This window comes from Streptomyces sp. NPDC018964 (assembly GCF_044390325.1).
Classification (GTDB): Bacteria; Actinomycetota; Actinomycetes; order Streptomycetales; family Streptomycetaceae; genus Streptomyces.
Map to the genome: position 1 here is coordinate 196,152 of NZ_JBIRYZ010000010.1, position 42,525 is coordinate 238,676.

At 71.3% G+C, this 42,525-nt stretch carries 42 protein-coding genes (1 of these 42 cut by a window edge); 35 read left to right on the top strand and 7 right to left on the bottom strand.

Annotated elements, in window-relative coordinates; genetic code table 11:
• The 17 genes from ACH5AO_RS19270 to ACH5AO_RS19350 form a co-directional block, all read left to right on the top strand.
• On the top strand, nucleotides 1-137 hold the final stretch of the coding sequence (locus tag ACH5AO_RS19270) for an aldose 1-epimerase (protein WP_398926104.1). Its footprint begins 652 nt before the window's first position; the window shows 137 of its 789 coding nt (coding positions 653-789); the start codon falls outside the window, past its left edge; the stop codon is at nucleotides 135-137.
• Between the two features lie 10 nt (nucleotides 138-147).
• Nucleotides 148-696 (top strand): orotate phosphoribosyltransferase, encoded by a 549-nt coding sequence (gene pyrE / locus ACH5AO_RS19275; RefSeq protein ID WP_398926106.1) that lies wholly within the window; start codon nucleotides 148-150, stop codon nucleotides 694-696.
• A 170-nt stretch (nucleotides 697-866) separates the two neighbouring features.
• Nucleotides 867-1,898: a class II fructose-bisphosphate aldolase gene (gene fbaA / locus ACH5AO_RS19280; RefSeq protein ID WP_030863010.1), complete on the top strand. Its 1,032-nt coding sequence runs from the start codon at nucleotides 867-869 to the stop codon at nucleotides 1,896-1,898.
• A gap of 64 nt (nucleotides 1,899-1,962) precedes the next feature.
• Nucleotides 1,963-3,432: an MFS transporter gene (locus ACH5AO_RS19285; RefSeq protein ID WP_398926109.1), complete on the top strand. Its 1,470-nt coding sequence runs from the start codon at nucleotides 1,963-1,965 to the stop codon at nucleotides 3,430-3,432.
• Nucleotides 3,433-3,449: 17 nt separating this feature from the next.
• Entirely contained in the window at nucleotides 3,450-3,863 is a 414-nt protein-coding gene (locus ACH5AO_RS19290) for a DUF3151 domain-containing protein (RefSeq protein ID WP_398926111.1), read from the top strand.
• 157 nt (nucleotides 3,864-4,020) lie between these two features.
• Nucleotides 4,021-4,854, top strand: coding sequence for a tryptophan 2,3-dioxygenase family protein (locus ACH5AO_RS19295; protein ID WP_398926113.1), 834 nt, complete (start codon nucleotides 4,021-4,023; stop codon nucleotides 4,852-4,854).
• Complete coding sequence (gene kynU / locus ACH5AO_RS19300; protein ID WP_398926115.1) at nucleotides 4,847-6,040, top strand: kynureninase; 1,194 nt, start codon at nucleotides 4,847-4,849, stop codon at nucleotides 6,038-6,040. Before ACH5AO_RS19295 ends, kynU begins: the two co-directional genes overlap by 8 nt.
• 168 nt (nucleotides 6,041-6,208) lie before the next feature.
• The gene (locus ACH5AO_RS19305; RefSeq protein WP_398926117.1) at nucleotides 6,209-7,078 is read left to right on the top strand and encodes an alpha/beta hydrolase; all 870 of its coding nucleotides are present in this window, start codon (nucleotides 6,209-6,211) and stop codon (nucleotides 7,076-7,078) included.
• 404 nt (nucleotides 7,079-7,482) lie between these two features.
• A complete protein-coding gene (locus tag ACH5AO_RS19310) occupies nucleotides 7,483-8,433 on the top strand; it encodes an alpha/beta hydrolase (RefSeq protein ID WP_398926339.1) in 951 nt (316 codons plus the stop codon).
• Entirely contained in the window at nucleotides 8,430-9,611 is a 1,182-nt protein-coding gene (locus ACH5AO_RS19315) for an acyltransferase (protein ID WP_398926119.1), read from the top strand. The genes ACH5AO_RS19310 and ACH5AO_RS19315 overlap by 4 nt, the downstream gene beginning before the upstream one ends.
• Nucleotides 9,604-10,926 (top strand): sensor histidine kinase, encoded by a 1,323-nt coding sequence (locus ACH5AO_RS19320; protein ID WP_398926121.1) that lies wholly within the window; start codon nucleotides 9,604-9,606, stop codon nucleotides 10,924-10,926. Before ACH5AO_RS19315 ends, ACH5AO_RS19320 begins: the two co-directional genes overlap by 8 nt.
• Nucleotides 10,923-11,585, top strand: a complete 663-nt coding sequence (locus ACH5AO_RS19325) for a response regulator (protein ID WP_398926123.1) — start codon at nucleotides 10,923-10,925, stop codon at nucleotides 11,583-11,585. Before ACH5AO_RS19320 ends, ACH5AO_RS19325 begins: the two co-directional genes overlap by 4 nt.
• A gap of 102 nt (nucleotides 11,586-11,687) precedes the next feature.
• Nucleotides 11,688-13,046: a sensor histidine kinase gene (locus tag ACH5AO_RS19330; protein ID WP_398926125.1), complete on the top strand. Its 1,359-nt coding sequence runs from the start codon at nucleotides 11,688-11,690 to the stop codon at nucleotides 13,044-13,046.
• Nucleotides 13,043-13,708 carry a response regulator gene (locus ACH5AO_RS19335; RefSeq protein WP_398926126.1) on the top strand — a complete coding sequence of 222 codons (666 nt, stop codon included), beginning with the start codon at nucleotides 13,043-13,045 and terminating at the stop codon, nucleotides 13,706-13,708. The genes ACH5AO_RS19330 and ACH5AO_RS19335 overlap by 4 nt, the downstream gene beginning before the upstream one ends.
• 34 nt (nucleotides 13,709-13,742) lie before the next feature.
• Nucleotides 13,743-14,177 carry a VOC family protein gene (locus ACH5AO_RS19340; RefSeq protein WP_398926127.1) on the top strand — a complete coding sequence of 145 codons (435 nt, stop codon included), beginning with the start codon at nucleotides 13,743-13,745 and terminating at the stop codon, nucleotides 14,175-14,177.
• Between the two features lie 53 nt (nucleotides 14,178-14,230).
• Nucleotides 14,231-15,454, top strand: a complete 1,224-nt coding sequence (locus tag ACH5AO_RS19345) for a cytochrome P450 (protein WP_398926129.1) — start codon at nucleotides 14,231-14,233, stop codon at nucleotides 15,452-15,454.
• 87 nt (nucleotides 15,455-15,541) lie between these two features.
• Nucleotides 15,542-16,138: a Uma2 family endonuclease gene (locus tag ACH5AO_RS19350; RefSeq protein ID WP_398926131.1), complete on the top strand. Its 597-nt coding sequence runs from the start codon at nucleotides 15,542-15,544 to the stop codon at nucleotides 16,136-16,138.
• Nucleotides 16,139-16,145: 7 nt separating this feature from the next.
• Here ACH5AO_RS19350 and ACH5AO_RS19355 read toward each other — a convergent pair whose 3' ends face one another.
• Complete coding sequence (locus ACH5AO_RS19355; protein WP_398926133.1) at nucleotides 16,146-17,750, bottom strand: ABC transporter permease; 1,605 nt, start codon at nucleotides 17,748-17,750, stop codon at nucleotides 16,146-16,148.
• On the bottom strand, nucleotides 17,747-18,643 hold the full coding sequence (locus ACH5AO_RS19360; RefSeq protein ID WP_398926135.1) for an ATP-binding cassette domain-containing protein: 897 nt from the start codon (nucleotides 18,641-18,643) through the stop codon (nucleotides 17,747-17,749). The genes ACH5AO_RS19355 and ACH5AO_RS19360 overlap by 4 nt, the downstream gene beginning before the upstream one ends.
• 114 nt (nucleotides 18,644-18,757) lie before the next feature.
• Here ACH5AO_RS19360 and ACH5AO_RS19365 point away from each other — a divergent pair, with 114 nt between their 5' ends.
• Entirely contained in the window at nucleotides 18,758-19,255 is a 498-nt protein-coding gene (locus tag ACH5AO_RS19365) for a GbsR/MarR family transcriptional regulator (RefSeq protein ID WP_398926138.1), read from the top strand.
• Between the two features lie 52 nt (nucleotides 19,256-19,307).
• Nucleotides 19,308-19,904: a Uma2 family endonuclease gene (locus ACH5AO_RS19370; protein ID WP_398926140.1), complete on the top strand. Its 597-nt coding sequence runs from the start codon at nucleotides 19,308-19,310 to the stop codon at nucleotides 19,902-19,904.
• Nucleotides 19,905-19,911: 7 nt separating this feature from the next.
• Here the strand turns inward: ACH5AO_RS19370 and ACH5AO_RS19375 are convergent, their stop codons facing one another.
• Entirely contained in the window at nucleotides 19,912-20,784 is an 873-nt protein-coding gene (locus ACH5AO_RS19375) for a diacylglycerol kinase family protein (protein ID WP_398926142.1), read from the bottom strand.
• Between the two features lie 184 nt (nucleotides 20,785-20,968).
• Here ACH5AO_RS19375 and ACH5AO_RS19380 point away from each other — a divergent pair, with 184 nt between their 5' ends.
• From ACH5AO_RS19380 to ACH5AO_RS19435, 12 genes are all read left to right on the top strand, one after another.
• A complete protein-coding gene (locus ACH5AO_RS19380; RefSeq protein WP_398926143.1) occupies nucleotides 20,969-22,252 on the top strand; it encodes an adenylosuccinate synthase in 1,284 nt (427 codons plus the stop codon).
• Between the two features lie 110 nt (nucleotides 22,253-22,362).
• Nucleotides 22,363-23,664 (top strand): ATP/GTP-binding protein, encoded by a 1,302-nt coding sequence (locus tag ACH5AO_RS19385; RefSeq protein WP_398926146.1) that lies wholly within the window; start codon nucleotides 22,363-22,365, stop codon nucleotides 23,662-23,664.
• Complete coding sequence (locus ACH5AO_RS19390) at nucleotides 23,664-24,413, top strand: RloB family protein (RefSeq protein ID WP_398926148.1); 750 nt, start codon at nucleotides 23,664-23,666, stop codon at nucleotides 24,411-24,413. The genes ACH5AO_RS19385 and ACH5AO_RS19390 overlap by 1 nt, the downstream gene beginning before the upstream one ends.
• An 88-nt stretch (nucleotides 24,414-24,501) precedes the next feature.
• Nucleotides 24,502-27,195, top strand: coding sequence for an N-6 DNA methylase (locus ACH5AO_RS19395; protein ID WP_398926150.1), 2,694 nt, complete (start codon nucleotides 24,502-24,504; stop codon nucleotides 27,193-27,195).
• Complete coding sequence (locus tag ACH5AO_RS19400; RefSeq protein ID WP_398926152.1) at nucleotides 27,185-28,384, top strand: restriction endonuclease subunit S; 1,200 nt, start codon at nucleotides 27,185-27,187, stop codon at nucleotides 28,382-28,384. The genes ACH5AO_RS19395 and ACH5AO_RS19400 overlap by 11 nt, the downstream gene beginning before the upstream one ends.
• A 70-nt stretch (nucleotides 28,385-28,454) precedes the next feature.
• Nucleotides 28,455-29,306, top strand: coding sequence for a Scr1 family TA system antitoxin-like transcriptional regulator (locus ACH5AO_RS19405; RefSeq protein WP_398926153.1), 852 nt, complete (start codon nucleotides 28,455-28,457; stop codon nucleotides 29,304-29,306).
• 12 nt (nucleotides 29,307-29,318) lie between these two features.
• Nucleotides 29,319-29,510, top strand: coding sequence for a DUF397 domain-containing protein (locus ACH5AO_RS19410; protein ID WP_385046165.1), 192 nt, complete (start codon nucleotides 29,319-29,321; stop codon nucleotides 29,508-29,510).
• Nucleotides 29,511-29,696: 186 nt separating this feature from the next.
• Nucleotides 29,697-30,110, top strand: a complete 414-nt coding sequence (locus tag ACH5AO_RS19415) for a hypothetical protein (RefSeq protein WP_398926155.1) — start codon at nucleotides 29,697-29,699, stop codon at nucleotides 30,108-30,110.
• Nucleotides 30,110-30,391 carry a hypothetical protein gene (locus ACH5AO_RS19420; RefSeq protein WP_398926157.1) on the top strand — a complete coding sequence of 94 codons (282 nt, stop codon included), beginning with the start codon at nucleotides 30,110-30,112 and terminating at the stop codon, nucleotides 30,389-30,391. Before ACH5AO_RS19415 ends, ACH5AO_RS19420 begins: the two co-directional genes overlap by 1 nt.
• 141 nt (nucleotides 30,392-30,532) lie before the next feature.
• Nucleotides 30,533-30,886: a DUF6247 family protein gene (locus tag ACH5AO_RS19425; RefSeq protein WP_398926159.1), complete on the top strand. Its 354-nt coding sequence runs from the start codon at nucleotides 30,533-30,535 to the stop codon at nucleotides 30,884-30,886.
• 221 nt (nucleotides 30,887-31,107) lie between these two features.
• Complete coding sequence (locus ACH5AO_RS19430) at nucleotides 31,108-34,839, top strand: type I restriction endonuclease subunit R (protein ID WP_398926162.1); 3,732 nt, start codon at nucleotides 31,108-31,110, stop codon at nucleotides 34,837-34,839.
• Between the two features lie 4 nt (nucleotides 34,840-34,843).
• A complete protein-coding gene (locus tag ACH5AO_RS19435) occupies nucleotides 34,844-35,650 on the top strand; it encodes a M48 family metallopeptidase (RefSeq protein WP_398926164.1) in 807 nt (268 codons plus the stop codon).
• 82 nt (nucleotides 35,651-35,732) lie between these two features.
• On the opposite strand, the gene ACH5AO_RS19440 is transcribed toward ACH5AO_RS19435, so the two are convergent.
• Nucleotides 35,733-36,668, bottom strand: coding sequence for a DMT family transporter (locus tag ACH5AO_RS19440; protein ID WP_398926166.1), 936 nt, complete (start codon nucleotides 36,666-36,668; stop codon nucleotides 35,733-35,735).
• A gap of 11 nt (nucleotides 36,669-36,679) precedes the next feature.
• Between ACH5AO_RS19440 and ACH5AO_RS19445 the strand changes: the two genes are divergently transcribed.
• Nucleotides 36,680-36,823: a hypothetical protein gene (locus ACH5AO_RS19445; protein ID WP_398926168.1), complete on the top strand. Its 144-nt coding sequence runs from the start codon at nucleotides 36,680-36,682 to the stop codon at nucleotides 36,821-36,823.
• A 3-nt stretch (nucleotides 36,824-36,826) separates the two neighbouring features.
• On the opposite strand, the gene ACH5AO_RS19450 is transcribed toward ACH5AO_RS19445, so the two are convergent.
• From ACH5AO_RS19450 to ACH5AO_RS19460, 3 genes are all read right to left on the bottom strand, one after another.
• Entirely contained in the window at nucleotides 36,827-37,477 is a 651-nt protein-coding gene (locus tag ACH5AO_RS19450) for a hypothetical protein (RefSeq protein WP_217132917.1), read from the bottom strand.
• A 107-nt stretch (nucleotides 37,478-37,584) separates the two neighbouring features.
• Nucleotides 37,585-38,298: a GntR family transcriptional regulator gene (locus ACH5AO_RS19455; protein WP_398926169.1), complete on the bottom strand. Its 714-nt coding sequence runs from the start codon at nucleotides 38,296-38,298 to the stop codon at nucleotides 37,585-37,587.
• A gap of 149 nt (nucleotides 38,299-38,447) precedes the next feature.
• A complete protein-coding gene (locus ACH5AO_RS19460; protein ID WP_398926171.1) occupies nucleotides 38,448-39,803 on the bottom strand; it encodes an aspartate aminotransferase family protein in 1,356 nt (451 codons plus the stop codon).
• Nucleotides 39,804-39,959: 156 nt separating this feature from the next.
• On the opposite strand from ACH5AO_RS19460, the gene ACH5AO_RS19465 reads away from it, so the two are divergent.
• The 3 genes from ACH5AO_RS19465 to ACH5AO_RS19475 all read left to right on the top strand — a co-directional run.
• Nucleotides 39,960-40,565, top strand: coding sequence for a type 1 glutamine amidotransferase family protein (locus ACH5AO_RS19465; RefSeq protein WP_398926173.1), 606 nt, complete (start codon nucleotides 39,960-39,962; stop codon nucleotides 40,563-40,565).
• Between the two features lie 14 nt (nucleotides 40,566-40,579).
• Nucleotides 40,580-41,050, top strand: coding sequence for a MarR family winged helix-turn-helix transcriptional regulator (locus ACH5AO_RS19470; RefSeq protein ID WP_398926175.1), 471 nt, complete (start codon nucleotides 40,580-40,582; stop codon nucleotides 41,048-41,050).
• Between the two features lie 77 nt (nucleotides 41,051-41,127).
• The coding region (locus ACH5AO_RS19475; protein ID WP_398926177.1) for a protein kinase at nucleotides 41,128-42,525 on the top strand (1,398 nt) is incomplete at its 3' end.

A 42,525-nucleotide genomic window follows, 5' to 3' on the forward strand; every position in this document is an offset into this window, starting at 1 on the left:
TCTACGACGAGCAGCGCGAGGCCGTCTGCGTGGAACCGCAGACCGGGCCGCCGAACGGGCTGAACACCCACCCCCGCCTGGTCACCCCGCTGGAGCCGCTGGAGGCCTCGACCACCTGGACCTGGACCCGCCTCTAAGCTGGCTGCCATGAGCGAAGTACGCGGCGCGCTGCTGCAGCAGATCAAGGACAAGGCCGTGGTGCACGGCAAGGTGACCCTCTCCTCCGGTCTGGAGGCCGACTACTACGTCGACCTGCGCCGCATCACCCTCGACGGCGAGGCCGCCCCCCTGGTCGGGCAGGTGCTGCTGGACCTGACCGAGGGGCTGGAGTTCGACGCGGTGGGCGGGCTGACCATGGGCGCCGACCCGGTGGCGGCCGCCATGCTGCACGCCGCCGCCGCGCGCGGCCGGAAGCTGGACGCCTTCGTCGTCCGCAAGGCCGCCAAGGCGCACGGGCTGCAGCGGCGCGTCGAGGGCCCGGACATCAAGGGCCGCCGCGTCCTCGTCGTCGAGGACACCTCCACCACCGGCGGCTCCCCGCTCACCGCCGTCGAGGCCGTGCGCGAGGCCGGGGCCGAGGTCGTGGCCGTCGCGACGATCGTCGACCGGGCGACCGGCGCCGCCGAGAAGATCCAGGAGGGCGCCGGGGTGCCGTACCTGTTCGCCTACGCCAAGGACGAGCTCGGCCTCGACTGAGGCCACCGGGCCCGACATCTCGCTGCATAACGACTTGACCTGCGCCGTCGACCGGACGGGCAAGTCTGGGAAGATGGCCCCGACAACGACGTCGCATCCAAGGTTCCAGGTCAGGGCCGACCGTACGCAGTAACGCAGTACGCCACACCGCACGCTTAAGGAGCGGACAGATGCCCATCGCAACTCCCGAGGTCTACAACGAGATGCTCGACCGGGCGAAGGCGGAGAAGTTCGCCTACCCGGCCATCAACGTCACCTCGTCCCAGACCCTGCACGCGGCACTGCGCGGCTTCGCCGAGGCGGAGAGCGACGGCATCGTCCAGATCTCGACGGGCGGCGCCGAGTTCCTGGGCGGCCAGCACAAGAAGGAGATGGTGACCGGCGCGGTCGCGCTCGCCGAGTTCGCGCACATCGTCGCCGAGAAGTACGACGTCAACATCGCCCTGCACACGGACCACTGCCCGAAGGACAAGCTCGACGGGTACGTCCGCCCGCTGCTCGCGCTGTCCGAGGAGCGCGTCAAGGCCGGCCGCAACCCGCTGTTCCAGTCCCACATGTGGGACGGCTCCGCGGAGACCCTCGCCGACAACCTCTCCATCGCCCAGGAGCTCCTCGAGCGCGCCCGCGCCGCGAAGATCATCCTGGAGGTCGAGATCACCCCGACCGGCGGCGAGGAGGACGGCGTCTCGCACGAGATCAACGACTCCCTCTACACCACGGTCGACGACGCCGTCCGCACCGCGGAGGCCCTCGGCCTCGGCGACAAGGGCCGCTACCTGCTCGCCGCGTCCTTCGGCAACGTGCACGGCGTGTACAAGCCGGGCAACGTCGTCCTCCGCCCCGAGCTGCTGAAGGAGCTCAACGAGGGCGTCGCCGCCAAGTACGGCAAGCCGGCCGGCTCCCAGCCGTTCGACTTCGTCTTCCACGGCGGCTCCGGCTCCACCCCGGAGGAGATCCTCACCGCGCTGGAGAACGGCGTCGTGAAGATGAACATCGACACCGACACCCAGTACGCGTTCACCCGTCCGGTCGTCGACCACATGTTCCGCAACTACGCCGGCGTCCTGAAGGTCGACGGCGAGGTCGGCGACAAGAAGACCTACGACCCGCGCACCTGGGGCAAGCTGGCCGAGGCGTCGATGTCGGCCCGCGTCGTGGAGGCCTGCCAGAACCTGCGTTCCACGGGCACCCGCCTGAAGTAGCACCGCGTGGACGTGGGAGCCCGGTACCGCACGCGGTACCGGGCTCCTTCCGTATGCTCGCCGTATGCCCGACGTCCGGCTGGCCTCCCCGCAGGGCAGGTGGATCCTGCTCACCACGGTCCTCGGCTCCAGCATGGCGCTGCTGGACTCCACCGTGGTCAACGTCGCCCTCCCGCGCATCGGCCGCGACCTCGACGCCGACCTCGCCGCCCTCCAGTGGACCGTCAACGCCTACATGGTCACGCTGGCCGGGCTGATCCTGCTCGGCGGGGCGCTCGGCGACCGGTACGGGCGGCGGAAGGTGTTCGTCGTCGGCGTCCTGTGGTTCGCCGCGGCCTCCCTGCTGTGCGGCCTCGCCCCGAACGCCGGCGTCCTCATCGCCGCCCGTGCCCTCCAGGGCGTCGGCGGCGCCCTGCTCACCCCCGGCTCGCTCGCCCTCATCCAGGCCACCTTCCACCCCGACGACCGGGGCCGCGCGGTCGGCCTGTGGTCCGGCTTCGGCGGCATCGGCGCGGCTGTCGGACCGTTCGTCGGCGGCTGGCTGGTGGACGGGCCCGGCTGGCGCTGGGTGTTCCTCCTCAACGTGCCGCTCGCCCTGCTCTGCGCCCCCGTCGCCGTCCGCCACGTACCGGAGTCGACGGGCGGGGAGCACGAGGGCCGCTTCGACGTCCTCGGCGCCGCGCTCGGCGCGGTCGCCCTCGCCCTGGTGACGTACGCGCTGATCGAGGCCGGTGAGGGGTCCCTGCTCGTCACGGTCACCGCGGTCGCGGGACTGGCCGCCGCGGTCGCGTTCGTCCTCGTCGAGAAGCGCCGACCGCACCCGATGATGCCGCTCGACATCTTCGCCTCCCGGCAGTTCACCGCCGTCAACCTGGTCACCCTGTGCGTGTACGCGGCGTTCGGCGGGTTCTTCTTCCTCGCCGCGCTCCAGCTCCAGGTCGTCGTCGGCTGGTCCGCGCTGGCCGCCGGTACGGCCCTGCTGCCCACGACCGCCCTGATGCTGCTGCTCTCCGCCCGCTCGGGTGAGCTGGGCGACCGGATCGGCCCGCGTATCCCGCTCACCGTCGGACCGCTGCTGTGCGCCGCCGGGATGCTGCTGATGCTGCGGGTGGGGCCCGGCGCCTCGTACGCCACCGAGGTGCTGCCCGCGCTGCTGGTGCTCGGCCTCGGCATGGTCACCCTGGTCGCCCCGCTCACCGCGACCGTCCTCGCCTCCGTGGCCACCGCGCGGGCGGGCCTGGCCAGCGGCATCAACAACGCCGCCGCCCGCGCGGCCGGCCTGGTCGCGGTGGCCGCGCTGCCGCTGCTCGCCGGGATGGGCCCGGAGGCGTACCGGCTCCCCGACGCCTTCGACGACGCGTTCCGGCGGGCGATGGTGCTGTGCGCGGCCGTCCTGGCGGCCGGATCGGCGATCGCCTGGGCGACCGTGCGCCGCCCGGCCCCCGACTGCCCGCACCCCGAGTGCCACACCCACGGCAGCGTGGCGGTGCCCCCGCTGGAGGCGGGGGAGGAGGGCGGGAGTCCGCCCCGCTGATGTACGAGACTGGACCCATGTCGATTCACGAGAACCTCCTCGGGGGCCCGCCCCCGACCCACCTCCCCGACGACCCGGGCCCGCGCGAGCTGCTCGCCTCCGGCGCCACGCCCGCCGACGCCGCCGCCAAGTACCCCACCTCCTCGCTGGCCTGGGCCCGGCTGGCCGACGAGGCCTTCGAGCGGGGCAGCGTCGTGGAGTCGTACGCGTACGCCCGTACCGGCTACCACCGCGGACTGGACGCGCTGCGCCGCAACGGCTGGAAGGGCCACGGCCCGGTGCCGTGGGAGCACGAGCCCAACCGCGGCTTCCTGCGCGCCCTGCACGCCCTCGCCCGCGCCGCGCAGGCGATCGGCGAGCAGGAGGAGTACGAGCGCTGCTCGCAGTTCCTGAAGGACTCCTCGCCGACGGCGGCCCAGGTCCTGGGCTGACCGGCTGACCTGTGATGTCTCCGGGGCCCGCCTGTGCGCAGGCGGGCCTTGCGGTTCCGGGGGACGATTGCGCAGGATGCACCGTGGGGACCGGGGCCCCCGTGCCGGTAACGGCAGGGGCGGACCGCTACCCGGAGTACAGGTACAGGAGACAGCGATGTCCCACGAGGCTCACGAGCAGCCCGAGACCCCGCATCTCGACTTCGAGGGAACGACCCCCTACGAGGACTACGTCAAGGCCGACGTCCTCACCCACCTGCAGCACACCCTCTCCGACGATCCCGGAGAGATGGTCTTCCTGGTCACCACCCAGGTCATGGAGCTGTGGTTCACCGTCATCGTCCACGAGTGGGAGACCGCGGCGAAGGCGCTGCGCCAGGACGACATCCCGGTCGCCGTCGACGCGCTGAAGCGGTCCGTACGGGAACTGGAGGCGCTGAACGCCTCCTGGAAGCCGCTGAGCGGGCTCACCCCGGCGCAGTTCAACTCCTACCGGGGCGCCCTCGGCGAGGGCTCCGGCTTCCAGTCGGCGATGTACCGGCGCATGGAGTTCCTGCTCGGCGACAAGTCCGCGTCCATGCTGGTCCCGCACCGGGGCGCGCCCCGCGTGCACGCCGAGCTGGAGAAGGCGCTGCACGAGCCGAGCCTGTACGACGAGGTGCTGCGGCTGCTCGCCCGGCGCGGGCACGCGATCCCGGACGACGTACTACGGCGCGACGTGTCACGGAAGTACGAGCCGTCGGCGCAGGTGGAGGCGGTCTGGACGGCCGTCTACTCCGGCGACGAGCGGGACGAGGTGGCCCGGCTCGGCGAGGCGCTGACCGATGTCGCCGAACTGGTGTGGCGCTGGCGCAACGACCACCTGGTCGCCACCCGCCGCGCGATGGGCGCCAAGACCGGCACGGGAGGCTCCGCCGGGGTGGCCTGGCTGGAGAAGCGGGCGCAGAAGAGCGTGTTCCCCGAGCTGTGGACGGCGCGGTCCTATGTCTGAGCTCGCGATGAAGGCGGAGAAGCTGGACGCCTCCGACGAACTGGCCGCCAAACGCGGCGAGTTCGTGCTCGACGACGTCGTCTACCTCGACGGCAACTCGCTGGGTGCGCTGCCCGTCGCCGTGCCCGGCCGGGTCGAGGACGTGGTGCGCCGGCAGTGGGGCGAGCTGCGGATCCGGTCCTGGACCGAGGGCGACTGGTGGACGGCGCCGGAACGGATCGGCGACCGGATCGCGCCGCTCGTCGGCGCGGCGGCCGGGCAGATCGTGGTCGGCGACTCGACCAGCGTCAACGTGTTCAAGGCGCTGGTGGGCGCGGTACGACTGGCACGGCTGGGCGATGCGGCGCGGGACGAGATCGTGGTCGACGCGACCACCTTCCCCACGGACGGCTACATCGCCGGGTCGGCGGCCCGGATGACCGGGTGCACGCTGCGTCCGGTGCCCCCGTCCGAGGTGCCGGGCGCGCTCGGTGACCGTACGGCCGCCGTGCTGCTCAACCACGTCGACTACCGCACCGGGCGACTGCACGACCTGCCGTCGCTGACGGCCGCCGTGCACGCGGCGGGGGCGGTGGTGGTCTGGGACCTGTGCCACAGCGCGGGCGCGCTGCCGGTCGGCCTGGACGAGCACGGCGTGGACCTGGCGGTCGGCTGCACCTACAAGTACCTCAACGGCGGGCCCGGTTCACCGGCGTTCCTGTACGTGCGCGCGGACCTCCAGGACCGCTTCGACTCCCCGTTGCCGGGATGGAACTCGCACGTCGAACCCTTCGGGATGCGTACGGAGTACGAACCGGCGGCGGGCGCGGTGCGCGGACGGGTCGGCACCCCGGACATCCTCTCCATGCTCGCCCTGGAGGCGGCCCTGGAGGTCTGGGACGGGGTGACGGTCGAGGCGGTGCGCGCCAAGTCGCTCGCGCTGACGGACTTCTTCCTGGAGTGCGTCGAGGAGTACGTGCCCGAGGGGCGGGTCGCGTGCGTGACGCCGCGTGCGCACGGCGAGCGGGGCAGCCAGATCGCCCTGCGCTGCCCGGACGCCGGGGACGTGATGGAGCGGCTGATCGAGCGGGGCGTGGTCGGCGACTTCCGCCGGCCGGACGTGCTCCGCTTCGGCTTCACCCCGCTGTACGTCGGCTTCGCGGACGTGGAGCGGGCGGCGCGGGTGCTGGCGGAGGTGCTGGCGTAGTCCCCGGGGCCGGGGGGTGACGCCGTCGTACGGTGTCGCTCCCCGGGTCCGCTGACCGAGCGTGACATCCCCATGTCGGCGCACGTGGACGTGCTGATACCGTCCCGGCCGAACGGCCGCGTTCCCGCATGGTCCGTCACTTACTTGGTAACGCTGAGAGGTTGAGGAATGACGGACGACATCACAGCCGCCCGGGCCGCCACCGAGGAGGAGTCGGCCTTCTCCCACCCGCCCGTGGACCCCGACACCACGGCGGCGTACGGCGACCACCCGGACCAGGTCGTCGACTTCTACGCGCCGCGCGGGGAGGGCGGGCCCGCGCCGGTGGTGGTCGTGCTGCACGGCGGCGCCTGGCGGGCACCGTACGACCGGCGCCACATCAGCCCGTTCGCGGCGTTCCTGGCCGGGCGGGGCTTCGCCGTGGCCAGCGTCGAGTACCGGCGCGGGGCGGGGGAGCCGGGCGGCGGTGGTCCGGTCGCGGGGCGGTGGCCCGACACCTTCGACGACGTCGCCGCCGCGCTGGACGCGCTGCCGGTGCTGGTGCGGGAGCACGTGCCGAGGGCCGATCCGCGGCGGATCGTGCTCACCGGGCACTCGGCCGGTGGCCACCTGGCGCTGTGGGGCGCCGCGCGGCACGTCCTGCCGGCGGGCTCCCGCTGGCGCACGGACGGGCCCGCACCGCTGCGCGGCGTCGTCGCGCTCGCCCCGATCGCGGACCTCGAGGTCGCCGACAAGTTGGACGTGTGCGAGGGCGCGGCGCGGCAACTGCTGGGTGGCGACGACCACTTCGTCGAGCGTCGGCCGCACGCCGATCCCGGACTGCTGCTGCCCACCGGGATCGCCACCACCCTGGTGCAGGGGCGTACCGACGTCGTGGTGCCGCAGGCGGTCGCCGAGGCGTACGCGGAGGCGGCGGCGAAGGCGGGGGAGGTGGTGGGGGTGACGCTGCTGGAGGACGTGGGGCACTTTCCGCTGGTCGATCCGGGGGCGGATGCGTGTGCGGTGGTGGCGGAGGAGATCGCTCAGCTCGCGTGGTGAGCTTTTGTCGGGCCTCGGCCCGGTCGTGTCCCTGTCGGGCTCGGCCCGGTCGTACCCCTAGTACCTGAGAGCTACCCCGCAGGTGAGTCCTCCGGTGGGACGCGGGTTACCGGCTGCGCTCCGTAACTTCCTTTTCTCGTAAGCCCGATGGGCGGGCGGAGGAGGGAGGTGCGGCCACCGTGGTGCGCGAGCGTGTGGGGTGCCCGGCGTTGGAGTCGGCCGGGGGTGGGTTGCGCTGCCCGGCGCTGGCGGGGTGCTCCGCGATGGTGCGTGCCGGGGGGTGTTCGCGCGGCCCGGCGCTGGCGGGGTGCCGTCGCGCCCACCCGTGCCGCCCCAGCGGCACGACTGCCCGCGGAGACGCGGCATGCGGCGCGGCTGTCCGCGGGGCGCGGGGTTCGCTCGGGCTGCGCGGGTGGCTCGGATCGCGCGGGGCGCGGGTTTTGCGGGGGGTGCTTGCGGGGTTTGTCGCCTGTGCGGTGGTCGTGCCGCTCGTCGGGGCGGATCGGGGGCGGGTGCCCGCGCCGGTGCCCGCTGTGGTCGCGGGGCCGTCCGTGGCGAACCTCGACGCGGTGTACGCCGCACACCGGGCCAACGCCGGGGAAGCCGCCCGGATGGCCGCCGCGTACGGGGACCGGCGGCGGGCCGCCGCCGAGCGTGCGCTGGCCGGGCGGCAGTTGCTGCACTTCGACGGGCGGGGGGCCGGGCTGGTCACCGAGGTGTTCGGGGACCTCGCGCACGCCGGCCGGGTCGCCGTCCTCGTCCCCGGCTCCGACACCGGCATCGACACCTACGGCCGGTTCCGTGCCGCCGCCCTCGCCCTGCACGAGCGGCTCGGCACGCGGGCCGCCGTCGTGGCCTGGCTCGGCTACGAGACCCCCGCCACCGTCAGCGCCACCGTCGCCACCACCGACCGGGCGGAGGAGGCCGCACCCGGACTGCGGCGGCTCGTCGGTGACGTGCGTGCCGTCGCCGGGCCGCGTGCCCGCGTCTCCCTCCTCTGCCACTCCTACGGCTCCGTCGTCTGCGCCGAGGCCGCCGACGGCCTCGCCGTCGACGACATCGCCCTCCTCGGCAGCCCCGGCACCGGCTCCGACACCGCCGCCGGCCTGCGCACCCGGGCCCGGATCTGGGCCGCCCGGGGCACCGACGACTGGGTCGGACACGTTCCGCACCTCAGCGTGGACCTCCTCGGCACCACCGTCGGCTTCGGCACCGACCCCGTCTCCCCGGCCTTCGGCGCCCGGGTCTTCGCGGCCGGCGACGGCGGCCACAGCGACTACTTCGCCCCCGGCTCCCCCTCCCTGACCAACCTCACCCGCATCGTCCTCGGCGAGACCCCGGCGGTGACCTCGTGAGCCGCCTCACCACCGCGGTACGCCACGCCGCCGGCCGCGTCGACGCGGCCACCCCGGACCACCGCGACCGTGCCGTGGACGCCCTGCGGGCCGGCGCCGTCCTCGGTGTCGTCCTCGGCCACTGGCTGGTCACCGCCCTCGTCGCGGACGGCAGCACCCTGCGCGCCGCCAGCCCGCTCCAGCACCTGCCGTGGCTGGCACCCGTGTCCTGGGTGTTCCAGACCCTCGCCGTGTTCTTCCTGGTCGGCGGGCACGTGGCGACCCGCGGGTACGCCTCGTCCCGCGCCCGCGGCATCCCGTACCGCCGCTGGCTGCACGGCCGGCTGGCCCGGCTGTTCAAGCCGGTCGCCGCCGTCCTCCTCCTGTGGACGGCCGTCACCGCCGTGCTGCTGCTCTCCGGCGCCGAGTACGCGACCGTCCGCACGCTGGTGAAGCTGGCCCTGTCACCGCTGTGGTTCCTGCTGGTCTTCGCCGCCCTCACCGCCGCGACCCCGCTCGTCGCCCGGCTCCACCCGCTGTGGCCGCTCGCCGTCGTCCTCCACGTCGACCTGCTCCGCTTCGGCCTCGGCGCGGACGACCGGCTCGGCTGGCTGAACCTGGCGGCCGGCTGGCTGGTGCCGTACACCCTGGGCGCGGCCTGGACGCGCGGCGAGCTGGAACGCCGCAGGACCGGCTGGGTCCTCCTCCTCTCCGGTACGGCCGTCACGGCCGCGCTCGTCGCCCGGGCCGGGTACCCGGCGTCGATGGTCGGCGTCCCGGGTGCCGGGGTGTCCAACCTCAACCCGCCGACGCTGGCCGCCGTCACCTTCGGCCTCGCCCAGTGCGGGCTGGCGCTGCTGCTGCGGGACCGGCTGCGCGCGGCGATGCGGCGGCCCGTCGCGTGGGCGGCGGTGGCGCTGGTCAACCTTTCCGCGATGACGATCTTCCTCTGGCACCAGACCGCCCTCATGGCGACCACCGCCACCGGCCTCCTCGCCGGCCGTCTCCCCGGCCTGCACACCGTCCCCGACGGCCTCGGCTGGGTCGCCGCCCGGCTGGTGTGGCTGCCGGTGTTCGTCCTCGCCCTCACGGTCTGCCGGTCGGCGTTCCGGTCCTGGGAGCGGGGTGGCGGGCGCGGGGGACGGTCCCGGGTCGTCCGTACGCACCGGCCCACGACGAAGGACGTACGGCATGTCTAGGCTGAACCGGGTGACGAACAAGGGGGCGGAGGCCGTCCTGCGGTGGCTCCGGGTGCTGCGGGACGACCTGCTGACGGTGCGTGCGGACCCGCTGCCGCCGTCGGAGTGGCTGCGCTGGGTGCCGCACGGATTCGTGTGCCTGGCCGCGTTCGTCGTCTTCTTCGGCGACCTGAACCAGCTCCAGGGGTACGGGAAGATCGGCCACGGCCAGGCCCTGATGGTCGCGGTCGGACAGTGTGGGGCGGCCGTCCTCGCGTTGCGGCGTCCGGTGCCGGCGCTGTGGTTGTCGCTCATCGCCTCGCTGGCGGGCGCCGTCCTGGCGCGCCGCATGCTGATGGCCGGCCAGATCGACGGATTCCCGTGGCCCTGGCACGCCTGGGGGATCACGACCCACCTGCTCGTGCTGCTGCTGCTCGCCCTGCGCGTGCCCACCCGGGTGTCGGTCGGGGCACTGGCGCTGACGGGGCTGCTCACCTACGTCCTCCAGGGACTCTGGGGCGCGTGGAACCACTCGCCCACCGGCGAGACCGCCGTCGTTCTGTTCACCGTCGCCGTCGTCCTCGGTACCGCCCTGCGCGGCCGCCGCGAGGCCCGCGCCGAACTCGGCCGGCAGACCACCCTCACCGCCGAGGAACGCGCCCGCCGCACCCTCCTGGAGGAACGCAGCCGGATCGCCCGAGAGCTGCACGACGTGGTCGCCCACCACATGTCGGTGATCTCCATCCAGGCGCAGGTCGCCCCGCACCTGGTCCAGGACCCGCCCGACGAGCTGAAGGAGAACCTCGCCGGCATCCGCCAGAACGCCGTCGAGGCGCTGACCGAGCTGCGCCGCGTCCTCGACGTGCTGCGCTCCGAACACCCCGCCCCCGGCGAACGCTCGGACGCCCCGCAGCCCACCCTCGACCGTCTCGAATCACTGGTGGAGAACACCCGCGCCGCCGGACTGACCGTGACCACCGAGATCACCGGCGAACGGCGTCCGCTGCCGCCAGGCGTGGAGCTGTCGGCGTACCGGATCGTGCAGGAGGCGCTGAGCAACGTGCTGCGGCACGCGCCCGGCGCGACCGCCCACGTCACCCTGGCCTACGATCCGCGGGGGCTGCGGGTGACGGTCGTCAACACCGGCCCGACCCGGGAGGCACCGCCGTCCGCGGGCGCCGGGCACGGACTGCTCGGCATGCGGGAACGGGCCGTCATGCTGGGCGGCAGGCTGACGGCCGGCCCCTGGGCCGGGAAGGGCTACAAGGTCGACGCCTACCTCCCGGCCCCCGCCCCGCCCGCCACCGACCCCCTTCCCCAGGACGGCACCGCATGATCCGCGTACTGATCGCCGACGACCAGCAGATGGTCCGGCAGGGTTTCACCGTGCTGCTCAACACGCAGTCCGACATCGAGGTCGTCGGCCAGGCGGTGAACGGTCTCGACGCGGTCGCGCAGGTCGCCGAGCTCGCCCCGGACGTCGTCCTGATGGACATCCGCATGCCCGAACTCGGCGGTATCGAGGCCACCGCCCGCATCACCACCGCCACCCCGGACGTCCGGGTCCTCGTCCTGACCACCTTCGACCTCGACGAGTACGTGTACGAGGCGCTGCGCGCCGGGGCCTCCGGGTTCCTGCTGAAGGACGCCTCCGCCGACCAACTGGCTGAAGCGGTGCGGGTGGTGGCGGCGGGGGACGCCCTGCTCGCGCCCGGGATCACCCGCCGGCTGATCGCCGAGTTCTCCCGGCTGGACGCCCGCCCCCGCAGCCCCCTCAAACAGCGCGTGGGCGACCTCACCGAACGTGAGACGGAGGTGCTCGCGCTGATCGCGCAGGGCCTGTCCAACGCGGAGATAGCGGTACGCCTCGTGGTGGCCGAGCAGACCGTGAAGACGCACGTCGGCCGCATCCTGGTGAAACTGGGTCTGCGGGACCGCACCCAGGCGGCGGTGTTCGCGTACGAGTCGGGGCTGGTGCGTCCCTCCGGGTACTGACGGGTGACCCGGCGCGCGGCCCGCGTAGTACCTGAGACGGACGCCCGGGAACCCCTCTCAGCGGGGACGACCGCGCTCACCCGGTCGGCCTACCGTGTGAGCGTGACCGAGACGACTCACCAGCAGCCCCCGGCCGCCCCGCGCGGGGCCGGGGCGGGGACCCGCAGCCCGGAGTACCAGGCGGCCCGGAGCGCCCTGCGCGGGCTGCGCCAGGACCTGTTCCGCGACCCCTTCGCCTACCGTCCGCTGCCGCCCCGGCGCACGGACGGCCCGTTCGTCCGCCGGCTGCCCGCCCGGCTGCGGTCGGCCGCGCAGCACCTCCCGCACGCGGTGGTGGGGGTGCTGGCGCTGATCGCCCTGATGGCCGGCACGCTGTCGAGCGGTCTGCCCGGCGGGGACGTGATGGCCCTGCTGATCGGCCTGCTGTGCGCGCTCCCGGTGCTCGCCACGCTGGTCCGGCCGGCCGGCGCGTTCTGGCTGTCCCTGGCGGTGACCCCGGTGGTCGCGCTGATCAAGAGCGGCCAGGGCGACTGGCCGTGGATGCCCGGCGCGTTCGTCTGCCACCTGGCGGTGCTGGTCGTCGTGGCGCTGCGCACCCGGCCCCGCACCGCCGCCTGGATGTGGGTCCTGACCGGCGTGTACGCCTTCCTCTCGGACGGGGTCCTCGGCGGGTCGTACTACTACACGAACAGTGCGCCCATGATGGTGACGTCCGCGTTCGCCCTGCTCGTGGTCTGTCTCTGGCACGTCCGCCGCACCGCCCAGCAGGAGGTGACCGCCCAGCAGACGGTCACCGCGCACGAGCGTTCCCGGCGCACGGCACTGGAGGAGCGCACCACCATCGCCCGCGAGCTGCACGACGTGGTCGCCCACCACATGTCGGTGGTCGCCATCCAGGCCGAGGCCGCGCCCTACCGGGTGGAGAACCCACCGCCGGAGCTGGAGCGCGCCTTCGTCACCATCCGCGAGAACGCGGTGGCCGCCCTCACCGAGCTGCGCCGCATCCTGGGCGTGGTCCGCGCCGAGGACTACGAGGCCCCGGACGCCCCGCAGCCCACCCTCGCCGACCTGGACGCCCTGCTCGTCAACGTGCGCGACGCGGGGCTGCGGGTGGAGAAGGTGGTGACCGGCGCGGTGCGGGAGCTGCCGCAGGGGGTGGAGCTGTCGGCGTACCGGATCGTGCAGGAGGCGCTGAGCAACAGCCTGCGGCACGCGCCCGGCGCGGGCGCCCGCGTGGAGATCGGGTACGTCCTCGGCGGCCTCGGTGTGCGCGTCGTCAACGACCCGGCCCCCGAACCGATCCTGATCAAAGCCTCACCCGGCGCGGGTCACGGCCTCACCGGCATGCGCGAGCGGGTCACCATGCTGAGCGGCGAGATGACGGCCGGCCCGACGGACGACGGCGGCTACGAGGTCACCGTGTTCCTGCCCGTCGCCACGGTGAACGAAGGTGACGCATGACGATCCGTGTCCTGATCGTGGACGACCAGATGATGGTGCGCGAGGGCTTCTCGGTCCTGCTGGGCGCGATGCCCGACATCGAGGTCGTCGGCGAGGCCGTCAACGGCCGCGAGGCGGTGGAGCGGGTCCGTGAACTCGCCCCCGACGTCGTCCTCATGGACATCCGCATGCCCGAGCTGAACGGCATCGACGCGACCCGGGAGATCGTCGCCGCCGACAGCGCCGCGAAGGTGCTCGTGCTGACCACCTTCGACCTCGACGAGTACGTCTACCAGGCGCTGCGCGCGGGCGCCTCCGGCTTCCTGCTCAAGGACGCCTCCGCCCGCCAGCTCGCCGACGGGGTGCGGATCGTCGCGGCCGGGGAGGCGCTGCTCGCCCCGACGGTGACCAAGCGCCTGATCACCGAGTTCTCCAAGCTGTCCGAGACGCCGCGGCTGATGCCGTCCGCGCAGGCGGCGTACGGTGACCTCACCGAGCGGGAGACGGAGGTGCTGGTGCTGATCGCGCAGGGCCTGTCGAACGCGGAGATCGCGGGGCGGCTGGTGGTCGCCGAGTCGACGATCAAGACGCACGTCAGCCGCATCCTGGTGAAACTGGGCCTGCGCGACCGCACCCAGGCGGCGGTGTTCGCGTACGAGGCGCGGCTGGTCACACCGGGCTGAGCCCGCAGCCCGCGCCCCCCCTAGAGTGAGGCGCATGGAACAGCGCATCACCCTGATCACGTTGGGAGTCACCGACCTCGCCCGGTCGAAGACCTTCTACGAGGCCCTGGGCTGGCGGGGCCAGGAGGTCCAGGAGACCGTCTTCTTCCAGGCGGGCGGTCTCGGCCTGGTCCTGTGGGGCCGGGACAAGCTGGCGCGGGACACCGGACTCGTACCGGGGACCGCGGGCGGGTTCGGCGGCATCGTCCTCGCGCACAACGTCCGCTCCGACACCGAGGTCGACGAACTGCTCGCGGCGGCCGACCGGGCCGGAGGCACGGTCACCAAGCCGGCCGTCGTCAACGACATCGGCTTCTACTCCGGCGCCTTCACCGACCCCGACGGCCACGCCTGGGAGGTCGCCCACAACCCCGGCCTCCCGCTCGCCGAGGACGGCACGGTCACCCTCCCCGACTTCGGCGCCGCCTGACCGACACCCGGCACCCCTGGTCAGAGGGCGGGGAGGCGGTCTACCGTCCGTCCATGGCAGCTCCTTCCGACCTCGCTTTCGACCCCTGGGACCCCGCGTTCGTCGCCGACCCGTACCCCGCCTACGCCGAGCTGCGGGAACAGGGCCGGGTGCGGTACTTCGAGCCGACGGACCAGTGGCTGGTCGCCCACCACGCGGACGTCTCGGCGCTGCTGCGCGACCGGCGCCTGGGACGCACCTACCAGCACCGCTTCACCCACGAGGAGTTCGGCCGCACCGCCCCGCCGCCGGAGCACGAGCCGTTCCACACCCTCAACGACCACGGCATGCTCGACCTCGAACCGCCGGACCACACCCGCATCCGCCGCCTGGTGTCGAAGGCGTTCACCCCGCGCACCGTGGAGCGCCTCAGGCCGTACGTCACGCGTCTCGCCGACGACCTGGTGTCCGCGCTGGTCGACGCGGGCGGCGGCGACCTGCTGAGGGACGTCGCCGAGCCGCTGCCGGTCGCGGTGATCGCCGAGATGCTCGGCATCCCGGAGTCCGACCGGGCACCGCTGCGCCCCTGGTCGGCCGACATCTGCGGCATGTACGAGCTGAACCCGCCGGAGGAGACGGCGGCGAGGGCCGTCCGGGCGTCGGTCGAGTTCTCCGACTACCTGCGCGGTCTGATCGCCGAACGCCGCGAGAACCCCGGCGACGACCTGATCTCCGGCCTGATCGCCGCCCACGACGAGGACGACGACCGGCTCACCGAGCAGGAGATGATCTCCACCTGCGTGCTGCTGCTCAACGCGGGCCACGAGGCCACCGTGAACTCCACGGTCAACGGCTGGTGGGCCCTGTTCCGTCACCCCGACCAGCTCGCCGCCCTGCGCGCCGACCACTCCCTGGTCCCGTCCGCCGTGGAGGAGCTGATGCGCTACGACACCCCGCTCCAGCTCTTCGAACGCTGGGTCCTCGACGAGATCGAGATCGACGGCCGGGTGATCCCGAGGGGCGCGGAGATCGCGATGCTCTTCGGCTCCGCCAACCACGACCCGGCGGTCTTCACCGACCCGTCCCGCCTGGACCTCACCCGCCGCGACAACCCGCACATCTCCTTCAGCGCCGGCATCCACTACTGCATCGGCGCCCCCCTGGCCCGTATCGAGCTGGCGGCGTCGATGACGGCCCTGCTGGAGAAGGCCCCGACACTGCGGCTCGCGGCGGAGCCGCAGCGGAAGCCGAACTTCGTGATCAGGGGACTGGAAGGGCTGGCCGTGGAGCTGGGTTGATCACCCGTTCGGCTGATCATGGCGCACATCCGCCGAGCGCTCGCCCGAGAACCGGGAAGCTGGTGAGCGCCTGCGAAGGAGGGCACCATGGCGGTCATGACGCAGCACATGGCTCAGATGTCCGTGGAGGAGTTCGAGGAGCTCGCTGCCCACGTGGCCGAGAAGTTCGACGCCGTCAGGTTGGAGTTCATCAACGGACGGGTCGGGATCAAGGGCATGACGGACGGCAACCACAGCGAGGTCATCCGGTGGCTGCAGGAGTGCTTCCTTCTGACGGGCAGCGGCCTGTGGCTCTACGGAGGCGGGGAGCTGGGACTGAAGGTCGAGAAGTACCGCAAGGGCCGTGCTCTCCCGGACGCCGTGCTTGCGCCTCGCGGGACATTCGCCGGGAAGGGGGACTGGGCCGAGACCGAGGGCGTGATCATGACGGTCGAGGTCACGTCCTACGATTCGGACACCCACCGTCGGGACCGTGAGGAGAAGCCCGTAGGTTACGCCGACGCGGGCATCCCCTACTACCTGCTGATCGACCGCGACGACCGCTCCGTCACGCTCTTCAGCGTTCCCGTTCCGGGCGAGGGATACAGCAGCACGGTGCGGAAGTCCTTCGGCCAGAAGCTTTCCCTGCCGGAACCGATCGGCATCGAACTCGACACCGAGGAGCTCAAGCAGTACGTGGACTGACGCGACGTCACGTCGTCATGTCCCTGCGCCGCAGCCCGGCCAGCCCCACCGCCACCAGCCCCGCCGCGAGCCCCGTGAGGACCAGCACCGGGGGCCACTCCATGCCCCCGCCCGGCAGCTTCGGCAGATGACCGAAGGGCGACAGCTCCAGCACCGCCCGCGGCACGTCCAGTGCCGGACCGATCCAGCCGACCAGCAGCACCGCACCGGCCACGCCCCACGCGGCCGTCGCCGCCCCGGGCGCCAGCCCGTACAGCAGGACCGCGACCCCGCCGATCACCCACACCGCCGGAATCTGCACCAGGCACGCGCCGAGGACCGCCCCCGCCTGCTCGCCGTGACCGAGCGCGAGACCCGCCCCCGCGAGCAGCATCAGCAGCGTCGACCCGCCGAACGCCACCGTCAGATGCCCGGCGGCCCAGCGCAGCCGTCCGACCGCTCCCGCGAGGACCGGTTCGGCCCGCCCGGAAGTCTCCTCGCCGTGCAGCCGCAGTACCGACGCCACGATGTACAGGGCCGCCACCAGCCCCAGCATCCCGGCCATCGCCGTGAGGAACGCGTCCGTCAGCCCCGACTGCCCGCCCATCCGCTGGAAGATCTCCCGGGCGCCCTCGTTGTCGCCGACCAGCTCGGCCGCCCCGTCCGCCATCCCGCCGTACACCAGCCCCGCCAGCAGGAACCCGATGCTCCAGCCGAGCACACCGCCCCGCTGCAACCGCCACGCCAGCGCCCCCGCGCCGCCCAGCCGCCCGGCGGCCGGTCCCGGACGGCTCGGCAGGAAGCTCATGCCGAGATCCCGGCGCCCGGCGAGCGCGTACGCCGCCGCCCCCTGGAGCAGCACCGCGCCCGCGAACAGCCCCAGCACCCACCACCGTTCACCGGCGAACGCCCGCAGGTTCGTCAGCCAGCCGAGCGGTGACGCCCACGTCAGCGGCGACGAACCGTCACTGGTCGCCGAGTCGCCCGCCGCCCGCAGTACGAACGCGGCACCCAGCACCGCCGCCGTCAGCCCCCGGGCGAGCCGGGCGCTCTCCGTCAGCTGGGCCACGATCGCCGCCATCGTCGCGAAGACCATGCCCACGCCCGCGATCCCGAGCCCGAACACGAGCGCGCCCGCCGCGCCCTGACCGGCCAGCCCCGCCGTCACCAGCAGCGCCAGCACCCCGTTCGCGACGGCCGCCGCGAGCAGCGCCGCCGTCAGCGAGGCCCTGCGGCCCACCATCCCGGACGCCACCATCTCCTGACGCCCGCTCTCCTCCTCGTCCCGGGTGTGCCGTACGACGACCAGCAGACCGACCACGGCGGCCAGCGCCCCCGCGTACACCCCGGCCCGCCAGGCGGTCAGCGCGCCGAGGGAGTCGCCGAGGACGGGGCCGACCATGGCGCGCAGGGAGGAGTTGCCGGACATCTGGGTGACCAGGTCGGCGCGTTCGGCGGGAGTGCCGTACAGGCCCTTGAGCGTGCTCGGCATCGACAGCACCATCAGCGCGTTCACCGCGACCCACACCGGGATCATCACCCGGTCCCGGCGCAGCGCGAAGCGCAGCAGGATGCCGGTGCCGGCGAGCTGCCGTGCGCTCGCGGGCCGTACGGCGAAGGCGGTGGCGCTCATCGGGCGGTCACCTCGTCCTGGTAGTGCCGCAGGAAGAGTTCCTCCAGCGTCGGCGGGGTGGATGTCAGTGAGCGCACGCCCGACTCGCTCAGCGAGCGCAGCACCGCGTCCAGCTTGTCGGTGTCGACCTGGAGGCGGACCCGGCGCCCTTGCACGTCGAGGTCGTGCACGCCGGGCAGCGCGGCGAGGCCGTTGGGCGGGCCGGCGAGTTCGGCGCTGACGCTCGTCCGGGTCAGATGCCGCAGCTCGGCGAGCGAGCCGCTCTCCACCGTGACCCCCTTGCGGATGATGCTGACCCGGTCGCACAGCTCCTCCACCTCGCTGAGGATGTGCGAGGACAGCAGCACGGTCCGCCCGCGCTCCCGCTCCTCGGCGACACAGCGCTGGAAGACCTCCTCCATCAGCGGGTCCAGGCCGGACGTCGGCTCGTCGAGGATCAGCAGGTCGACGTCGGAGGCGAACGCCGCCACCAGGGCCACCTTCTGCCGGTTGCCCTTGGAGTACGTGCGGCCCTTCTTCGTCGGGTCCAGCTCGAACCGCTCGGTCAGCTCGGCGCGGCGGTGCGGGTCCAGGCCGCCGCGCAGCCTGCCGTACAGGTCGATGACCTCGCCCCCGGAGAGGTTGCGCCACAGCGTCACGTCACCGGGGACGTAGGCGATCCGGCGGTGGATCTCCACGGCGTCCGTCCACGGATCCCGGCCGAGCACCCGGGCGGCACCGGAATCGGCGCGCAGCAGGCCGAGCAGGACGCGGATGGTGGTGGACTTCCCGGAGCCGTTGGGGCCGAGGAAGCCGTGGACCTCGCCGGTCTCGACGCTCAGGTCGAGACCGTCCAGTGCGTGGGTCCGGCCGAACGACTTGTGCAGTCCGGACACGGTGATGGCCTTCGTCATGCTTCGGAACGTACGCTTCTTTCAGAAATTTGTGAAGTTAAGGAAGTGTATAAATCGACGGCTAGACTTGATCCACGGCATCCACGGCGTCTGAGCAGGGGAGATGATCGGATCATGGCGGAACCGAGCGGCGCGGCCCGGGACCCGGAGGCGGTCTCCCGGTTCGTGGAGCACTTCGCGGCGCAGCTGGTCGAGGCCGGGATGCAGCGCATGCCCGCCCGCGTCTTCGCGGCCCTGCTCGCCTCCGACGCTGGGGTCCTGACCTCCGCCGAACTGGGTGCACAGCTCCAGATCTCACCGGCCGCGGTCTCCGGCGCGGTGCGCTACCTGTCCCAGGTCCACATGGTGTCCCGCGAGCGCGAGCCCGGCTCCCGCCGGGAGCGGTACCGGGTCCACGGCGACCAGTGGTACGAGGCGCTCACCAACCGTGAGGCCGTCATCAAGCGCTGGGAGGACGCGCTACGGGACGGCGTCACCAGCCTGGGTGCGGACACCCCGGCGGGGCGGCGGCTGGAGGAGACGCTGGCCTTCTTCGAGTTCGTGGAGAAGGAGGTCGAGGCGATGATGGGGCGCTGGCGGGTGCACCGGGAGGAGCGGTTCGGGCGGGAGTAGTCGATCTGCCACGCTGGGTGGTGGCTGGTCCGTCTCCAGGGGAGGGCGCATCATGACAGTCATGGCAGAGCGACCGACGATAAACGGCACCGAGCTCGGCGACTTCGAGGAGATGCTGGACCTCCTCGATGAGCTGCAACTGCGTGATGGTTTCAAAGCCGAGATCATCAGGGGGAACATCGTCGTGTCGCCGTGGTCGAAGGGTTACTACCACCGTGTGATGCACTTGGTGTGCGAGCAGCTTCGGCAGCATCTCCCCGAGGGGCACCACATCAGTTCCGGCCCGTTCCTGTATGTCTTTCCAGGGGAAGCCTGCGCATACGGGCCGGACATCCATGTGGCGCATGAACGGGCCTTCGAAACGGAGAGCAACCGCTTGGACGGCGAGGCTCTGTCCTTCGTTGCCGAACTTACCTCTACCTCCACTCGTCATGATGATCTGACCAATAAGGTCGAGGTTTATCGCAAGGCGGGCGTTCCGGTCTATCTCATCCTCGACATGCAGGAGGAGCAGGCCACGGTCTTCTCGATGCCATCCGACAAGGGGTACGAGGCCTGTGAAACCAAGCCTTTCGGTGAGAAGCTGTCCATCCCCGCCCCGTTCGGCTGCGTCCTGGACACGACCGGCTTCAAGGCGCCCCAGACGTGACGCCCTGCTACCGCGTCGGCAGTACGAGCCCCCACGCCCCCTCCCGCACCACCCACGTCCGCGTCCCCACCGGTCCCGACACTGCCGCGTCCGCGCGATAGCGGAAGTGCGCGCCCGACACGGTCACCGTTCGCCCCTCCGCCGACAGTGGCGACGCCTCCGCACCCACCGACGCCGGACGCACCTCCACCCGCGCAGTCCCGGAGGCACCGGGCACGACCGAGACGCACTCCACCGGCTGCCCCAGATCGACGAGGGTCGCCCCGTCGACCTCCACCCGCAGCCGCGCCGGCCCCGCCCCGGGAGCGGAGACGACCCCGGACGGCCGCGCCGGCACCAGGGTCCGCACCAGCGACCGGCACGTCCGCAGCCACGGGCGCCCCGCCGCGCCGTCCGCCTCCCGCACCCGTGTCGTGCCGCCGAGCGGCGGGATCCGCAGCGCGCCGAGCACCACCCCGTCGCTGTCGTCCACCAGCAGGTCCATCCGCCGCTCGGTCCCGTCCAGCACGGCCCGCGCCGCCGCCACCGCCCCCGTGGGCACCCCCAGCGACCGGGCGAGGGAGACCGCGCCCCCCACCGGCACCAGCGACAGGGCGCAGTCGGCCAGCTCCCGCTGCCGGTGCAGCAGCGTCACCGCCCGCACCAGGGCCCGGTCGTCGCCCACCACCACCGGCCGCCGCGACCCACGCCGCGCCAGCGCCCGCGCGAACTCCTCCGGACCGTCCGGCAGGCACACCTTCGTGCCCGCCGCACCCGCGCTGAGTACGTCCTTCGCGATCCGCACGGACTCGCCGTCCGCCCGTCGGGCGACCGGGTCGATGACCACCAGGAGCTGATCGGACGTCGCGGAGAAGGTCCTGGAAGTCGCCACCTCGGCCATGCCTCGCTTCCTCGGGTAGCATCTTTGTGCAAGAGCCCCTTGCGCTATTGCGCCAGGGGCTTCGTCTATTCCGGGGCATCCGGTCCGACGGTGGCGGCCAACGACGGTCGCGGTGTACGTGGCGGAAACCCACCGCATACGCCCTCGACCATGGACATGCCCCGCCCGGAAGGGGTGTACGCGCGTGCCCGCACTTGTGCTGCTCGGTGCTCAGTGGGGTGACGAAGGCAAGGGAAAGGCGACGGACCTGCTCGGTGGTTCCGTCGACTATGTGGTGCGCTACCAGGGCGGCAACAACGCCGGCCACACGGTAGTCGTGGGTGATCAGAAGTACGCCCTCCACCTGCTCCCTTCCGGAATCCTGTCTCCCGGCTGCACGCCGGTCATCGGCAACGGCGTCGTCGTCGACCCGTCGGTCCTGCTCTCCGAGCTGAGCGGTCTGAACGAGCGTGGCGTCGACACGTCCAAGCTCCTGATCAGCGGAAACGCGCACATCATCACGCCGTACAACGTGACGGTGGACAAGGTGACCGAGCGTTTCCTCGGCAAGCGCAAGATCGGGACCACGGGCCGGGGCATCGGCCCGACCTACGCCGACAAGATCAACCGCGTCGGTATCCGCGTCCAGGACCTGTACGACGAGTCGATCCTCACCCAGAAGGTCGAAGCGGCCCTCGACGCCAAGAACCAGATGCTCACCAAGCTCTACAACCGGCGTGCGATCGCCGTGGAGCAGGTGGTCGAGGAGCTGCTGGGCTACGCCGACAAGCTCGCCCCGTACGTCGCCGACACGGTGCTGGTGCTCAACGAGGCGCTGGAGCAGGACAAGGTGGTCCTCTTCGAGGGCGGCCAGGGCACGCTCCTCGACATCGACCACGGCACGTACCCCTTCGTCACCTCCTCCAACCCGACCGCGGGCGGCGCCTGCACGGGTGCCGGCGTGGGCCCGACGAAGATCAGCCGGGTCATCGGCATCCTGAAGGCGTACACCACCCGCGTCGGCGCGGGACCGTTCCCGACGGAGCTGTTCGACGAGGACGGCGAGGCGCTGCGCCGCATCGGCGGCGAGCGCGGTGTCACCACCGGCCGTGACCGCCGCTGCGGCTGGTTCGACGCGGTGATCGCCCGCTACGCCACCCGTGTCAACGGCCTCACCGACTTCTTCCTCACCAAGCTCGACGTCCTCACCGGCTGGGAGCAGATCCCGGTCTGCGTGGCGTACGAGATCGACGGCAGGCGGGTCGAGGAGCTGCCGTACTCGCAGTCCGACTTCCACCACGCGAAGCCGGTCTACGAGATGCTGCCGGGCTGGTCCGAGGACATCAGCAAGGCGAAGTCCTTCTCCGACCTGCCGAAGAACGCCCAGGCGTACGTCAAGGCCCTGGAGGAGATGTCCGGCGCCCCGATCTCCGCGATCGGCGTGGGCCCGGGCCGCGACGAGACGATCGAGATCAACTCGTTCCTCTGAGTTCTCCCTCCGGAGACCCCGGAGATCTGATGGGATGGCCGGTGCGGTGACCCCGGCCGGCCGTCCCGCTCGGGGGAGGCGCCCCCTGTGTCCGTCGTGAAGGAAGCGGGATGCTGCTGAGATTCCGGGTGGCCAACGTTCGGTCCCTGCGCGACGAGCAGGAACTGTCGTTCGTCGCGCCCGAGGACGACGAGAACGAGCGGACCACCGCGCGCGAGACGGAACTCTCCGACGGTCGGAGGCTCCCCGTCCACACCGTCCTCGGCGTCTTCGGCGCCAACGCCTCCGGCAAGTCGAACCTGATCGCCGCGCTGCGGAACATGCGCCGCTGCGTACTGCGCTCGTACGCCGACTGGACCTCGTACGACGGCATCCCCCGCGACGCGTTCGCCCTCGACCCCAAGGCCGCCGACGAGACGTCCCTGTACGAGGCGGACTTCATCCTCGCGGACGGTGTGCGCTGGACATACGGATTCGAGCTCGGGCGGCGCAGGGTGGAGGCCGAGTGGCTCTACGCCTACCCCAAGGGCCGCCGCCAGGTCTGGTTCGAGCGGGACGCGGCCCGGGAGAAGGACTTCGACTTCCCCGGCGACCGGCTCCGTGACCGTGCCCGGCTGGCCCGTACCACGCGCCAGGACGCCCTGTTGCTGACCAGGGCCGCGAACGACGGACACGAGCAGCTCACACCGGTCTTCGACTGGTTCAGGAACAACTTCTGGGACGTCTCCCCCGAGACCGAACGGACGCAGCGCGAGGACTACACGGCGCTGCAACTGCTGCGCGACGAGAGCTTCCGCCACCGGGCCGAGGAACTCCTGAAGGTCGCCGACCTGGGCATCGCCGGGGTGGAGGTCGAGCAGACGTCCTCCGGCAGGCCCCTGGTACGGCTCGTCCACGAGGGCGGCGGTGACCGCACCGCGCTCGACTGGGAGGCGGAGTCCTGGGGGACCCGCTCCTGGTTCGCCCTGATCGGCCCCCTCCTCCTCGCCCTCGACACCGGAGCGGTCCTCCTCGTCGACGAGCTCGACGCCAGCCTCCACTCACGCTTCGCCGCCGAGGTCGTACGCCTCTTCCAGGCTCCCTGGCTGAACCGCAAGGGCGCGCAGCTCGTCTTCACCGCCCACGACCTCTCGCTTCTGCGCACCCCGGGCGGGGGTCGGCTGTTGCATCCAGGACAGATCTGGCTCACCGAGAAGGACGAGCGGGGCGCCACGAGCCTGACCTCGGTCGCCGACTGGGAACCGACGGCGGAGGAGGACCTGATGTCGTCCTACCTCGCCGGGTCCTTCGGGGCGGTGCCAAAGGTGTCGGAGGGCCAGGTCGGCCGACGGCTGCTGCGCACTCAGGAGACGGCCGCGCTGGGCGAGGTCCCGGCGGACGACGACGTACGGACGGGGACGGAAGGGCTCTGATGGCGAGGCCACGGGGAGGGGACAGCGTCTCCCGCAGGAAGGGCGGCGCGAAGGGCCGGGGGAGCCGGGCGCGTCAGGTGTACGTGTACACCGAGGGCGAGGTGACCGAGCCCGAGTACATCGACATCATCGTCCGGGGCGGTACGTGGGCCGAGCCGGGTCGGACGGTGCAGCACCACATCGCGAACCCCAACGCCGAGGGCAAGCAGCGCAAGCCGTTACGGATGGTCCAGGACGCGGTCGGCACCCTGCGCAAGGTCGAGCGCGAGGCGAAGGACGCCGGGCTCCGGCGCGACAAGGACTGGAACTGGCCTCAGGTATGGGTCCTCTTCGACCGCGACGACCACCAGGGCATCCCGGAGGCCCTGAGCCTCGCGGAGAAGGAGGGCGTTCGCGTCGCCTACTCACACCCGTGCTTCGAGCTGTGGCGGCTGCTGCACTACACCAACTACACGGCCACCTTCAGCGGGGTCTGCGGCGACGCCAACAGCCGATTGCGTTCGCGTCCCGGGTTCGCGGCGACGTACGGGCGCGGGGTGCGGACGGTCACCGCGCAGCAGTCGAAGCACGTGCGGGAGGGGCAGGTGCTCACGCCCGCCGGCGACGACGCCCTCAGCCGGTACAGAACGGCCAGGAAGCACGCCCGGAAGATCAACGACGATCACTCCACGGCGCATCCCCACAGCTGGGACCCGTACACGGACGTGTGGCGTTTCGTGGAGGAAGGACTGCTCCTCAGCGGCTACTAGGCTGCATGAGTGCACACACGGCGACCGGCGCACTCCGCTGGCCGCCGCCACCCCCACCACTCGTCACACGTGAACAGGGAGCCGTAACGTGGCCAGGATCACGCTCGAACAACTGGAGCGTCACCTCTTCGCCGCCGCGGACATCCTCCGCGGCACCATGGACGCCGCCGAGTACCGCGACTTCCTGCTCGTCCTGCTCTTCCTCAAGCGGGCCAACGACGAGTTCGAGGCGGTCCGGGAGAAGGTCGTCGCCGAGGAGATGGCGGCGGGCGCCACGCGCGAGGAGGCCGAGGAAGAGGCCGAGGAGCCCGCCAAGTACACGGCCCGCAACGTGATGTACGTGCCGAAGGACGCGCGCTGGAGCGAGCTGGCCGGCGCGGTGAACGACGTGGCGACCAAGCACCTCCAGCCCGCGCTCGACGCGATGGAGGCCGACAACCCCCGGCTGCGCCACCTCTTCGACCACGTGAACTTCAACCGCATCGGCGGTGGCGGAGGCACCGGCACGGCGGCCGCCAAGCTCGCCGACAAACGGCTCCAGGGACTCATCGAGCACTTCGGCGGCCTGCGGCTGCGCGGTGAGGACTTCGAGTTCCCGGACGTCATCGGCGCCGCGTACGAGTACCTGCTGAAGGACTTCGCCGACTCCGCCGGCGCCAAGGGCGGCGAGTTCTACACCCCGCGTGCGGTGGTGCGGATGATGGTCGAGCTGGCGCGACCCCGCGCGGGCCAGCGGGTGTACGACCCGTGCGTCGGCTCGGGCGGCATGCTGATCCACGCCAAGGAGTACATCGAGGAGCACGGCGGCGACACCGAGGACCTGGCGCTGGCCGGGCAGGACGCCAACAACGGCTCCTGGGTCATGGCCACCATGAACATGCTGTTCCACGGGGCCGTCGACTTCAGCCTGAGCATCGGGGACACCCTGACCAGCCCGGCGCACCTGGACGAGTCGTACGACATCGTGCTCAGCAACCCGCCGTTCTCCATGGACTACAAGGCCGACCAGATCCTCGACATCGAGGAGCGGATGCCGTACGGCCAGACGTCCGAGAAGGGCAAGGCCGACCTGATGTTCCTCCAGCACATGCTGCACATGGTGGAGCGCCGGGGCGGTTCGGTCTTCACGGTCATGCCGCACGGGGTGCTGTTCCGCAGCGGCGCGGAGGAGAAGATCCGCGCGAAGCTCATCGAGGCGGACCTGCTGGAGGCGGTCATCGGCCTGCCGTCGAACATCTTCTACGGCACCGGCATCCCGGCCTGTGTCCTGGTACTGCGCTCACGCGGCCGCAAGCGGGCGGAGCGCGAGGACAGGGTCCTCTTCATCAACGCCGACCGTGAGTTCCACGCCGAGCGGGCACAGAACGTGCTGCTCCCGGAGCACGTGGAGAAGATCGTCTCCACCTTCCACGGCGGTGAGGACGTGCCGCGCTTCGCCCGCTGGGTGGAGCGGCAGGAACTCCGGGACAACAAGTACAACCTCAACATCCGCCGCTACGTCGACAACACCCCGCCGCCCGAGCCGCAGGACGTACGTGCCCACCTGGTGGGCGGGGTGCCCCGCGCGGAGATCGAGGCGCCGGAGAAGAAGCGGCTGCTGGAGGCGTACGGCATCCAGCTCACCGACCTGTTCGCCGAGCGCCCGGACGACCCCGAATACGTCGACTTCCTCCCCGAGGACCGGCGCCCGGACGCCGACCGCCTGACCGCGCTGGCGGCGGCGCGCGAGAAGGAGCTGTCGGAGGCGTTCGGGAAGTGGTGGGTGACGGAGACGGAGAAGATCGCCGCGCTGGCCCCCTGCGAGGGCGACGACCGCACCGAGTTCGAGAAGCGGGCCCAGCTGGCCCGGCTGCGCGCCGATCTCATTGATTCCTTCCGCGACACCCTGCTCGGGGTGGGCGTACTGGACCGTTTCGCGCTGGCGGGGGCGGTCGCCGGCTGGTGGCAGGACGCGAAGAACGAGCTGAAGGCGCTGGCCGGGAACGGCTTCCGTGGGGTCGTCGACGGCTGGGTCGAGACGGTCGAGACGATGCTGGAGCCGGAGCCCGACCCGTGGACGGGCGGCGCGCGCAAGCGCTCGGCGGCGGAACGGCGGCAGGCGTACGCGCACAAGGTGGTGGCGCGTCTGGTCCCCGACTTCCTGAAGGAACTGGCGGAGGCGGACAAGCGGAAGGCCGACCTGGACGCGAAGGTCAAGGCCGCGGAGGAGGCGGAGGCCGCGCGGGCGGCTGCGGCGGCGGGGATCGCGGAGGACGGTGCCGAGACCGACGGCGACGGCGAGGGCGAGGGCTCGGCCCTCGACCCGGCGATCGCGGAGGCGCTGCTGAGCGAGGCGGACCTGAAGAAGCTGAAGCGGGAGCGCACGGCGGCGAACAAGGCGGTGAAGACGCTGGAGGAGGCGTTCTATCCCTTCGAGGGGATGGGCGCCACGTCGGCCACCTCCGCGAAGAAGAAGTCCACGGCGGCGGAAAGCTCACCGGGGCAGACCGAGTTGGCCGTAGCCGTGGAGGACGAGCCTGCGAACCGGCCGACGCCTCGCCTGCATGAGGCTCGGAGGAATCTGAGCGATGACCAGGCTCGTGACATTGTGCTGGGCATCCTGCATGCCGACCTGGCGTCCAAGCTGGAGGGGCACGTTGTGCGCCGACGCCGGGAACTGATCGATATGTACGGGAGCTTGGAGCAGAAGTACCTGGTGTCGCTGCGTGACATCGAGAAACGGCGTGCACAGGCGGAAGAGAAGCTGAACGGTTTTCTGAAGGAGCTGGGCTATGTCGGCTGAGTCAGAAGTCCGCTGGGTTCCGGTCGGCGAGGTAGGCGAAGTGCGTATGGGTAAGCAGCTTTCGCCGGCCAGTAGTCGTTCTGGAACCCAAGTTCCCTATTTGCGTGTCGCTAATGTGTTTGAGGGGCGCATCGATTACAGCGACGTCAAAACCATGGGATTCTCTGATGTAGAGAGGCGTGTCTATGGGTTGCGGGACGGAGACATCCTTCTTAACGAGGGGCAAGAAAGCCTATTTAATGTCGGGCGGAGTGCCATCTATAGAGGCGACTTTGGAGATTTTTGTTTCCAGAACACTCTAATCCGCTTCAGGCCAAGCGGCATGGTCCTGCCTGAGTATGCGCAAGAAGTGTTTGTTCAGTGGCGTCGGCGAGGTTTCTTTGCGGCTGTGGCGGAGAAAACCAGTATCTCCCATCTGGGGGGAAGTCGTTTTGCCAAGATGCTATTCCCTCTGATTCCCGTTTCGCAGCAGCGGCGAATCATAGAAAAAATGAGCGCAGTTGCAGAGTCTCAACACGTTGGGCAGGAGGTGATTGCGAAACTCTCCCGGCTGCGTGAATCTTTTATTTCTCAATTGGTGGGAGGTGAACGCGCTACGTTGGCTGATGTCATTACAGAGGGGCCGCAGAACGGACTGTATAAGGCCGCAGAATCGTACGGAGAGGCAGGGCTTCCGATCGTTCGAATCAATAGTTTCTCTGGCGGACCTTCAGACTTTACGCGCGGTCTCCTGCGAGTGGCTGTGACGCCTGATGAAGCTCGACGCTATGTGCTTTCTGTCGGCGACTTGTTGATCAACCGTGTGAACACGCCCGGGCTGGTTGGGCGGTCAACCGTTGTGACTCGAATCGATGAACCAACTCTTTTCGAGTCGAATATTATGCGCTGCAAGGTTGCAGTCGACAGGATGCATCCTGGATTTTTGGGAGCATGGATGTCGACTTCGACTGTAAAGAGATACTTTGCTGGTCGCACAAAGCCTGCGGTTTCGCAAGCCAGCATCAATCGCTCGGACGTGTACTCCTGTCCTGTGCCTGAAGTTTCACTCAGTGAGCAGACGGCGTTTCTTTCCCGACTTCAGGTCATCGATTCTGCGATTCTCAAAGAGAGGAATATTCTTTCTAAAGTTCACGCCGTAGGGCAGGGGGTTATGGACGATCTATTTGTTGACCTGTTGCGTACCGTTTAGTACGTCAAGCTACGCTAAGTGCTTTTGCGGTAGTGGCTGGTAAGAGTTTGTAGTGGGGCGGGAGGGGACGTTGGCAGTCAGAAAGCCGTCCACCGAGCGGCAGCGCCGTCTCGGAGCCGAGCTGCGCAGGATGCGTGAGCACATCGGCATGACGATCAACGAGGCCGCCACCGTGCACCGCACCGACCGGACCACGGTGAGCAACACGGAGTCGGCCCGCTCGGGAGTGAGCAGTGACCGCGTCCGGGTGTGGGCCGCCAACTACCGCTGTCCGGATGCCGCGTACATCGATGCGCTCGCCGAGATGGCCCGGGAACGCGGGCCGCACTGGTGGGACGAGTACCGGGGCGCCCTGCCCGCCGGGCTGCTGGACATCGCGGAGATGGAGCACCACGCGGCGGCGTTGCGGTCCGCCCAGATCATGCACATGCCGGGACTGCTTCAGTTGCCCGATTACATGCGAGGGATCTTCGCGGAAGCGGTACCGGCCATGTCATCGGCTGACCTGGAGCAGCATGTTGCTTTCCGGTTGAGGAGGGCGCAACTCCTCGACCGCTCGGATCCGCCACTCTGCGAGTTCCTGGTCCATGAGTCGGCGCTGCGGATGCGATTCGGGGATCGCCGTGTCCTGCTACGGCAGATCGAGCATCTGCTCAAGCAGGCCGAGCGGCCCAACGTCGTTGTGAGGGTGGTGCCGTTCAGGGCCGGAGGCTTCGCCAACGCGGGCAGTTCGACGCTCTACGCCTGCGGTCCGGTCCCGCAGTTGGACTGCGTACAGATCGACGTACCCACCGGTGTCACCTTCCTGCACGCCGAGACCTATCTGGTGAACTACCGTGCCGTACTCGACCGGATGCGTGAACGCGCCCTGGAGGCAGGGGAGTCGATCGACTTCATCCGGCAGGTTGTGGAAGAGATCTGAGGCAGGGGTCCGGTGGAACTTCACTGGCGCAAGTCGTCCTTCTCGGCGGACACCGGGAGTTGCATAGAGGTAGCGGAGCACGACGGGTGGATCTTCCTGCGTGAGGGAGACGACCCGGACGTGGTGGTGCGGACCACGCGCCGCAAGCTCCGGGCCTTTCTGGAAGGAGCCAAGGCCGGCGAGTTCGACCACTTCGCAACGTAGAGCCTGCGGGCTCCATTCGGCATATGCCGCTTTACGCAACATGTTGTTTTGCGCAACGTCATGCGCGTACTGTGTGTAGCGCTCGATAGTCATTCTGTGACGGTCGAGTGGGCTGTAAGCACACAGAAACGCCCCGGCGGTGAGCCACCACCCCGGGGCAGGCCAACGCTGCAAAGGAGCGTCAACATGCCCAAGCGTATCCGGCATGCCCTCGAACGGGCACTCGCCCTGGTCCTCATCCATCTCCTTACCGCCACCGGCCGGCGCCGAGGGCGGGGTCGGCCAGGGCCCGCCTACGCCGCCCCGCGCACGCTCTCCGGCCTGCGGTTGTTCGTCCACCGCACTGCCGTGCCCGCCCTGGCCGAAGTCCTCACGCAGAGGGCGACGTCCAGGACCGGGAGGCGGTCCGACGGCTCCGTTCCGCTCGACGACGCCGGCCCCCTCGTCCGCCCCTACCTGCTCGCCCACGAACGGCAACAGCAGCAGCTCGAACGCCGCGCCGCCCTCGTCCTCGCCCTCGAAGGCATCGACATCGGCCCGTGGATCATCCATGGCCACCGCATCGGCACCCCCGCCGGGTCCTTGGGGGTGGCGGCCTGATGAGCGCGACGCCGAACGCGCGGGTCCAGGTGGCCCGCGTACCCAGCAAGCCCGTCCGCCGGCAGGAGGACGGAAGCATCGCCATCGACCTCTGGCTGCGCCGGGACGGGGTCTTCGACTCGGACACGGTGCTGCGCCTCAGCCCCGCCGAGGCCGAGGTGCTGCACGCCCAGCTCTGCTACGTCCTCGACGACGACACCGCCACCCTCATCGTGCCGGAGAGCAAGCGGCCCGACTGCCGCAAGGCCGTGGTGGGCGGCGGCGGAGTCCACCGGCCGTAGAGTCGGATCTTCCGCGTGTGGGCGGCACACCGATCGGGGGTGTCGCCCACACGGCCGAGGACCACTCGTACCTCTTCGTCTTCCTGATGCCTGCGGGCACCGTCGACAGCACAGCGAATGTCCACCGACCGGGAGCATGCCGTGACCGCCCTGCCCGCGGAACCACAGGCCGACGAGCCGCTCATCCCCATGCCCGCGCTCACGCCCGGGGCGCTGCGGACCGCCGTCGAGACCCTGACGCCGAGCCGGATGCCGACGTTCGTGAGCGATCTCGTCAGCGCTACCACGCGTGCCCAGGAGCTCCAGTCGTTCGCGCCGCTGCGTACGTTCGTCCGTACCTGGGGCGTCTTCGTGGCGATCCAGCGCCGTCCCTCGCGGGCTGCCCGCCTACGCCATCTGGAAGAGCTGGTGAGCGCTGGGGTGGAGGACCCGGTCGACGCCATGGCCGAGATCAGGAAGATCTACGCGGACGCCGAGGCAGAGGCCGGGCTGTGAGCGACTGGAAGAACGAAGACCGGTGTCATGGCAAGTGCCCGGGAAGGAAGGGTCTCGACTGCCTGACTCTGGTGATCGGCATCATTGGCCCGAAAGCGACTTGCGCCTTGTTCCCTCGGCAGCGTGAGTGGTGCTCGTGACGCTCGGGCAAGGCGAATCACCTGCGCCCTGACCCACAATGGGCCTCTCACGGATCACCGGGACACGGGGAGGCGTAAGGCATGGCTGCCGGAGCGGTCGGGGGAACGGCCGAGCGGGACGAGGCCGAACGGCCGCTCCTGGAGCACCTCAAGGCGATGGGATGGCAGCACATCGAGGGCGCGCGGCTGCGGGACGAGGGCGAACGGGACGACTTCCGGACGGTGCTGCTGGAGGAGCGGCTGCGCACGGCCGTACTGCGCAACTCGCCCTGGATGACGAGTGACACGCAGGCCGAGCAGGTCGTCAGCAGGCTGCGCTCCGCCGCCCGTCACGTGACCGCGGGATCGTTGGCCCAGGCCAACCGGGACGTCACCACGCTCCTTCTGCACGGCGTCCTGCAACCCGGACCGGGAGACAAGGACTTCAAGGCACAGTTCGTGGACTGGTCGCAGGAGGCGATGGAGGGAACCCGCGAGGAGGTCCTCGCCCGCAACGACTACCTCGTCGTCGACCAGTTGCGGGTGCACGACGCGGACGGCAGGCCGGCCGTGCTGGACCTCGTGCTGTTCGTCAACGGCGTCCCCCTGGTCGTGGTGGAGTGCAAGTCGCCGTACACGCGCGATCCGATCGGGCGGGCCGTCCGCGACCTGCGCGCCTACACCGGCCGTCCCCTGGACGACGACACCCGGCGGGGCACCGGTGCCCCGCGCGGCGTACCGGACCTGTTCGCGCCGGTGCAACTGCTCGTGGCCGCCGACGGAAAGGACGCCGCGCTCGGTACGCACTCCTCCTCCGAGGAGCACTACGCGCTGTGGCGCAGCCTGACTCCTGATTACGCCGACCCGGCCGTCCCCGGTGACGACGGAGCGGAGGCGCTGCGCCGCGAACTGCGCGGCTGGGGCCTGCTCGGACCGAAGGAACAGCCCACGCTCCAACACCGTCTGACGGCCGTGGTGCTGCGGCCCGGCAACCTGCTGAACATCGTGCGGCACTACGTCTTCGAGAAGCCGCTCAACGACGACGACGGCCGGGACGGCGTCCGCCGGGCCGGGAAGAAGACGCAGCGGAAGTCCGGGACGGCGAAGGTGGTCTGCCGCCACCAGCAGTACCGGGCCACCGAGAAGATCGTCGACCGGCTGCGCACCCGCCCCGGCCGACGGGTCACCGGGCGCGACCCGGACGGGCGGGGCGGCGTCGTCTGGCACACGCAGGGCGCCGGCAAGAGCTTCACCATGCAGTTCCTCGCCCGCCGTCTGCACATGAGCGAGGACCCGGCGCTCAACGGCATCACCCTGGTGGCCGTCACCGACCGCACCGACCTCCAGCGGCAACTGCGCAAGGCCGTGGAGCTGAGCGACTCCAGGGTGGTGCAGGCCAAGTCGCGCACCGACCTGGAACACCTCCTGCGCAAGGCGGGCAAGGACGGCGGCCGGATGGTGGTCTTCGCGACGATCCAGAAGTTCCTCGGCGACCTGGCGCCCGGCTCCGGGGACGGAGGGGGCGACACGGCCGACGGGGAGGACCGGGCGCTGGCCGAGGACTTCGAGAAGGCGCGACAGCGCGTGGCGGCGGGGGAGAACGCCGAGGAGGTCGCCGACCCCGCCCCGGACGAGCGGACGCTGCGCCGCGCCGAGCGGATCTTCCCCGAGTGCAGCGACGCGGACCGCGTCGTCGTCCTGGTCGACGAGGCGCACCGGTCCCACACCTCCGTCCTCCACGCCTGTCTGCGCAAGGCCCTGCCCAACGCCGCCCGGATCGGCTTCACCGGCACCCCGCTCATGCGGGGACGCCTCGACGACACCGGGCGCATCTTCGGACTGGAGCCCAGCAGTCTGCCCGGCGGCGATCCGGAGTACCTCGACACGTACCGCATGACCGAGGCCGAGCGGGACAAGGTCGTCGTTCCCGTGCGCTACGAGGGCCGGGCCACCAAGGCCGAGGTACGCGACCGGGAGCGGATGGACGAGTGCTTCGAGGACCTGATCGAGCCGCTGGACGACGCCGAGCGTGAGCGGGTGCGCAAGAAGTACGGCACTCCGTCCGCCAGGACCGTCGCCGAGTCCGCGCCGCTGATCCGCCGCAAGGCCGCCGACATGCTGGCGCACTACGTCACCGGACCGCTGACGGGCGGTTTCAAGGCACAGGTGGCCGCGGTCAGCAGGCGGGCCGCGGTCCTGTACCGGGACGCGCTGCGGGACGCGCGGGCCGATCTGCTGCACCGGGTCGCGGAGTTCGACGACAGCGGCCGGCGAGAGGCGCTGCGCGGCCGGGCACCGGAGACGTACACCGCCGAGGAGACGCTGCTGCTGCGGGCCTGGCAGTACCAGGAGCTGCTGCGCCGTATCGACTTCGTGCCGGTGATCTCCGCCGGGGCCGAGCAGAAGGACGGGCTCTGGCGGGAGTGGACCGACGAGGACCGGCAGCGGGACCACATCGCGCGCTTCCTGGCGCCCTTCCCCGAGCTGCCGCCGGACAACCCGTGGGTCACGAAGCCCGTCGCCGAGCCCGATCCGGTACCCGTCGGGTCGGTGGGCGGGATGAACCCGTGGAGCGACCTCGTGTGGGGCGGGGACAAGGAGGCCGAGCAGCCGCCCATCGCCTTCCTCATCGTGAAGTCCATGCTGCTCACCGGCTTCGACGCCCCCATCGAGCAGGCCCTGTACCTGGACCGGCCCATCCGCGACGCCGAACTGCTCCAGGCCATCGCCCGCGTCAACCGCACCGCCCGCCGCAAGACCGAAGGGCTGGTGGTCGACTACTACGGCGTGCTGAACCACCTGGGCGTGACCCTGGCCGCGTACCGGGGCAACCCGCCGGCCCTGGACTCGCTGCGCAGCATGGAGAAGGAGATCCCGGAGCTGGACCGGACGGCGAAGGAGTTCCGGGCGTTCCTGGAGCGCCTGGGTGTCGACCCGGACGGCCTGACCACCCGCGCCGCCCTCTCCCACGCCGTGCTGGCTCTGGCGGACCCGGAGCAGCGCGCCGCCTTCGATGCCTCCCTCGGCAAGTTCCTGGATGCCGTGAACCGGGTCCTGCCGCACCAGGACGCCCTGGGGTACGTGCCCGACCTGCGGGCGTGGAGCGTGCTGCAGATGCGGGTGCGCCGCCACTACCGGGACGACACCGGCGGCGGCTTCGCGATGCGCGGCTACGGCCGGAAGGTGCGGGCGCTGATCGCCGACCACCTCCAGGCCCAGGAGGTGACCCAGAAGATCCCGCCGGTGTCGATCCTCGCCCCCGACTTCGACGAGATCGTCGGAACACTCCCGGTGCGCGAGGCCGCCGCCGAACAGGTGCAGGCGCTCCGCTACCACCTGGAGGAACGCCGCGTGGTGGAGGACCGGCCCGTCTACACCCAGCTCTCCGAGGAACTGGAGCGAGTGCTGGAGGAGTTCGCCGGCCGCTGGGACGAGATCGGCACCAGGATCGGCCCGCTGGTCGAACGGGCCCGCCAGGCGGAGCGGAACGACCCTGCCGTGGCCGATCTGAGCCCCATGGAGCGGCGGCTGTACGTGCTGCTCGGCGAGAAGCTGGCGGAGAGCCAGATCCTGGACGACCCCGCGCCGGATGAGCTGCGCCGGCTCGTGACCGAGGTGCACGACGAGATCACCGGCCAGGTCCGGCTGGCGTCCTTCGGGGGCGGCGAGGCACATGTGACGAAGCTCGAAGCGCGCCTGTACGAGCGCCTCCGCGCGGCCGGGTACCGCCTCGGCGGCGAGGGGCGCCAGGAGGTGAAGCGGCTGGCCTCGACACTCGCCGGTTACGCCGTGGACCACCTGGAGGAGTTCCGGGCGGAGGCCCGGCGAGAATAGAGCCGTGCCGCAGCGTTCCGAACCGCCCGAGAACCGCCCCGGTGAGCCGGTCCTCACCGAGGACGGCTCCCTGGTGGTGGACGGGCGCGAGCTGCGGGTGCGGATCAGTGCCCGGCGCCGCCGCATCGGGCTGACCGTGGAACGGGACCGGTCCCTCACGCTGCACGTTCCCCGAGGGTGCGAACTCCAGAGGATCAGGGAGTTCGTGCGAGGCAGTGACGCCTGGATCGACGACAAGACGCGGCTCAGCGAGGAACGCCGTCAGCTGCACCCGGTCCGTACGCTCAGGGACGGTGAGATCCACCGGTACCTCGGGCGGGACCACCGATTGCTCGTCGTCGACGGGGCACCGCGACCGGGGTGCGAAGACGAAGCACCCCCTGTGCGGCTGGTCGCGGGACGGCTGCGCGTCGACCGCTCGGTCGCCGGGGATCCGGCACGCGTCCGTGCGGCTCTCGCGGACTGGTACACCCGGTCCGGGAAGCGGTGGACGCGTGGACGCCTCCAGCCGTGGGCCGCGCGCATGGACGTCCCCGAGCCGGAGATCCGCGTGCGCGACCTCGGGCACCGGTGGGGGAGTTACCGCGCCGGGCCGGGGAACGGGGTGATCTCCCTGCACTGGGCCACGTTCCAGCTGCCCATTCACCTGGTCGACTACGTGATCGCGCACGAGCTCGCCCACGTCCGGGTCTCAGGACACGGCCCCGACTACTGGAGACTGCTGGGCAGGGCGCTGCCCGAGTGCCGGCGGGTGAAGGCGGAACTGGACGAGCTCGGGAGGCGCGTCTGGATGGGGGACCTTCCTCGCTGACGTCCGGTGACGTCCTGCTCCGGCCGCCGGTGCCTTTGAACCGGAGGTGCCCGATGACCTGATCCTCCGGTCGGATCGGGGACTATGGGGCGTGATGGCCCTTCCGGAAGCCGGACAGGACCGGCACACCGCGACCGCCGACGGCCCGCCGTGTGCTCCCCCTGGCGTCCGCGGCGGTGGACGAGGCGCCCCCGCGACGGACGACGACGACCGCCGCGAGGCCGAGGGCCAGGCCGAGGGCGGTCTGCGGACCGAACGGTTCGCTGAACATGAGGGCCCCCCAGACCGCCGTGACCGGGGCCATGAGGAACATGAGCGTGTTGACCTCGGTGACCCCGGAGCGCCGCAGGATGAGCCAGTACAGCCCGTACCCGCCGAAGGTCGGCAGGACCACGAGCCAGACGATCGAGGCCCAGAAGGAGAGTCCGGCAGGCGGCGCGGCGGCCCCGGCGCCCACGGCGAGTGCCGTGAAGACGGCAGCGCTGGTGGTGCAGTGGACGGTCAGCGCCACCATGGGCGCCACTCGCACGCGGGAGCGGCTCTCCAGGAACGTGGCCGCCACCAGCGAGATCATCCCGAGGAAGGGGATGAGGTAGGCCCACCAGGCCGCACCGGTGCCGGCCGCGGCGTCGGCCAGGGTGACGAGGGCGACGCCGCCCACCCCCAGACACAGGCCGAGCCACTGCCGACGCGAGACGTACTGGTGCAGCAACGGCCCGGCGAGCGCCCCGGCGACGAGGGGCTGAACGCCGTCGATCAGGGCTGTGGTGCCGCTGGAGACCCCGAGCTGGATCGCGTGGTAGACGATGAACAGGTAGCCGCTCTGCGACAGCGCGCCGATCACGGTCTGCCGGGCCACGTCCCACATCGCAAGGCCCCGCCACGGCGCCCTGGAGACGGCGGAGGCGATGATCAGGACGACGGCCAGCGGCAGGAACCGCCACATCAGGATCGTGACCGCGGACGCGCTGTCCGCGCCGAGCTTGGCTCCGATGAACCCGGAACTCCAGCAGGGCACGAAGGCGGTCGATGCTGCTGGTCGTCCACATGCAGGACAGCTCGGAGGTGCCCCCGGTGGGCGAACCGTTCTTCACCCACCTGAACGCCCAGGTGGAGATGTGTCCCGTCATGAACGTGGAGGACCTCCAGAAAGGGCTCTCGGCACTGCGGTGAGCCTCAGCTGAAGACGATCATCGATCCCTGCGCCAGGCTCCGGGTCGCCGCCGCGTGCAGGCCCAGCCAGACGTGGCGTTCGCGGGCGAAGGGGCTGGGGTCGTACGGAGCGGGGACGGCCGGCTCCTCCAACTCGGTCGGGCCGCGCGGGGGTTCGGGTGCGGCCGGGGGGTTCGCCGGGTCGATGCCGATGGACGGGGCGACCAGCTCCAGCTCCCGCAGCAGCGCGTGGGAGGAGCCCAGGGGGCCGCCGCCCGCGAGGAGTTCGTCGTTGGCGAGGGGGTGCGGGAAGTCGACGGGGACGTACGCGCCCGCGTGGTCGTAGTGCCAGACCAGGTGGGACTGCTGGGCCGTCGTCTCGAACATCTCCAGCAACTGCTCGTAGTCACCGCCCAGTTCGTCCACCGGCGTGACCGGCAGCCCGCACACCTGGAGCAGGTACACCCGCCGCAGGAAGTGCAGCGCGTCGTAGTCGAAGCCCGCGACCGGGGCCACCTCGCCGGACAGTCCCGGCATGTACTGGTACACCGGCACCGGCGGCAGGCCGGACTCGGCGAGCACCGCGTTGTACTGCGCGAGTTCCTCGGCGAACGGGTTGTCGGGCGTGTGGCACAACACGTCGACGAGCGGTACCAGCCACAGGTCACAGGCCAAAAGAGGACTCCTCGCACAGCGCGGTGGTCACGGTGGTCGGGAAAGCGTATCGGCGCCCGGCGCGGGCGGCTTCCCCCGTGCGGACCCTGGTACAGGTCACTTGCAGGTCACTTACCCATCCCGTCGCCCGTCAGCCCCTCGACGAGGGAGAGGACGTGCGCGTTGTACGACTCGACGATCGCGCGGGCCGCGTCGGTGTCCCGGCGCGACAGGGCGTCGACCAGATCGGTGTGTCCGGCCCACAGGTGCCCGCGCAGATCGGGCAGCCGCCGCAGCTGCTGCACCACACACACCCAGGACTGGACGCGCAGCCGGTGCAGGAAGTCGGCGAGGTACGGATTGCCGAACACGGACCCGAGTTCGCGCCAGAAGCGCAGGTCGTAGCCGATCAGCACGGTGACCTCGCCGGCGAGGGCCGCGCGCTGCGCCTCCTCGCCGCGTCTGCGCACCCCGGAGAGGGCGGCGGCGACCCGGGGCTCGTCCGGCCGGAGATGGGCCAGGTGGCCCTCGGTCAGCGCCTGGAACATCCCGTCGATGACCAGGGTGCGGGCCTCGAGCATGCCCCGGAAGTCGTCGACGGAGTACTCGTGCACCCGGAAGCCCCGGTGCTGGTCGGCGTCGAGCAGCCCCTGCGCCGACAGGTCGACCAGCGCCTCCCGGACGGGGGTCGCGGACACGCCGTACTGGTCGGCGATCTCCTTGACGGTGAACTCCTGCCCCGGCTGGAGCCGCCCGGCCAGCACCTCGTCACGGAGCGCGTCCGCGATCTGCTGCCGCAGGGTGCTGCGGGTCACGGCACCGCCGCCACTGGAGCCGGGCATGGTCGGGGCGTCTCCCTCGTCGCGTTCGAGTGACGTGCACACGGATGTGTACGAGCACGCCACCTTACGCGTTCGGACCGACCAGGGGTGTTCGAAAAGACGCGAGGGGAGGACCCCTCGCGCCCGTTCGCGCCGGCCTCCCGGTGTGGTCACTCCACGTAGCCGTCCGCCACCGACAGGGCCGCGTCCAGTGCCGCCAGCCCCTCCTTCAGCTCCGCCTCGCTCGCGTTGCACGGCGGCACCACGTGCGTCCGGTTCATGTTCACGAAGGGCCAGATCCCGGCCTCCTTCGCGGCGGCGGCGAAGGCCGCCATCGGGGCGTTCGCCTCACCGGTGGCGTTGTACGGGACCAGCGGCTCCCGGGTCTCCCGGTTCCGCACCAGTTCCAGCGCCCAGAACATGCCGGTCCCGCGGACCTCGCCCACGCACGCGTGCCGCTCCGCCAGCTCCCGCAGCCCGGGCCCGACGACGGACGCGCCGAGCGTCGCCGCGTTCTCCACGACGCCCTCCTCCTCCATCACCCCGATCGTCGCGACGGCGGCGGCACAGGCCAGCGGGTGTCCCGAGTACGTCAGGCCGCCCGGGTAGGGCCGCTTGCCGAACGTGGCGGCGATCGCCCCGGAGATCGCGACCCCGCCCAGCGGCACGTACCCGGAGTTCACGCCCTTCGCGAAGGTCATCAGGTCCGGGACGACGTCGTACAGGTCCGCCGCGAACCACGTCCCGGTCCGCCCGAACCCGGCCATGACCTCATCGAGGACGAGGACGATGCCGTACGTGTCGCAGATCTCGCGCACGCCCGCGAGGTAGCCGGCGGGCGGCGGCATGATGCCCGCGGTCCCCGGGATCGTCTCCAGGACGATCGCGGCGACGGTCGAAGGCCCCTCGAAGGCGATCGTCGTCTCCAGGTGCTCCAGCGCCCGCGCGCACTCCTGCTCCTCGGTCTCGGCGTAGAAGCGGGAGCGGTACAGGAACGGCGCCCAGAAGTGCACGACCCCGGCCGTGCCGCTGTCGGAGGCCCAGCGGCGCGGGTCGCCGGTGACGTTGACCGCCTGCTGGGTGCCGCCGTGGTACGAGCGGTAGGCGGAGAGCACCTTGGGGCGGCCGGTGTGCAGCCGCGCCATGCGGACGGCGTGCTCCACGGCGTCGGCGCCGCCGTTGGTGAAGAAGATCTTGTCCAGGTCGCCGGGGGTGCGCTCGGCGATCAGCCGCGCCGCCTCCGAGCGCGCCTCGACGGCGAACGCGGGCGCGAACGTCGTCATCCGCGCCGCCTGTTCCTGGATCGCGGCGACGACCTTCGGGTGCTGGTAGCCGATGTTGGTGTAGACGAGGCCGCTGGTGAAGTCGAGGTAGCGCCGGCCGTCGTAGTCCCAGAAGTACGACCCCTGCGCCCCGGCGACGGCGAGCGGGTCGATGAGCTCCTGCGCGGACCAGGAGTGGAACACGTGCGCACGGTCGGCGGCCTTGACTGCGGCCCCGACCTCGGGGTTCGGCTGAGGGGTCATGGGCCGAGGGTAGGCCGGGACCGGGGGGCCGCGACATCGGCGGCCTGTCTGCGGCGGGGGACTTTCCGCGACAGGTTGTCGACGCCGTCAATTGACAGTGAACTGTCGTAATGACAACATACTGTCATCTTCTGGCGTATCCACAAGGGAGCGGTCATGACCCGCAAGCCCGTGCACCTCGCCCTCTACGACACCTTCGCCGACTGGGAGACCGGTCACGCCACCGCGCACCTCGCACGCGCCGGCTACGCGGTGCGTACGGTCACCCCGGCCGGGGAGCCCGTCACCGGCATCGGCGGACTCCGCGTCCTGCCCGACCTCGCGCTCGACGCGCTGCGGCCCGAGGACAGCGCGCTGCTGATCCTCCCCGGCGCCGACCGCTGGGACGAGGGCGACGACCTCGCCCCCTTCGCCCGTACCGCCCGCGCCTTCCTCGACGCCGGGGTGCCCGTCGCCGCGATCTGCGGCGCCACCGCCGGGCTCGCCCGTGAAGGGTTGCTCGACGACCGGGCGCACACCGGTGCCGCCGCCCCCTACCTCGCCGCGACCGGGTACGCGGGCGCCGCGCGGTACGTCGAGGCCGACGCGGTCACCGACGGCGGCCTCGTCACCGCCGGGCCGACCGAGCCCGTCGCCTTCGCCCGCGAGATCTTCCGGCTGCTCGGGGTGTACGACGAGAAGGTCACCGACGCCTGGTACCGGCTGTTCCACGACTCCGACCCGGAGGCGTACGCCGAGTACGCGAAGGCCCTGGCGCGGTGAGCCGGGAGCACGCGGTGAGCCGGGAGCATCAGGACCTGCTCACCAGGGGTGCGCTCGGCACCTTCCGGCTGAACGGCCAGTTCCTCGCGGTCGCCGAGGAGCTGGCCCGGCCCGCCGGGCTCACCGCCGCCTGGTGGCAGGTGCTCGGCGCGGTCCTCGGCGAGCCGCTGCCGGTCTCCGGGATCGCCAGGGCCATGGGCATCACCCGGCAGAGCGTGCAGCGCGTCGCCGATCTGCTGGTGGAGCGCGGACTCGCCGAGTACCGGCCCAACCCGGCCCACCGCCGCGCCAAACTCCTCGCCCCGACCGAGGAGGGACGCGCGGCGGTCAGCCGCGTCGACCCCGCCCACGCGGCCTTCGCGGAGCGGCTGGCGGAGGCGTACGGAGCGGCGTACGGGGAGGCGGAACTCGCCCGGGCGGTGGAGGCGCTGGAACGCCTGTCCACGGTGCTGGACGCACTCGGCCCGCCTGTTACGGAACCGTAGGGGTCACCCGGCTCACCGGGTACCGGCCCCGCACTATTCTCGGGAATGTTGCTCATCAGGGGGGAGGCGGCGCGGCGATGGACAAGCTCGGGCCCGGGGATCCACAACGCATCGGGGCGTACCGGCTGCTCGCACGGCTCGGGGCCGGCGGCATGGGGCAGGTCTACCTCGCCCGTTCCGACCGGGGACGCACCGTCGCCGTCAAGCTGGTCCGTCAGGAGCTGGCCCAGCGGGAGGAGTTCCGGTCGCGCTTCCGCCAGGAGGTGCGGGCCGCGCGGCAGGTCGGCGGCGACTGGACGGCGCCGGTCCTCGACGCGGACACGGAGGCGCCCGTGCCGTGGGTCGCCACCGGGTACGTCGCCGGGCCCAGCCTCCAGCAGGTGGTCGCGCACGATCACGGGGCGCTGCCCGAGCGGTCGGTGCGCATCCTCGCCGCCGGTCTCGCGCACGCGCTGAAGGACATCCACGCCGCCGGGATCATCCACCGGGACCTCAAGCCGTCCAACGTGCTCGTCACCATCGACGGTCCGCGCGTCATCGACTTCGGGATCGCGCGGGCGCTGGAGACGGTGACCGACGGCGGGCTCACCCGCACCGGAGGGCTCGTCGGCTCGCCCGGCTTCATGGCGCCCGAGCAGGTGCGCGGCGACCGCATCACACCGGCCTGTGACGTGTTCTGCCTCGGCTCGGTGCTCGTCCACGCCGCCACCGGCACGCTCCCGTTCGGCAACGCCCACAGCGGCGTGCACGCGCTGATGTTCCGCATCGCCCAGGAGGAACCCGACCTGGAGCGGGTGCCCGAAGGGCTCGCCGATCTCGTACGCGACTGCCTGCGCAAGGATCCGGCGGAGCGGCCCACGCTGGACCAGGTCCTGCAACGCACCGGCGCGGACGACACCGTCGCCGACGGCCGCTCCCGCGACCCCTGGCTGCCGGGCGCCCTGGTGGCCCAGCTCGGCCGCCACGCGGTCCGCCTCCTGGACGCGGAGGACCCGGAAACCGCGATGCTCCCCGCACCGACGGTCACACCTGCGACCACCCGTCCACCGGTCCGTCCGGACGGCCCCGACCCGGCGTCGGCGTCGGCGGGTGGGCAGCAGGTGCCGTCCGGTGTGCCTGGGCAGGGTGGTCCCGCTGGGGCGGGTGATTCCGTGGGGTATCCCGGTGCGCCCGGGGTGGGGCAGCCGGGCGGGTCTCCGGCCGCCTGGCCGCCGGTGCATCCGGACGGCCCTGATCCCGCTTCGGCGTCGGCGGGTGGGCAGCAGTTGCCGCCTGGTGTGCCTGGGCAGGGTGGTCCTGCTGGGGCGGGTGATTTCGCGGGGTATGCCGGTGTGCCCGGGGCCGGGCAGCCGGGTGGTGCCCCCGCTCCGGCACCGGCGGGCGGGTCTCCGGCCGCCTGGCCGCCGGTGCATCCGGACGGCCCTGATCCCGCTTCGGCGTCGGCGGGTGGGCAGCAGTTGCCGCCTGGTGTGCCT

Coding starts and splice junctions, on each gene's coding strand:
- ACH5AO_RS19430 (WP_398926162.1), top strand. CDS start 31,108: ATGGCTGCCGGAGCGGTCGGGGGAACGGCCGAGCGGGACGAGGCCGAA.
- ACH5AO_RS19465 (WP_398926173.1), top strand. CDS start 39,960: ATGACCCGCAAGCCCGTGCACCTCGCCCTCTACGACACCTTCGCCGAC.
- ACH5AO_RS19290 (WP_398926111.1), top strand. CDS start 3,450: ATGTCGATTCACGAGAACCTCCTCGGGGGCCCGCCCCCGACCCACCTC.
- ACH5AO_RS19370 (WP_398926140.1), top strand. CDS start 19,308: ATGACAGTCATGGCAGAGCGACCGACGATAAACGGCACCGAGCTCGGC.
- ACH5AO_RS19415 (WP_398926155.1), top strand. CDS start 29,697: ATGCCCAAGCGTATCCGGCATGCCCTCGAACGGGCACTCGCCCTGGTC.
- ACH5AO_RS19305 (WP_398926117.1), top strand. CDS start 6,209: ATGACGGACGACATCACAGCCGCCCGGGCCGCCACCGAGGAGGAGTCG.
- ACH5AO_RS19340 (WP_398926127.1), top strand. CDS start 13,743: ATGGAACAGCGCATCACCCTGATCACGTTGGGAGTCACCGACCTCGCC.
- fbaA (WP_030863010.1), top strand. CDS start 867: ATGCCCATCGCAACTCCCGAGGTCTACAACGAGATGCTCGACCGGGCG.
- ACH5AO_RS19420 (WP_398926157.1), top strand. CDS start 30,110: ATGAGCGCGACGCCGAACGCGCGGGTCCAGGTGGCCCGCGTACCCAGC.
- kynU (WP_398926115.1), top strand. CDS start 4,847: ATGTCTGAGCTCGCGATGAAGGCGGAGAAGCTGGACGCCTCCGACGAA.
- ACH5AO_RS19400 (WP_398926152.1), top strand. CDS start 27,185: ATGTCGGCTGAGTCAGAAGTCCGCTGGGTTCCGGTCGGCGAGGTAGGC.
- ACH5AO_RS19455 (WP_398926169.1), bottom strand. CDS start 38,298: ATGCCCGGCTCCAGTGGCGGCGGTGCCGTGACCCGCAGCACCCTGCGG.
- ACH5AO_RS19335 (WP_398926126.1), top strand. CDS start 13,043: ATGACGATCCGTGTCCTGATCGTGGACGACCAGATGATGGTGCGCGAG.
- ACH5AO_RS19355 (WP_398926133.1), bottom strand. CDS start 17,750: ATGAGCGCCACCGCCTTCGCCGTACGGCCCGCGAGCGCACGGCAGCTC.
- pyrE (WP_398926106.1), top strand. CDS start 148: ATGAGCGAAGTACGCGGCGCGCTGCTGCAGCAGATCAAGGACAAGGCC.
- ACH5AO_RS19325 (WP_398926123.1), top strand. CDS start 10,923: ATGATCCGCGTACTGATCGCCGACGACCAGCAGATGGTCCGGCAGGGT.
- ACH5AO_RS19445 (WP_398926168.1), top strand. CDS start 36,680: ATGCTGCTGGTCGTCCACATGCAGGACAGCTCGGAGGTGCCCCCGGTG.
- ACH5AO_RS19345 (WP_398926129.1), top strand. CDS start 14,231: ATGGCAGCTCCTTCCGACCTCGCTTTCGACCCCTGGGACCCCGCGTTC.
- ACH5AO_RS19360 (WP_398926135.1), bottom strand. CDS start 18,643: ATGACGAAGGCCATCACCGTGTCCGGACTGCACAAGTCGTTCGGCCGG.
- ACH5AO_RS19375 (WP_398926142.1), bottom strand. CDS start 20,784: ATGGCCGAGGTGGCGACTTCCAGGACCTTCTCCGCGACGTCCGATCAG.
- ACH5AO_RS19460 (WP_398926171.1), bottom strand. CDS start 39,803: ATGACCCCTCAGCCGAACCCCGAGGTCGGGGCCGCAGTCAAGGCCGCC.
- ACH5AO_RS19390 (WP_398926148.1), top strand. CDS start 23,664: ATGGCGAGGCCACGGGGAGGGGACAGCGTCTCCCGCAGGAAGGGCGGC.
- ACH5AO_RS19295 (WP_398926113.1), top strand. CDS start 4,021: ATGTCCCACGAGGCTCACGAGCAGCCCGAGACCCCGCATCTCGACTTC.
- ACH5AO_RS19365 (WP_398926138.1), top strand. CDS start 18,758: ATGGCGGAACCGAGCGGCGCGGCCCGGGACCCGGAGGCGGTCTCCCGG.
- ACH5AO_RS19350 (WP_398926131.1), top strand. CDS start 15,542: ATGGCGGTCATGACGCAGCACATGGCTCAGATGTCCGTGGAGGAGTTC.
- ACH5AO_RS19385 (WP_398926146.1), top strand. CDS start 22,363: ATGCTGCTGAGATTCCGGGTGGCCAACGTTCGGTCCCTGCGCGACGAG.
- ACH5AO_RS19320 (WP_398926121.1), top strand. CDS start 9,604: ATGTCTAGGCTGAACCGGGTGACGAACAAGGGGGCGGAGGCCGTCCTG.
- ACH5AO_RS19285 (WP_398926109.1), top strand. CDS start 1,963: ATGCCCGACGTCCGGCTGGCCTCCCCGCAGGGCAGGTGGATCCTGCTC.